General features: G+C 71.8%; 50 protein-coding genes and 1 riboswitch (1 of these 51 only partly in view). Of the genes, 28 read left to right on the forward strand and 22 right to left on the reverse strand.

The features are described from left to right. Window positions 1-165 precede the first annotated feature (165 nt). From AMK10_RS30230 to AMK10_RS30245, 4 genes are all read left to right on the forward strand, one after another. Window positions 166-1,626 carry an aldehyde dehydrogenase family protein gene (locus AMK10_RS30230; protein WP_073751751.1) on the forward strand — a complete coding sequence of 487 codons (1,461 nt, stop codon included), beginning with the start codon at window positions 166-168 and terminating at the stop codon, window positions 1,624-1,626. 114 nt (window positions 1,627-1,740) lie between these two features. Further along, on the forward strand, window positions 1,741-2,196 hold the full coding sequence (locus AMK10_RS30235; RefSeq protein WP_073751753.1) for an Lrp/AsnC family transcriptional regulator: 456 nt from the start codon (window positions 1,741-1,743) through the stop codon (window positions 2,194-2,196). 300 nt (window positions 2,197-2,496) lie between these two features. Continuing rightward, complete coding sequence (locus AMK10_RS30240; RefSeq protein ID WP_073751755.1) at window positions 2,497-3,294, forward strand: carbon-nitrogen hydrolase family protein; 798 nt, start codon at window positions 2,497-2,499, stop codon at window positions 3,292-3,294. 48 nt (window positions 3,295-3,342) lie between these two features. Continuing rightward, entirely contained in the window at window positions 3,343-5,037 is a 1,695-nt protein-coding gene (locus AMK10_RS30245) for a flavin monoamine oxidase family protein (protein ID WP_073751757.1), read from the forward strand. A gap of 7 nt (window positions 5,038-5,044) precedes the next feature. Here AMK10_RS30245 and AMK10_RS30250 read toward each other — a convergent pair whose 3' ends face one another. The 10 genes from AMK10_RS30250 to AMK10_RS30295 form a co-directional block, all read right to left on the reverse strand. Beyond that, window positions 5,045-5,893 carry a fumarylacetoacetate hydrolase family protein gene (locus AMK10_RS30250; protein ID WP_073751759.1) on the reverse strand — a complete coding sequence of 283 codons (849 nt, stop codon included), beginning with the start codon at window positions 5,891-5,893 and terminating at the stop codon, window positions 5,045-5,047. Between the two features lie 39 nt (window positions 5,894-5,932). Next, a complete protein-coding gene (locus AMK10_RS30255) occupies window positions 5,933-6,946 on the reverse strand; it encodes a hydroxyacid dehydrogenase (RefSeq protein ID WP_073751761.1) in 1,014 nt (337 codons plus the stop codon). Beyond that, window positions 6,930-7,985, reverse strand: coding sequence for a dihydrodipicolinate synthase family protein (locus AMK10_RS30260; protein WP_073751762.1), 1,056 nt, complete (start codon window positions 7,983-7,985; stop codon window positions 6,930-6,932). The genes AMK10_RS30255 and AMK10_RS30260 overlap by 17 nt, the downstream gene beginning before the upstream one ends. A gap of 8 nt (window positions 7,986-7,993) precedes the next feature. Further along, a complete protein-coding gene (locus AMK10_RS30265) occupies window positions 7,994-9,022 on the reverse strand; it encodes an NAD-dependent epimerase/dehydratase family protein (protein ID WP_073751764.1) in 1,029 nt (342 codons plus the stop codon). Between the two features lie 6 nt (window positions 9,023-9,028). Further along, complete coding sequence (locus AMK10_RS30270) at window positions 9,029-9,976, reverse strand: carbohydrate ABC transporter permease (protein WP_073751766.1); 948 nt, start codon at window positions 9,974-9,976, stop codon at window positions 9,029-9,031. A gap of 2 nt (window positions 9,977-9,978) precedes the next feature. Then, complete coding sequence (locus AMK10_RS30275) at window positions 9,979-10,884, reverse strand: carbohydrate ABC transporter permease (protein ID WP_073751768.1); 906 nt, start codon at window positions 10,882-10,884, stop codon at window positions 9,979-9,981. Between the two features lie 272 nt (window positions 10,885-11,156). After that, window positions 11,157-12,413 carry an ABC transporter substrate-binding protein gene (locus tag AMK10_RS30280; protein ID WP_073751770.1) on the reverse strand — a complete coding sequence of 419 codons (1,257 nt, stop codon included), beginning with the start codon at window positions 12,411-12,413 and terminating at the stop codon, window positions 11,157-11,159. A 59-nt stretch (window positions 12,414-12,472) separates the two neighbouring features. After that, window positions 12,473-13,729, reverse strand: coding sequence for a Gfo/Idh/MocA family protein (locus AMK10_RS30285; RefSeq protein ID WP_073751772.1), 1,257 nt, complete (start codon window positions 13,727-13,729; stop codon window positions 12,473-12,475). A 53-nt stretch (window positions 13,730-13,782) separates the two neighbouring features. After that, a complete protein-coding gene (locus AMK10_RS30290) occupies window positions 13,783-15,933 on the reverse strand; it encodes a peptidase C14 (RefSeq protein WP_241839713.1) in 2,151 nt (716 codons plus the stop codon). Between the two features lie 208 nt (window positions 15,934-16,141). After that, a complete protein-coding gene (locus tag AMK10_RS30295) occupies window positions 16,142-16,996 on the reverse strand; it encodes an IclR family transcriptional regulator (protein ID WP_073751774.1) in 855 nt (284 codons plus the stop codon). Window positions 16,997-17,306: 310 nt separating this feature from the next. On the opposite strand from AMK10_RS30295, the gene AMK10_RS30300 reads away from it, so the two are divergent. From AMK10_RS30300 to AMK10_RS37520, 6 genes are all read left to right on the forward strand, one after another. Next, window positions 17,307-18,677 (forward strand): aspartate aminotransferase family protein, encoded by a 1,371-nt coding sequence (locus tag AMK10_RS30300; RefSeq protein WP_073751776.1) that lies wholly within the window; start codon window positions 17,307-17,309, stop codon window positions 18,675-18,677. Continuing rightward, window positions 18,677-19,864 (forward strand): mandelate racemase/muconate lactonizing enzyme family protein, encoded by a 1,188-nt coding sequence (locus tag AMK10_RS30305; protein ID WP_073751778.1) that lies wholly within the window; start codon window positions 18,677-18,679, stop codon window positions 19,862-19,864. The genes AMK10_RS30300 and AMK10_RS30305 overlap by 1 nt, the downstream gene beginning before the upstream one ends. After that, window positions 19,861-20,706, forward strand: a complete 846-nt coding sequence (locus tag AMK10_RS30310) for an amidohydrolase family protein (RefSeq protein WP_073751780.1) — start codon at window positions 19,861-19,863, stop codon at window positions 20,704-20,706. The genes AMK10_RS30305 and AMK10_RS30310 overlap by 4 nt, the downstream gene beginning before the upstream one ends. Before the next feature lie 149 nt (window positions 20,707-20,855). Continuing rightward, window positions 20,856-21,695, forward strand: a complete 840-nt coding sequence (locus tag AMK10_RS30315) for an SDR family NAD(P)-dependent oxidoreductase (protein ID WP_073751782.1) — start codon at window positions 20,856-20,858, stop codon at window positions 21,693-21,695. A 138-nt stretch (window positions 21,696-21,833) separates the two neighbouring features. After that, window positions 21,834-23,969, forward strand: coding sequence for a peptidase C14 (locus AMK10_RS30320; protein WP_073751784.1), 2,136 nt, complete (start codon window positions 21,834-21,836; stop codon window positions 23,967-23,969). After that, a complete protein-coding gene (locus AMK10_RS37520) occupies window positions 23,966-24,895 on the forward strand; it encodes a GNAT family N-acetyltransferase (RefSeq protein WP_073751786.1) in 930 nt (309 codons plus the stop codon). The genes AMK10_RS30320 and AMK10_RS37520 overlap by 4 nt, the downstream gene beginning before the upstream one ends. A gap of 54 nt (window positions 24,896-24,949) precedes the next feature. Here AMK10_RS37520 and AMK10_RS30330 read toward each other — a convergent pair whose 3' ends face one another. Beyond that, entirely contained in the window at window positions 24,950-25,660 is a 711-nt protein-coding gene (locus tag AMK10_RS30330; protein ID WP_073751788.1) for a DUF5995 family protein, read from the reverse strand. 97 nt (window positions 25,661-25,757) lie between these two features. Here AMK10_RS30330 and AMK10_RS30335 point away from each other — a divergent pair, with 97 nt between their 5' ends. Further along, on the forward strand, window positions 25,758-26,960 hold the full coding sequence (locus AMK10_RS30335) for a glycoside hydrolase family 6 protein (protein WP_382566035.1): 1,203 nt from the start codon (window positions 25,758-25,760) through the stop codon (window positions 26,958-26,960). A gap of 16 nt (window positions 26,961-26,976) precedes the next feature. On the opposite strand, the gene AMK10_RS30340 is transcribed toward AMK10_RS30335, so the two are convergent. Continuing rightward, window positions 26,977-28,368 carry a uracil-xanthine permease family protein gene (locus AMK10_RS30340; RefSeq protein ID WP_073751790.1) on the reverse strand — a complete coding sequence of 464 codons (1,392 nt, stop codon included), beginning with the start codon at window positions 28,366-28,368 and terminating at the stop codon, window positions 26,977-26,979. A 162-nt stretch (window positions 28,369-28,530) separates the two neighbouring features. Beyond that, complete coding sequence (locus AMK10_RS30345) at window positions 28,531-29,760, reverse strand: MFS transporter (protein ID WP_073751792.1); 1,230 nt, start codon at window positions 29,758-29,760, stop codon at window positions 28,531-28,533. A 141-nt stretch (window positions 29,761-29,901) separates the two neighbouring features. On the opposite strand from AMK10_RS30345, the gene AMK10_RS30350 reads away from it, so the two are divergent. Further along, a complete protein-coding gene (locus AMK10_RS30350) occupies window positions 29,902-31,101 on the forward strand; it encodes an ROK family transcriptional regulator (protein ID WP_073751794.1) in 1,200 nt (399 codons plus the stop codon). Window positions 31,102-31,222: 121 nt separating this feature from the next. Here AMK10_RS30350 and AMK10_RS30355 read toward each other — a convergent pair whose 3' ends face one another. After that, window positions 31,223-33,559, reverse strand: coding sequence for a chitinase C-terminal domain-containing protein (locus tag AMK10_RS30355; RefSeq protein ID WP_073751796.1), 2,337 nt, complete (start codon window positions 33,557-33,559; stop codon window positions 31,223-31,225). Between the two features lie 262 nt (window positions 33,560-33,821). Next, window positions 33,822-33,952: riboswitch (FMN riboswitch) on the forward strand. Between the two features lie 160 nt (window positions 33,953-34,112). On the opposite strand from AMK10_RS30355, the gene ribD reads away from it, so the two are divergent. From ribD to AMK10_RS30405, 10 genes are all read left to right on the forward strand, one after another. Further along, window positions 34,113-35,213: a bifunctional diaminohydroxyphosphoribosylaminopyrimidine deaminase/5-amino-6-(5-phosphoribosylamino)uracil reductase RibD gene (ribD, locus tag AMK10_RS30360; protein WP_073751798.1), complete on the forward strand. Its 1,101-nt coding sequence runs from the start codon at window positions 34,113-34,115 to the stop codon at window positions 35,211-35,213. After that, window positions 35,214-35,834: a riboflavin synthase gene (locus AMK10_RS30365; protein ID WP_073751800.1), complete on the forward strand. Its 621-nt coding sequence runs from the start codon at window positions 35,214-35,216 to the stop codon at window positions 35,832-35,834. It abuts the gene before it with no gap. Next, window positions 35,831-36,475 (forward strand): nicotinamide mononucleotide transporter family protein, encoded by a 645-nt coding sequence (locus AMK10_RS30370; RefSeq protein WP_073751802.1) that lies wholly within the window; start codon window positions 35,831-35,833, stop codon window positions 36,473-36,475. Before AMK10_RS30365 ends, AMK10_RS30370 begins: the two co-directional genes overlap by 4 nt. Next, on the forward strand, window positions 36,472-37,761 hold the full coding sequence (locus AMK10_RS30375; protein ID WP_073751804.1) for a bifunctional 3,4-dihydroxy-2-butanone-4-phosphate synthase/GTP cyclohydrolase II: 1,290 nt from the start codon (window positions 36,472-36,474) through the stop codon (window positions 37,759-37,761). Before AMK10_RS30370 ends, AMK10_RS30375 begins: the two co-directional genes overlap by 4 nt. Before the next feature lie 25 nt (window positions 37,762-37,786). Then, window positions 37,787-38,272, forward strand: coding sequence for a 6,7-dimethyl-8-ribityllumazine synthase (gene ribH, locus AMK10_RS30380; RefSeq protein ID WP_073751806.1), 486 nt, complete (start codon window positions 37,787-37,789; stop codon window positions 38,270-38,272). Window positions 38,273-38,307: 35 nt separating this feature from the next. Continuing rightward, a complete protein-coding gene (locus AMK10_RS30385; RefSeq protein ID WP_073751808.1) occupies window positions 38,308-38,580 on the forward strand; it encodes a phosphoribosyl-ATP diphosphatase in 273 nt (90 codons plus the stop codon). 58 nt (window positions 38,581-38,638) lie between these two features. Beyond that, the gene (gene hisG / locus AMK10_RS30390; protein WP_073751810.1) at window positions 38,639-39,487 is read left to right on the forward strand and encodes an ATP phosphoribosyltransferase; all 849 of its coding nucleotides are present in this window, start codon (window positions 38,639-38,641) and stop codon (window positions 39,485-39,487) included. A gap of 55 nt (window positions 39,488-39,542) precedes the next feature. Then, window positions 39,543-40,022: a PH domain-containing protein gene (locus AMK10_RS30395; protein ID WP_073751812.1), complete on the forward strand. Its 480-nt coding sequence runs from the start codon at window positions 39,543-39,545 to the stop codon at window positions 40,020-40,022. A 189-nt stretch (window positions 40,023-40,211) separates the two neighbouring features. Further along, on the forward strand, window positions 40,212-41,579 hold the full coding sequence (locus AMK10_RS30400) for a hemolysin family protein (RefSeq protein WP_073751814.1): 1,368 nt from the start codon (window positions 40,212-40,214) through the stop codon (window positions 41,577-41,579). Further along, entirely contained in the window at window positions 41,576-42,661 is a 1,086-nt protein-coding gene (locus tag AMK10_RS30405) for a hemolysin family protein (protein WP_073751816.1), read from the forward strand. The genes AMK10_RS30400 and AMK10_RS30405 overlap by 4 nt, the downstream gene beginning before the upstream one ends. 56 nt (window positions 42,662-42,717) lie before the next feature. Here the strand turns inward: AMK10_RS30405 and AMK10_RS30410 are convergent, their stop codons facing one another. Next, window positions 42,718-44,634: an AAA family ATPase gene (locus tag AMK10_RS30410; RefSeq protein WP_073752027.1), complete on the reverse strand. Its 1,917-nt coding sequence runs from the start codon at window positions 44,632-44,634 to the stop codon at window positions 42,718-42,720. A gap of 367 nt (window positions 44,635-45,001) precedes the next feature. Further along, window positions 45,002-45,616 carry a uridine kinase family protein gene (locus AMK10_RS30415; RefSeq protein WP_073751818.1) on the reverse strand — a complete coding sequence of 205 codons (615 nt, stop codon included), beginning with the start codon at window positions 45,614-45,616 and terminating at the stop codon, window positions 45,002-45,004. 186 nt (window positions 45,617-45,802) lie between these two features. On the opposite strand from AMK10_RS30415, the gene AMK10_RS30420 reads away from it, so the two are divergent. Next, window positions 45,803-47,158: a peptidase C39 family protein gene (locus AMK10_RS30420; protein WP_073751820.1), complete on the forward strand. Its 1,356-nt coding sequence runs from the start codon at window positions 45,803-45,805 to the stop codon at window positions 47,156-47,158. Between the two features lie 181 nt (window positions 47,159-47,339). Here the strand turns inward: AMK10_RS30420 and lysA are convergent, their stop codons facing one another. After that, a complete protein-coding gene (lysA, locus tag AMK10_RS30425; protein ID WP_073751822.1) occupies window positions 47,340-48,674 on the reverse strand; it encodes a diaminopimelate decarboxylase in 1,335 nt (444 codons plus the stop codon). Then, complete coding sequence (locus AMK10_RS30430) at window positions 48,671-49,042, reverse strand: SAV_915 family protein (RefSeq protein WP_073751824.1); 372 nt, start codon at window positions 49,040-49,042, stop codon at window positions 48,671-48,673. Before AMK10_RS30430 ends, lysA begins: the two co-directional genes overlap by 4 nt. Window positions 49,043-49,333: 291 nt before the next feature. Here AMK10_RS30430 and AMK10_RS30435 point away from each other — a divergent pair, with 291 nt between their 5' ends. Then, on the forward strand, window positions 49,334-49,831 hold the full coding sequence (locus AMK10_RS30435; RefSeq protein ID WP_073751826.1) for a universal stress protein: 498 nt from the start codon (window positions 49,334-49,336) through the stop codon (window positions 49,829-49,831). 132 nt (window positions 49,832-49,963) lie between these two features. On the opposite strand, the gene AMK10_RS30440 is transcribed toward AMK10_RS30435, so the two are convergent. Continuing rightward, window positions 49,964-50,743, reverse strand: a complete 780-nt coding sequence (locus AMK10_RS30440; protein ID WP_073751828.1) for a DUF899 family protein — start codon at window positions 50,741-50,743, stop codon at window positions 49,964-49,966. Between the two features lie 221 nt (window positions 50,744-50,964). Between AMK10_RS30440 and AMK10_RS30445 the strand changes: the two genes are divergently transcribed. Genes AMK10_RS30445 through AMK10_RS30460 form a run of 4 tightly spaced genes read left to right on the forward strand, consistent with a single transcriptional unit; the run spans window position 50,965 to window position 54,425 of the window. Continuing rightward, window positions 50,965-52,140 (forward strand): cytochrome P450, encoded by a 1,176-nt coding sequence (locus AMK10_RS30445; protein WP_073751830.1) that lies wholly within the window; start codon window positions 50,965-50,967, stop codon window positions 52,138-52,140. Further along, complete coding sequence (locus tag AMK10_RS30450) at window positions 52,137-52,331, forward strand: ferredoxin (protein WP_073751832.1); 195 nt, start codon at window positions 52,137-52,139, stop codon at window positions 52,329-52,331. Before AMK10_RS30445 ends, AMK10_RS30450 begins: the two co-directional genes overlap by 4 nt. Then, complete coding sequence (locus AMK10_RS30455; protein ID WP_073751834.1) at window positions 52,328-53,467, forward strand: NAD(P)/FAD-dependent oxidoreductase; 1,140 nt, start codon at window positions 52,328-52,330, stop codon at window positions 53,465-53,467. Before AMK10_RS30450 ends, AMK10_RS30455 begins: the two co-directional genes overlap by 4 nt. Before the next feature lie 10 nt (window positions 53,468-53,477). Then, window positions 53,478-54,425 (forward strand): LysR family transcriptional regulator, encoded by a 948-nt coding sequence (locus AMK10_RS30460; protein ID WP_073751836.1) that lies wholly within the window; start codon window positions 53,478-53,480, stop codon window positions 54,423-54,425. Between the two features lie 18 nt (window positions 54,426-54,443). Here AMK10_RS30460 and AMK10_RS30465 read toward each other — a convergent pair whose 3' ends face one another. The 3 genes from AMK10_RS30465 to modA all read right to left on the reverse strand — a co-directional run. Further along, window positions 54,444-55,523 carry an ABC transporter ATP-binding protein gene (locus AMK10_RS30465; RefSeq protein ID WP_073751838.1) on the reverse strand — a complete coding sequence of 360 codons (1,080 nt, stop codon included), beginning with the start codon at window positions 55,521-55,523 and terminating at the stop codon, window positions 54,444-54,446. Window positions 55,524-55,584: 61 nt separating this feature from the next. Next, on the reverse strand, window positions 55,585-56,454 hold the full coding sequence (gene modB / locus AMK10_RS30470; protein ID WP_073752029.1) for a molybdate ABC transporter permease subunit: 870 nt from the start codon (window positions 56,452-56,454) through the stop codon (window positions 55,585-55,587). 5 nt (window positions 56,455-56,459) lie between these two features. Next, window positions 56,460-57,036: the 3' portion of a molybdate ABC transporter substrate-binding protein gene (gene modA, locus AMK10_RS30475; protein WP_073751840.1), read on the reverse strand. Its footprint extends 239 nt past the window's final position; the window shows 577 of its 816 coding nt (coding positions 240-816); its start codon lies beyond the right edge, outside the window — the gene reads right to left on this strand; its stop codon occupies window positions 56,460-56,462.

The raw sequence follows: 57,036 nt of genomic DNA on the forward strand, positions 1-57,036 counted from the left end.
CCCGGGTCTGCATCCCGGGAGGGGCACCTTTTTCTGTTCGTTCGATGACCGGTCCGCGACGACTTGTTTTCACCTGTGAGCATCTCAGTCCGACCTCAACTTGGTTGAATCGTAAGTAACATGAGCGCCAGTCAACTGCCCGCCCTTCTCCGGCAAAGGGATCTCATGACCTCCTTCTTCACCGATCTGGCCCAGCAGTACATCGACGGCGAGTGGAGGCCGGGGAAGGGGTCCTGGGACATCATCGACTTCAACCCGTACAGCGGGGAGAAGCTCGCCTCGATCACCGTCGCCACCGCAGGTGAGATCGACCAGGCCTACCGCTCGGCCGAGCGGGCGCAGCCGGAGTGGGCGGACACCAACCCGTACGCCCGGCGGGCGGTGCTGGAGAAGGCGCTGCGCGTCGTCGAGGAGCGCGAGGACGAGATCGGCGAGGCGATCGTCGCCGAGCTCGGCGGCACGCGTCTGAAGGCGGGCTTCGAGCTGCACCTCGCCAAGGAGTTCCTCCGCGAGGCGGCCCAGCTCACGCTGCGCTCCACGGGGCAGATCCTGCCCTCGCCGACCGACGGCAAGGAGAACCGCGTCTACCGGCTGCCCGTAGGGGTCGTGGGCGTCATCAGCCCCTTCAACTTCCCCTTCCTGCTGTCGCTCAAGTCGGTCGCGCCCGCCCTCGCGCTCGGCAACGCCGTGGTCCTCAAGCCGCACCAGAACACCCCGGTCTGCGGCGGCACGCTGATCGCCAAGGTCTTCGAGGAGGCGGGGCTGCCCGCCGGACTGCTGAACGTCGTGGTCACCGACATCGCCGAGATCGGCGACAGCCTGCTGGAGCACCCCGTCCCGCAGGTCATCTCCTTCACCGGCTCGGACAAGATAGGCCGGCACGTCGCCACGGTCTGCGCGGCCAACCTCAAGCGCGCGGTGCTCGAACTCGGTGGCAACAGCGCGCTGATCGTCCTGGACGACGCCGATGTGGACTACGCCGTCGACGCGGCCGTCTTCAGCCGCTACATCCACCAGGGCCAGGTCTGCATGGCGGCCAACCGCATCCTGGTGGACCGCGCGGTGGAGCAGGAGTTCACCGAGAAGTTCGTCGCCAAGGTCGCCTCCCTGCGCGTCGGCGACCCGGCCGACCCCGCCACCCACATCGGCCCGCTGATCAGCTCCTCGCAGGCCGACGCGGTGACCAGGCTCGTCGACGAGACCGTGGAGGCGGGCGCCACCGCACTGCTGCACGGTGGGACCGAGGGCAACCTCGTGAGCCCGTCCGTCCTGACCGGTCTCGCCCCCGATTCCCCCGTGCTCCAGCAGGAGATCTTCGGCCCCGTGGCCCTGCTCGTCCCCTTCGACGGCGAGGACGAGGCCGTACGGATCGCCAACGACACCCCGTACGGGCTGAGCGGCGCCGTCCACACCGCGAACGTCGAGCGCGGAGTGCGGGTGGGGCAGCGCGTCCGCACCGGCATGATCCACATCAACGACGGCACGGTCCACGACGAGCCCGTCGTCCCCTTCGGCGGCGAGAAGAACTCGGGCCTCGGACGGCTGAACGGCGAATCGATGCTGGAGGCCTTCACCACCCAGAAGTGGATCTCGGTCCAGCACGGCCGCTCGCAGTTCCCCTTCTGACCGGCGGTACCTCCGCGCCGGGCGCGCCCCGCGTGGCGCGCCCGTGGTCTACTTCGGGGGCGGCCCCGCCGCCCCCGGAACGACCGCCCGCCGCAGAGAAGTGATCCACCCGAAGTGCGCCTGAACGACCTCGACGAACGCATCGTCCACGCCCTCGCCGAAGACGCCCGCCGCTCCTACGCGGACATCGGCGCGCTCATCGGCCTCTCCGCGCCCGCGGTGAAACGCCGTGTGGACCGACTGCGTGCCGAGGGCGCCATCACGGGCTTCACCGTGCGGGTCGACCCGGCGGCGCTCGGCTGGGAGACCGAGGGGTTCATCGAGATCTACTGCAGCCGCAACACCGCCCCCGAGGCGATCAAGCGGGGCCTGTCCGCCTACCCGGAGATCGCGTCCGCCTCCACCGTGACCGGCGACGCCGACGCGATCGTGCAGGTCTTCGCCGCCGACATGCGCCACTTCGAGCAGGTGCTCGAGCGGATCGCGGGCGAGCTGTACGTCGAGCGGACCAAGTCGGTGCTGGTGCTCTCACCACTGCTGCGGCGCTACTCGTCGGGCCCGCCCGCCTGAGGCCCGCCGGCCCGCCCCGAGTCGCGCGGGCCGGTCCGTCCGCGGCGCGCGGGCCCGCCCGCCGGGGGCTCACCGGGCCCCCGTCCGCGGCGCGCGGCCCCACCTGCCCGTGGCCCGCACCGAGACCGACATCACTCGCCTGACCTGCGAAGACGCTCCACGCAACGAATCACCGCCCATCGGCCCCGGCGCGCAACGGATCGACGGTGCACACGCAACAATCGCGTCTTGTCGGCCACTGCGGCGGCCCCGTACCTTCGATACGTCTCCCCACCCCGCCCGCTCCGCCCGAGGTCAGCCATGCCGTCGTTGCGCACCGCCCTGCTCCAGAGCTCCGGACGACCCGGCGCCGTCGACGACAACCTCGCCACGCTCGACGAGGCGGCGGGACGGGCCGCGGCGGCCGGCGCCCGGCTGCTGGTCTGCCCCGAGCTGTACCTCACCGGGTACGCCGTCGGCGAGGCGCTCCCCGCACTCGCCGAACCCGCCGACGGCCCCGGAGCACGAGCCGTCGCCGACATCTGCGTACGCCACGGACTCGCCCTCCACTACGGCTACCCGGAGCGGGCCGGCGACGCCCTCTTCAACGCCTCCCTGCTCATCGGCCCCGACGGGACGACCCTCGGCGCCTACCGCAAGACCCACCTCTACGGCGACTTCGAGCAGAAGTGGTTCACCCCCGGCGAGCGCCCCGTGGTGCAGGCCGAGCTGGACGGCGTACGCGTCGGGATGCTGATCTGCTACGACGTCGAGTTCCCGGAGAACGTTCGCGCCCACGCCCTGGCCGGGACCGAGCTGCTGCTCGTGCCGACCGCGCTCATGCATCCGTATCCGTTCGTCGCCGAGTCCGTCGTGCCGGTCCGCGCCTTCGAGAGCCAGATGTACATCGCCTACGTCAACAGGACGGGCCGGGAGGGCGAGTTCGAGTTCACCGGGCTGAGCTGCCTGGCCGCCCCCGACGGCACGGTCCGCACCCGCGCCGGGCGCGGCGAGGAGCTCGTCGTCGGCGAGGTGGACCCCGCTCTGCTCTCCGCGTCCCGCACCGCGAACCCGTATCTGCGGGACCGTCTGCCCGGTCTGTACGGCTCCCTCGTCTGAGCCCCGCCCCCGTCGTCCCACGCTTCCCCCGCTAGGAGTCCGTACCCCATGACGTCCACGGTGCCCACCGCCGTCCAGCACACCGACGCGCAGCCGCCGATCACCATGTTCGGGCCGGACTTCCCGTACGCCTACGACGACTTCCTCGCGCACCCCGCCGGCATCGGGCAGATACCCGCCACCGAGCACGGCACCGAGGTCGCCGTGATCGGCGGCGGGCTCTCCGGCGTCATCGCCGCGTACGAACTGATGAAGATGGGCCTGAAGCCCGTCGTGTACGAGGCGGACCGGATCGGCGGGCGGCTGCGGACCGTCGGCTTCGAGGGCTGCGACCCCTCGCTCACGGCGGAGATGGGCGCCATGCGCTTCCCGCCCTCGTCCACGGCGCTCCAGCACTACATCGACCTGGTGGGCCTGGAGACCCGGCCGTTCCCCAACCCGCTCTCCCCGGCGACCCCTTCGACCGTCGTCGACCTCAAGGGCGAGTCGCACTACGCGCGCACCATCGACGACCTGCCGCAGGTGTACCGCGAGGTGATGGACGCCTGGAACGCCTGCCTGGAGGAGGGCGCCGACTTCTCCGGCATGAACCGCGCGATGCGCGAGCGCGACGTCCCGCGCATCAGGGAGATCTGGGCGAAGCTCGTCGAGAAGCTCGACGACCAGACCTTCTACGGTTTCCTCTGCGGCTCCGACGCCTTCAAGTCGTTCCGGCACCGCGAGATCTTCGGCCAGGTCGGCTTCGGCACCGGCGGCTGGGACACCGACTTCCCCAACTCCATCCTGGAGATCCTGCGGGTCGTCTACACCGAGGCCGACGACCACCACCGGGGGATCGTCGGCGGCAGCCAGCAGCTGCCGCTCCGGCTCTGGGACCGCGAGCCGGAGAAGACCGTGCACTGGCCGGCCGGTACCTCGCTGGCCTCGCTGCACGAGGGCGGTCAGCCGCGCACCGCCGTGACCCGGCTCGACCGCACCGCGGGCAACCGGATCACCGTCACCGACGCCACCGGCGACATCCGCACCTACCGGGCCGCGGTCTTCACCGGGCAGTCCTGGCTGCTGCTGTCCAAGATCGCCTGCGACGACCAGCTGTTCCCCATCGACCACTGGACGGCGATGGAGCGCACCCACTACATGGAGTCCTCCAAGCTGTTCGTCCCCGTCGACCGGCCCTTCTGGCTCGACAAGGACGAGGTGACCGGCAGGGACACCATGTCGATGACGCTCACCGACCGGATGACCCGCGGCACCTACCTCCTCGACGACGGGCCCGACAGGCCGGCCGTCATCTGCCTGTCGTACACCTGGTGCGACGACAGCCTGAAGTGGCTGCCGCTCTCGCCGAGCGAGCGCATGGAGGTCATGCTGAAGTCGCTCGGCGAGATCTATCCGGGCGTCGACATCAGGAGGCACATCATCGGCAACCCGGTGACGGTCTCCTGGGAGAACGAGCCCTGGTTCATGGGCGCGTTCAAGGCCAACCTGCCGGGTCACTACCGCTACCAGCGGCGGCTGTTCACCCACTTCATGCAGGACCGGCTGCCCGCCGACAGGCGAGGGCTCTTCCTCGCGGGCGACGACATCTCCTGGACGGCCGGATGGGCCGAGGGCGCCGTACAGACCGCGCTCAACGCCGTATGGGGAGTGATGAACCACTTCGGCGGTGCCACGGACGCGACGAACCCCGGCCCCGGCGACGTCTTCGACGACATCGCCCCGGTCGAGCTCCCGGAGGACTGAGCGGCCTCTACGCCGGCCGGCAGACGCTGCGCTGCCGGCCGAGGCCCGATATCTCGACCTCCATCACGTCGTCCGGCCGCAGGTACGGGAAGCGGCCGGAGAGCGCCACGCCCTGCGGCGTACCGGTGTTGACGACGTCGCCGGGCTCCAGCACCAGATACTGCGACAGATGGTGCACCAGATGTGCCACGCCGAAGATCATGTCCCCGGTCACGGAGTCCTGCCGTGGGTCCCCGTTGACGTAGCTGCGCAGCCGCAGCCGCTGCGGGTCACCGGCCTCGTCGGCCGTCACCAGCACCGGGCCCAGCGGGTTGAACGTGGCACAGCTCTTGCCCTTGGACCACTGGCCGCCCGACTGCTCCAGCTGGAAGGCGCGCTCCGACACGTCGTTGCTGACGGCGTAACCGGCGATGTACGAGGCGGCGTCGGCCGGCGAGTCCAGACAGGAGGCACGGCGGCCGATCACGACGGCCAGCTCCACCTCCCAGTCGGTCTTCTCCGAGCCGCGCGGGATGAGGACGTCGTCGTAGGGGCCGACGACCGTGTTCGGCGACTTGTAGAAGAGGATCGGCTGCTCGGGCGGCGCGGAGCCGGACTCAGCGGCGTGGGCCGCGTAGTTCTGGCCGATGCAGAGCAGCGCATGCGGACGCGCGACCGGCGCTCCGATCCGCAGCCCGGTGATGTCGGTCTCCCGGAGATCCGCGTCGGCGGGGATCAGGTCCGGATCATCCGCGAGGGCGGCGAGGAACGCTCCGTCGATGTCGGGCGTGACGCCCGACAGGTCGTAGTGCCGGCCTTCGGGACGGACGAGGACCGGGCGCTCGTGGCCCGGCTCGCCGACGCGCATGAAACGCATGGGTGAACTCTCCTGTGCTGAAGGTGTGTCGGGGGTGGTTCAGTGCAGCCGGGTCAGGGCGTCGACGGTGACCGCGTGGGCCGGGGGCCGCCCCGCCAGCAGGCGCAGCACCTCGTCGGCCGCGCTCGCGCCGAGGCGCTGCCTGCACTCGACGCTGCCCGCGGCCTGGTGCGGGGTGAGCAGCACATTGGGCAGGGTGCGCAGCGGGTGGTCCACCGGCAGCGGCTCGGCGTCGAACACGTCGATCGCCGCGTCCAGCCGGCCCGACCGCACCTCCGCGAGCAGCGCGTCCTCGTCGACCAGCCACGACCGGGCGGTGTTCACCAAGCCCGCGCCGTCCGGCATCAGCGCCAGCTGCCGGGCGCCGATCATCCGATGGGTCTCCTCGGTGACAGGTGCGTGCACGGCGACGATCCGGCTGCGCGAGAGCAGGGTGTCCAAGGGCACGGACTCCACGCCGAGCGCCCGCGCGTCCGCCTCGGACAGATACGGGTCGGTGACGGCCACCCGTGCGCCCATGGCCCGCACCATCGCGATGTACGCACGGCCGGTACGGGACGCGCCGATCACCCCGATGTCGCTGCCGTGGATCTCATGGCGCGGCGGGGCCTCGCTCGCCTCCGCCCACGTGGCACCGCCGCGCAGGGCGTGGTCGAAACGGTGGACGCGGTGCAGCAGCGACAGCGTGAAGGCCAGCGCCACCTCGGCGACCGGCCGGGCCATCTCGTCGCCGGCCTGGGTGACGAGGATGCCGCGCCGGAACACCTCCTCGGTGACGTACGGGGCGACGGCCGAGCCGGTGTGCGCCACCAGCTCCAACCGGTCCGCCGCACGCAGGAGTCCGGCGTCCACCCTGGGGGCGCGCCACGAGAGGATCAGCGCCCGGGCGCCGGGCAGCGCGGCGGCCACCGCCGCGCGGTCGGAGTGGTCGTCGAGGACGGTGAGCTCCGCCGCCCGCTCCAGTTCCCGCCACACCCCGGCGGTGAAGAACTGGGCGCGCAGCGCGGGCGGAACGGCGACGACGACCCGGGGGCGGTCAGGAGAGCCAGGCATCGAGGTGCTCCGCGACGAAGGTGTCATCGGTCAGCCAGGGGTAGGCCGCGGCCACCCGGCTGATCTCCTCGGCCTGCCCCGGCGAGAGCGTCTCGGCCGGGTCCAGGCACCGGATGTTCGCCAGCAGGCCCTGGCGGCGCAGGACTTCGTGGACCCCGGCGATGCAGCCGCGGAACGCGCCCCGCACGTCGAAGACCGCACTGTTGGCGTCCGTCAGCTCGGAGCGGCGGGCCAGGCAGCGGACCATCGCCGCGTGGTCGCCGGCGCGGGCCGCGCGGACGTCGTCGAGGAGAGCCGCGGCGGAACTCGTCCACACGGCCCACTGGCCGAGGAGCCCGCCCGCGAACCAGCGCCGGGTGCCGTCGGCCGTCTCGTACGGGGTGAGCAGGTCGCCGATGATGTCGTCGTCGTTGCCGGTGTACAGCGCCACCTCGCCGGCGCGGTCGGCCGAGGCCACCGCCCGGACGACATCGGCGGTGCGGTACCGGTCAAACGGGGCGATCTTCACCGCGACCGTCGACGGCAGATCGGTGAACGCCGACCAGAACGCCGGGGAGAGATAGCGTCCGCCGACGGCCTCCTGGAGGTAGAAGCCGATCACCGGCAGCACCTCGCCGACCGCGCGGGCCCGCTCCAGCAGCCCCTTCTCGTCGGCGCCCGGCACGGCCGGACTGAGCAGCACCGCGTCGTAGCCGAGCGCGGCGGCCGTCGTGGCCTCCGCGACCGCCTGTGCGGTGTAGCCGCAGGCACCCGCGACCTTGACGAACGGGCGGCCCGCCTCGGCGTCGATCGTCTCGGCGGCGAGTTCGAGCACCGGCCGGAACAGTCCGACGCCGGGCTCGCGGATCTCGAACTGGGTGGTGTGCACGGCGACGGCGGCACCGCCCGCACCGGACGCCAGGTAGTAGCGGGTCAGGGCCCGCTGGCGCCGTTCGTCGAAGCTGCCGTCGTCGTGCAGGGCGAGGGGGTGGGCGGGGATCACCGTTCCCCGGGCGAGTGCGCCGAGGGCGGGGGTGGCCGTGGGGGAGGGAGTGGACATGGAGTGGATCAGAACCTTCCGTCACGGACCTGGAACTTGGTGGGCTTGCCGGACAGCGGGAGCCCGCGGCGCAGCCAGTCGGCCTGCCACTCGACGAGGGTGCGCAGCGTGACGTCCGGGTAGCCGAAGAGGGCGTGGCAGCGGCTCGCGTCGGAGAGCAGCGCGGTCGGCGCCTCCTCGCCCTCGAAGACCGGCTCCCGGTCGAACTCCGCGCCGAACCAGCCGGCGATCCGGCGCACCGACGCGGTCTCGGGACCGGTGAGGTTGAGGGTGAACGCCTCGCCGCCGGTGGCATGCGGCAGGGAGCGCAGGGCGACCTCGTTGGCGTACCCCTGCCAGACCACGTTGGCGTGACCGGTCGTCACATCGACGGGCTCGCCCGCCCGGACCCGGTACGCGATGTCGGCGAGGACGCCGTAGCGCAGGTCCACCGCGTAGTTCAGACGGATCGTGGCGACCCTCGTGCCACGGGTCAGCGCGGCATGGCCGAAGATCCGCTCGCGGCCCAGGCAGGACATCGCGTACTCGCCGACAGGCCCGACCGGGTCGGTCTCCGTGGAGCCGCCGGACGCGACGGGCACCAGCGGATACACGTTACCGGTGGAGAACGCGGCGATCCGGGCGCCGGACCAGCGGCGCGCCACCCTGTCGGGCATCGCGGCGTTCACCGCCCAGGCGTGCGAGGGCGCCCCGGCCGAGCCGAACTTGGCGCCGACCATGAACACGACGTTGCCGGCGTCCGGCAGTGCGGCCAGGTCGGCGGCGGGGTCCATCAGGTCGAAGGCGACGGTGCGTATCCCGGCCGCCTCCAGCTCCCCGGCGGCGGACGGGTCGGACCAGCGGGAGACCGCGTACACGGTCACGTCCTCGCGGCCGGCGGCGTCCAGTGCGCGGCGGGCCAGCCGGCACAGGCTGGGGCCCATCTTGCCGCCCGCGCCGAGGACCAGCAGATCGCCTTCGAGCCGGCCGAGATCGGCGACGAGCGCGGCGGAGGGGGTGGCGAGCCGCTCTTCGAGGGCGGCCTCATCGGTGAACATGCGTGACTATCCCTTGATTCCGGACGCGGTGACGCCCTCGGTGAAGTAGCGCTGGCCCACCATGTACGCGGCGAAGATGGGCACGAACGCGATGACGGAGCCGGAGAGCACCACATTGAGCGGCACGTTCTGCTGCTGGAGCGAGGCGATGCCGACCGTGAGGGTGCGCATGTCGGTGGACTGGCCGATGACCAGCGGCCACAGGAAGTCGTTCCAGTGCCACAGGAAGACGAACACACCGAGCGTGGCGAGGATCGGCTTCAGCAGGGGCAGGACGATCCGGTAGAAGATCTGCCACTCGTTGCAGCCGTCGAGACGGGCCGCCTCGAAGAGCTCGTCCGGCAGTCCCTGGATGAACTGCCGCATCAGGAACACCGCCTGGGCGTTGGCCAGCGTCGGCACGATCAGACCCCAGTAGGTGTCCACGCCGCCCAGCTTCGCGATCATCGCGAAGGTCGGGATCATCGTGACGTGGTAGGGGACCATCACCATCGACAGGAACGACCAGAACATCGTCTCCCGGCCGGGGAAGCGCTTCTTGGCGAAGGCGTACCCGGCGAGCGAGGCGAGCAGCAGCACGCCGACGACCGAGACGACCGAGTAGACCAGGGTGTTGACCAGCCAGCGCGGCACGTCCTGGGCGCTCATGACGGTGTCGTACGCCTCGCCGGTCAGCGGCCACGGCACCAGGCTGCCGGGGAACTCGACCGCCGCGGACGGCTTCAGGGAGAGCACGACCATCGCGTAGAACGGGAAGACCGTCACGATCGCGGCCACCGTCAGCAGCGCCGCGCGCCCGATCCGGCCGGCCCGGGTGGGCCTCATGCCGTACGGGACGGTGTCCTGCTCCGAGAGCTTGCGCAGCCGGCGTGCGGTGCGACGGGAGGCCCGGTCCGGAACCACGGGCGCCTTCTCGGCGGGCGGGGCCTCGGTCTCGACGGGTGCTGCGGTCATGGTCACTGGTCCTTCCCGATCACGAGCCGCTGGATCACGGCGACCACCACGGTCAGCACGAAGAGCGCGACGCCGATGGCGGAGGCGTAACCCAGGTCGAAGTATTTGAAGCCCGCGTCGTAGAGCTGGAAGACGAGCGTGTAGCTGGCGTTGGCGGGGCCGCCGCCGGTCATCGTGTACACGGCGTCGAACACCTGGAACGAGGCCGTCGTCTCGATCACGGCGAGGAAGAACAGGGCGGGCTTGAGCTGCGGCAGCACGATGTAACGGAACCGCTGCCAGGGGCCGGCCCCGTCGGTGAGCGCGGCCTCCTCCAGCTCACGCGGGATGTCCTGCATCCGGGCGAGCAGGATCAGCATCCCGTAGCCGAAGCGGGACCAGACGCCGACGATCGCGAGCGCGGGCAGGACCAGGACGTCGTCGGAGAGCCAGGAGCCCTCGGACATCCCGAACCAGCCCATCAGGGTCGACCACGGGCCGCCGGTGGAGAAGATCCAGACGAAGACGGTGGCGGCCAGCACCAGCGAGGTGACGACCGGCAGGAAGAACACCGAACGGAAGAACTTCGCGCCGCGGAACGCGCGCCGGGTGATCAGCGCGAGGGAGACCGACGCGACGAGCGTGCCGGGCACGGCGAGCACGGTGTAGAGGACGGTGACCTTCAGCGCCTGCCAGAACAGCGAGTCGTCCCAGAGGCGGGTGAAGTTGTCGAGCCCGATGAAGCTGCCGCCGCCGGTGAGGGAGTAGTCGGTGAAGCTCATCAGCACACCGGCGATGCCGGGGCCGAACCGGAAGGCGAGGAACAACAGGAAACACGGGAGGACGAAGAGCAGGCCGATCCGGGCCTCGCGGCGCGCCTGCGGCCCGCTGCGACGGCCCCGGCGGGTGGGTTCCGCGACGACTGCCACGGGGATCTCCTTGCGGGATGAGGGAGTTGCGGGGGACGGGGGAGTCCCCCCGGGGGAAAGCGGTCCGGGCCGGGATGCGACCGGACCGGGGGAGCGGTGCCCTGGCCGGAGTGCCGGCCGGACCCGGGGGACGCGGTGCCCGGGCCGGGTGCCGGCCGGGCCCGGGCACCGCGCCCGGACCGGGGGAGCGGTGCCCTGGCCGGAGTGCCGGCCGGACCCGGGGGACGCGGTGCCCGGGCCGGGTGCCGGCCGGGCCCGGGCACCGCGCCCGGTCAGCGGCCGAGCATCGCCTGGGCCGCCTTCGCGGCCGAGTCCAGCGCCTCCTGCGGGCTCTTGTTGCCCAGCAGCGCCGCCTGGATCTCCGGAGCGAGCACGCCCTGGACCTCACGGGCCTTGTCCTGGAGCGGGCCCACCGTCATGCTCGGCAGCGTGGCGCCGACCGCCGTCTGGAGGGCGTCGCCCGGGTACAGGTCGCCGCCGGACTCGCGGGCCGGGAAGTAGCCCGCACCCTTCTGGAGACCGGCCGTGTTCTTCGACTCGGCGACGAAGTTCAGCCAGTCGCCGGTGTTCTTCCTGTCGGCGCCCTTCAGCATCGACAGGGCGCCGATCGTGCCGTAGCCGACCGACTTCACGTCCTTCAACGGCGGCTGGACGACGATGTTCTCCTTGCCCCAGAACGGCTCGACGTCCGCAGGGGTGTTCTGCCAGGTGCAGGCCACCTTGCCCTTGGCGGTCGGGGTCTGCTCCAGCTTCGGCGTCGTCGTGACCAGGTCCTTGTCGGTGTAACCGCCGTCGACGAGCTTCTTCAGATACGTCAGGGCCTTCACCCCTGCCGCGTCGTTGAAGGTGACGCTCTTGCCGTCCTCGGAGAAGACGTCGCCGCCCGCCTGCCACAGCAGCGGGTAGAAGGTCATGTTCAGCGTCTGCTGGGTGTCACCGCTGTAGCTGGTGGCGTAGTACCCCTTCTCCTTCAGCTTCGGGGCCAGTGCCTCCAGCTCCGCCCAGCTGGTCGGGTAGTTCGTCTCGCCGATGGCGGTGAACACCCGCTTGTCGCAGATCAGCGGGTTGGCGCTGGTCAGGACCGGGGTGGCGAGGGCCTTGCCGTCCACCGTCACGGAGGTCAGGGCGAAGTCGGTGTAGTCCGACTTGGCGTCGGCGGGCATGTACTCGTCCGCCGGGATGATGCTGCCGGCGTACTTCGGCAGCTGGTCCGGGATCAGGTAGACCGCGTCCGGGCCCTTTCCGGAGGCGATCGCGGTGGCGAGCGCGGTGTCGCGGTTGGCCCAGGGGAAGGTCTCCACCTTCACCGTGACACCCGCGTGCTCCTTCTCGAACGCCTTGGTCAGGCCGTCCCAGTACGCCTTGTTCTTGGCCTCGTCGAAGATCACCGGGTAGGTCCACATGGTGACGGTGTTGCCGTCGTCGCCGCTGCCGGAACAGCCGGCCAGCACTCCGGCGGCGAGCGCGGTGGCCATCACGGGGGCGGCGAGTGCGCGGACTCTCGAACGGCGGGTGAGAAGACGGGACATGAGGTGGTCCTCCGAGGACGTGAGGGTGGAGCCGGGAAGAGGAGCGAGAGGAGGGGGAATCATCGGGCGGGAACCGTCTGGACGGTGCCGGTGTGCCGGGCGCGTTCTGCGGCGAACGCCGCCAGATGACTGCCGAGCGAGGTGGCGGGACCGGAGCGGACCGCCCCGGCGTCGCCCGTGGCGACGGCGGTGACGAACGCCTCGACGAGCGCGGCGTCCCCGCCGCCGTGCCCGTCGGCCGCGTTCGAACCGGACGCGCCGATCTCATGGACGGTGGTCGCGCCGGTACGGAAGTCCTGGACCGTGACCCGCTCGCCGTCACCGTTCAGCCAGCCGTGCGAGCCGAAGATCCGGGTCCGGCGGTGCGTCTGCTCGGTGAACGCCACCATCTGGAAGGTCGCGGTCACCCCGTCCGTCAGCTGCATGGCGAGGGCCTGGTGGTCGACCACGTCGTTGTCGCCGCGGTACGCGCAGACGCCGTACGGGCCTTCGCGCAGCGCCCGCACCAGACCGGCCTCGTCGGTCGCCCCGGTGACATGGGTGACCGGCCAGACCGCGCCCTTCTCGCGCAGCGTCGGCATGTACAGCTTCAGCGCGCTGTACGGGCAGCCGGACTCCACCGCGCAGTCCAGGCAGCGCTCGGCGGACCCTTCCGGGGCGTTCTCCGGCCGGAAGTGCTTCAGACCGCCGAAGCTGGAGACCCGTTCGATCCGGCCGCCCATGACGTACGTGATCCAGTCGAGGTCGTGGCACGACTTGGCGAGCAGCATCGGCGACGAGTCCTTCTCGCTGCGCCAGGGGCCGCGCACGTAACTGTGCGCGTAGTGCCACCAGCCGACCGGCTCCAGATGGTCGAGGGAGACCAGCTGCCCGAGCACGCCGGAGTCCACGACCTCCTTCACCAGGTCGGTGTAGGGGGTGTACCGCATGACGTGGCAGACCGCGAAGAGCACCCCGGTCCGCTCCACACCCTCGACGATCGTCCGGGTCTCGTCCTCCGTCGGGGCGAGCGGCTTCTCGGCGAGGATCGCGTAGCCGGCCTTTGCCAGGGCCAGCACCGGCTCCACATGGAAGCGGTCCTGGGTGGCGACGACGACGGCGTCCGCGATGCGGTGCTCGACGAGAGGCCGCCAGTCGTCGAACTCGACGGGTGCGCCGGCGGCGGCACGCGCCGCGGGACGCGGGTCGGCGACGGCGACGAGCTCGGCGCGCTCGGGATGAGCCTTGATCCACTCGGCGTACGTCAGACCGCGGTTGCCGGCGCCGACGAGCGCGACCCGGACGGGCCGGCCGGTGATCGGGGTGTGCGTGGACACGTGGGTTCCCTGGGACTCGATGGGCGGGTTCGGTGGTGCGGTCCGGGGCGCGGTCAGAACCGCAGCGTGGCCGCGGTGTGCGAGACGCGGTCGCCCTCGTCCGGCAGCGCGGTGCGCTCGGTGCCGTCCTCGACGCAGCCGGAGTGCAGCAGATGGCTGCCGGAGCCGGTGAACGCCGCGGGCCGCAGTTCGAGCCGGCCGCCGGTGAAGGTGGAGCCCGTCGCCCGGTAGCGGTTGGTCCCGTCGGTCACCAGCACATGCGCGGTGCCCTCGGGCGCGGTCGAGTCGAGGCCGGTCAGACGCCAGTCGACGGTCCGCCCCGCGCCGGTGCGCGAGAGCAGGGCGCCGTCCTTGTTCGTACCGACGAGCCGGGTGCCGTCGATCCGCAGCCGCTGGTCCTTGGCGGAGGTCAGCTTCAGCCCGCTGTCGCGGAGTTCGCCGCCGTCGACGGTGATGTCCTGGTGGGCGAGCGAGACGGGCGCGCTGTCCTTGGAGCCGGTCAGGACGCAACTGTCCAGGACCAGCGGCCCGGTGCCGTTGAACACCGCGCCGTCGACCCCGTTCAGTGCCGTCCGGGCGAGGGTGACCGGGGCGGCCACGGATGCCTGGGTGATCTCGGCGCCCGCGGCGAACGAGAACGACGAGTCGGCGATCACATTGGGCCGGGCCGAGAGCGTGGAGGCCTGGGAGATGATCAGCGGCCCGCTCGCCGTGCACCCGCGCAGCTGCACACCGTCGGCGTTGATCCAGAGCATGCCGGAGCCGGAGAGGGACTTCTTGCCGATGACGAGGACGTCCTCGAGCGTCAGATCGGTGATCCTGACCCGGGCCACGAACCAGGAGCAGGCGTGGCGGCGTACGGTGATCCGCTTGGCCCGGCCGCCCCAGGCGGCGCCCGAGTTGGCGAACGTCATCAGCCCGGAGTTGCCGGTGTAGACGAGGTCGTGCTCGAACTGGCCGTGCGTCACGAACGGCCCCTCGTCGTCACCGTCGCCGTGGCAGTTGGTGACGTAGCAGTAGGCCGAGGCCGTGAAGTCGTTGAGGTGGCGGGCGTTGGATGTGTGACAGTCCTCCACGTGCCCGTACAGACAGTAGATCTGCTGCGTCAGATAGCCCGCGCCGCCGTACGTGACGGACTTCGGGTTCGTCAGTGAGCACTGCTCGGTGCGGTAGTACGTGCACCAGCGGCGCATCACCACCGGCCAGAAGGTGCCGACGGCCTCGATCCCGGAGACGTCGCAGCGCACCGCGTACTCGTACGAGACCGGGTGCGAGCCGGTCATCTCGTCCTCGCCCCAGCCCTCGAAGACGAGGTTGCGGACATGGGCGCGCTCGACGGGCTCGATCCGGGTCCAGGTGAGTGTCCGGCCGGCGGCCAGGTCCCAGCCGATCTGGTAGTTGACCCGGATGTGCTCCGCGTCCACGACATCGGTGACCTGGACGAGGCGCTGGACCTCCTTCTCGTACTTCCCCGACAGGGCGTTGATCTCCACGGCCCACCACTGGCCTACGGAGAACTTGCCCGAGTCGCCGACCTCGAAGAGATCGGACAGATCCGGCATCGCCGAGCCCAGGGTGTGCTCGACCGTCGTGTCGGTGACGGTGCCGCGGAAGGAGAGGACGGCGCCGAAGGGGTTGTCGTGGGTGTTCTTCTCGATGTCTTCGGTGGTCATGCGGTGGCCGCCGAAGTCGAGTTCGATGTTGGAGCGGTTCCACTGGTGGCGTCGGGTGAAGTGGAGGTCGGTGTGGGCTTCGATGCGGTGGACGGTGGGGTCGTCGATCATCGCGTCGAGTGCGGCGTCGGCGGGGTGTTCGGTGCCGAAGTGGCCGAAGGTGCGGAAGTCGAGGGTGCCGGTGTGGAGTTGGTGCCAGCGTCCGGGGCTGTCGTCGGCGGGTGCGATGACGGTTCCGCCGTTGTGGGTGTCCTTGGACTTCTTGTCCCAGCGCAGGGCCATCGCGCCGCCGTCGCCGGGGGTGTGGTAGCCGGAGAGCAGGACCTGGGTGTGGTCGTCGAGCGGCCGGGTGTTCAGGGCACGGAGTTCGGCGACCGTGCCGGCCCTCAGCACAGCGGTGGCGCGGGAGGGCGCGGCCTGCGCGGACCCGGTGGCCACGGCCGAGCCGGCCATGACCAGCCCGGCCAGCCCGGAGGCCCGCAGCAGAGTACGACGGGACCGGTCGGAGGTGTGGTGGTGCGGAACGCTCATGCGGACTTCGCCTTCCGAGAAGTGCCGGGAATGAGGGAGCGTTCCTGCGGGGGACTGCCATGAGGCGGATGGCTCGAAAGGGTCCGGCCCTCGGATGTCCACGACGCGATGGGCAGGCGTCGGAAGCGGGCCGGAAGGGGTGAATCGCCGATGCCGTGAGGATCTCATCGGGGTTGGCAGGGAACCTACGGCCGATGAAGCCGATCGGTCAAGACCCGATTCCGCCGGAATGCGCCGCACCGGTGTCCGCCGCCCCGTCCTCGTCCGGCTCCCAGCCCAGCGAGACGCTGATCCGCCGCGCCGCGTCCCGGACCTGGCCGCCGAGCTCCTGGTAACGCCAGGCCGGCAGGCCGAGCTTGAGCCCGGTGATGCTGACCGCGCCCGCGCACACCGAACGGTCGTCGAAGACGGGCGCGCCGATGCAGATGATGCCTTCGGCGTCCTCCTCGTCGTCCAGGGCGTAGCCGACCCGGGCGATGTCGCGCAGATGCGAGAGGAACGTGGCCGGGTCGGTGATGGTGCGGGAGGTCCGCCGGGGCAGGCCGAACCGCTCGATCACCGAGGCGGCCTCGCTCTCGGGCACCGCGGAGAGCAGCGCCTTGCCCAGGCCCGTGCAGTGCGGCAACTCGCGCTGCCCCATCCGCAGGTCGAGCCGGACGCGCTGGTCGAGCTCGACCTGGTCCACGACGACCGCGTGGCCGTCCTCCGGCACGGCGAGCCGGGACGCCATACCGGTGGACGCGGTCAGCTCCGTGAGCACCGGGTGGGCGACGCCGCGCAGGGACACCTGGGAGCGCGCCCGGTCGCCCAGCCGCGCCAGGCTCATGCCGAGCCGGTAGCGGCGGTTCATGCCCTCGCCGTCGTCCGAGACGAGGCCGTACGCGCGCAGGGTCTGGAGCATGCCGAAGGCGGCGCTCTTGGAGATGCGGCAGGCCTGGCCGACCTCCGTGACGCTGAGGCCGTTCCCCTGGGAGGGGGCGGCGAGCGCCTCGAGGATGTCCGCTGCCCTGGCCACGCTCTTGACCCAGTACTTCGGTTCTTCTGGGGCAGCACTGTTCGTCATAGCAGAACAGCCTAGTGGGCCTCGGGGGTGAGTGGAGCCCTTTCCGTGCCGAAAGGCCTCTGGAATGGGGGATTTGGCGTCACGGAGGGGTTGACCACCCCTGCGAGCGGACGTAGCATCCAGACCTGTTCTGCTCTACAGAACAGCGTTCGGAAAATCGGCAACACCGAAGAAACATCGAAGAGCACCCGAAGCAACACGCACCACGGACACCACTTCCTGCGGAGACTGCCGGGCGGATGGCGCCAGGGACTCACGGGCCGGGCAGGGCCTGTGAAACCGACGACTCTCGACGCAAGGAGCAAGCACCATGGGTTCAGGCCCGGTAGGCAAGGAATCCGGAGCCCGACTCGCCGAACGCGCCCGCCAGGTCGTACCCGGCGGCGTGAACAGCGGTCAGCGCAGCGTTCCCGGACTGACCGACCTGGTCGTCACCGGTACCGACGGCGCACGGTTCCGTACCGCCGACGGACGCGTGTACACCGACTTCCACTCGGCGTTCGGCCCGCCACTGCTCGGACACAACGACCCCGACGTGGCCCGCGCCACCGCGGAGGCCGGCGCCACCCTCGGCCACATGGGCGTCGGTGTCACCGAGGGTGAGGTCCTCCTCGCCGAACAGCTCACCGAGCTGATCCCGTCGATCGAGAAGGTGCTCCTCACCAGCACCGGCAGCGAGGCCACCTTCCACGCGCTGCGCGTCTCCCGCGCCGCCACCGGGCGCCGTCTCGTCGTCAAGTTCCAGGGCTGCTACCACGGCTGGCACGACTCGGTCAGCCTCAACGTCATCTCCGCCCCCGAGAAGGTCGGCGGCCACGACCCGATCTCGACCGGCATCCTGCCCGAGGTCCTCGACGCCACCCTCGTCCTGCCGTTCAACGACAGCGAGGCCGTGCGCCGCACCTTCGCCGAGCACGGCCCCGACATCGCGGCCGTCATCGTCGAACCCGTCCCGCACAACGTCGGCGCGCTCCTGCCCCACCAGGAATTCCTCACCACCCTGCGCGAGGAGACCACGAAGGCGGGCAGCGTCCTGATCTTCGACGAGGTCATCACCGGCTTCCGTCACGACATCGGCGGCTGGCAGAAGATCTCCGGCGTCACCCCGGACCTCACCACCCTCGGCAAGGCCATCGCCAACGGCGCCCCCGTTGGCGCGATCGGCGGCCGCGCCGACCTGATGGACCTCTTCTCCACCCGCCCCGGCGCCCCGGCCTTCTTCGCCGGCACGTACAACGGGCACCCGTCCGTCGTCGCCGCCGCCCTCGCCACCCTGCGCAAGCTCCGCGAGGAGCCGGTCCACGAGCACGTCTTCCGTCTCGGCGAGCGGGTCCGCACCGAACTCACCGGGCTCTACGAGCGCCTCGGCGTCCCCGCGGTCGTCACCGGCTACGGCTCCGTCTTCGTCAGCTACTTCATGCCGGGCGAGACCCCCCGCACCTACGCCGACCTGCTGAAGAACGACGCCTCGCTGTTCGTCGGCTACCGCCGCAGGCTCCTCGACCACGGGCTGTTCGAGCTGCCGCTCAACCTCAAGCGCAGCCACATCAGTTACGCCCACACCGACGCCGACGTCGACCGCCTCGTCGAAGGCACCGAGGCCGCCGTCGAGGCCGTCCTCGCCGACGGCGGTGCCCGTGACCTGGAGAACACCTCGACCATGGGTGGAGCGACCCGCTGATGCTGACCGTCAACCGCACCCGCCCCGCCGGGCCCGCCGGGCGCATCACCCGCGTCGAGACACTGATGCTCGGCACCTCGTGGCGCGACTTCGGCTACGTCCGGGTCCACACCGACGAGGGCCTCTCCGGCATCGGCGAGATCACCCATCCCTACCGGGTACGTGAGGTCTGCGACCTCACCGAGGCCATCGCGCGGCGCCACCTCATCGGCGCCGACCCCTTCGACATCGAGGAGCTCTGGCTCCGCGTCTACCAGGGCGACTTCCTGCGCGGCGGGGACATGGGCGGCGTCGCCCTGTCGGGACTCGACCAGGCGATGTACGACCTCATGGGCAAGGCCCTCGGAGTGCCCGCGTACCGCCTCACCGGCGGCGCGTGCCGCGACGAGGTACGGGTGTACGCCAACGGCTGGTACACCGGCGAGCGCGAGCCCGAGGTCTTCGCGGCCAAGGCGAAGGAGACCGTGGCGAAGGGCTTCACCGCCCTCAAGTTCGACCCCTTCGGTCCCGGGCTGCACGAACTGGAGCGCGCCGAACTGCGCCGCTCCGTCGCCCTCGTGGCCGCCGTCCGCGAGGCGATCGGTCCCGACGTCGACCTCTTCATCGAGGGCCACGCCCGGTTCGCCATGCCCACCGCCGCCCGGCTCGTGCGCGAGCTGGAGCCCTTCGACATCGGCTGGTTCGAGGAGCCGATGCCCTGGACGCACATCGAGCGGTACGCGGAGCTGCGGCAGCGCGCCGCCTTCCCGATCTCCGGCGGCGAGCACTTCCACAACCGCTACGAGTACAAGCAGCTCTTCGCGACCCACGCCGTCGACATCATCCAGCCCGACCTCTCCATGGCCGGCGGCTTCACCGAGGTCCGCAAGCTGGCCGCGATCGCCGACACCCACGGCATGCTCGTCGCCCCGCACAACTCCAACTCGCCGCTCTGCACCACGGTCTCCGTGCACGCGACGCTCGGCATGCCCAACCTCAAGATCCTGGAGACCTTCGACGGGCTCCTGGAGCCGTTCGTCTTCGACGCCCTCAAGGGCACCCTCCCGATCGTCGACGGCCACATCGGCCTGCCGACCGCCCCCGGTCTCGGCGTCGAGCTCGTCGACGAGGTCTTCGAGGAACACCCGCCCAGCCACCGCTTCTGGAACATGTTCGCGGACGGCTGGGAGAAGCGGAACCGCACATGATCACCGACGTCCACTCCCACCTCTTCCGGCACAGCCACGACTTCACGGACCCTTTCAGCTCCGACTCCGCCCGCGCCCACGCGGGCGAGGTCGACCTGACGGTGAAGTGGGAGGAGTACGCCGCCACCGCGCCCGAGTCCACCCGCACCATCGTCGTCGGCGGCAAGGCGCGCCGCAGCGGACTCTGGGTCGACGACGCCGCCGTGGCCGCGTACGCCGGACAGCACCCCGACCGGCTGATCGGCTACCTGGCCCTCGACCCCACCCAGCCCGGCTGGCAGGAGGAACTCCGCTACGGCCACCAGGAGCTCGGGCTGCGCGGCATCAAGCTCATGCCGATGTACGCGGGCTTCGACCCGGCGGCGGAGGAGTACGACGAGCTGTACACGTACGCCGAACGGCACGGGCTGCCCCTCCTGGTGCACACCGGTACGACGTTCGTCTCCAGCGCACCGCTGGAGTGGGCGATGCCCCGGCACCTGGACGCCGTCGCCATCCGCCACCCCGAACTGCGGATGGTCCTCGCCCACCTCGGCCACCCCTTCGAGGGCGAGTGCATCGCGGTCATCCGCAAACACCCGCACGTGTACGCCGACCTCAGCGCCCTGCACTACCGGCCGTTCCAGCTCTGGCACAGCCTCCGGCTGGTGCAGGACTACGGGGTCTTCCACAAGGTGATGTTCGGCAGCGACTACCCGTTCACCACGGTCGACGACTCGGTGAAGGGGCTGCGCGAGATCGCCCGCATCCCCGGCATCCCCGGGCTGCCGCCGCTGGACCGGGACGCGGTGGAGGAGATCATCCACCGGCCGTCGCTGGACCTGCTGGGCCTGAACGGCTGACCGACACCGGCCGTTCCCACGATCTGCCGGCCGGCACACGGGATCTTCCCCCGTTTCCCGGCCGCCGGCCGGCAGCCGGGCCGCCGCACGCTCCACCCCCGGTGCGGCGCGGCGGCCCACCTCCCCGTACCACTCCGCCTGGAGGATCCATGTCCGCAGCCGCCCCGCCCCGCTCCACCGACCGCTTCGACCTCACCGGCCGCACCGCGGTCGTGACCGGAGCCGCACGCGGCCTCGGCCGGTCCTTCGCCGTCGGCCTCGCCGAGGCGGGCGCCGACGTGGTCCTCGTCGACCTGCCGGGCGCCGACGGTGCCGAGGAGACGGCCGCGGCCGTCGAGGCGCTGGGGCGCCGGTGCTGGACGTACGGGCAGGACCTCGCCGACATCGAGGCGCTGGCCGGATTCGCCGACACCGTACGCGCGGAGGCCGGACCGCTGCACATCCTCGTCAACAACGCGGGAACGGCGGCCCTGGAGCGGTTCAACGAGATCACCCCGGCGAGCTGGTCGCACATCATGCGGGTCAACGTCGACGCGGTGTTCTTCCTCAGCCAGCGCGTCGCCGAACACATGACGGCCGACGGCGTCGCGGGGCGCATCATCACCATCACCTCGAAGAACGCCCTGGTGGCGGAGGCGGGCCTGGCTCACTACAACGCCTCCAAGGCCGCCGCCCAACTGCTCACCGAGACCCTGGCGGTCGAGCTCGCCCCGCACGGCATCACCGCGAACACCCTGGCCCCCGGCATGGTCGAGACGCCCATCGACGGGGAGTTCCCCTTCGACCGGGAGGCGTTCGAGGCCGCGTACCGCGAGCGGATCCCGCTCGGCAGGTACGCCCGGCCCGACGAATGCGTGGGGGCGCTCCTGCTCCTCGCGTCCGACGCCGGGGCCTACCTCACGGGTACGCGCCTGGTCGTCGACGGGGGAGTGCTGGCCGACCAGATGCCGCGGATGCGGTTCATGCCGCCGTACCGCAACACGATCTGACGCCGTCGGACCGGTCCCGTCCGCCCCGCACCGGCCGGACGCCGCGCACGCGTCGAGAGCACGTCCCGAGCACGTTCCCGCATACGCGTCGAGAGCACGTCCCGAGCACGCATCGACCCTGCGAGGAGCACCTCCGTCATGTCAGGCAACGCATCGCCCCGTCGTACTCTGCTGCGGGCCTCCGGGCTGGCCGGGCTGGTCATGGCCGGCTCGGCCGTGGCCACCGGGTCCGCGCAGGCCGCGCCCTCCCGCGCCACCGCTGTGCTGAGGGCCGGCACGGTCGCCGAACTCCGTGCCCTGAACACCCGGCCGCTCGACGACCACACCCAGGTCCTGCTCTCCGGCTACCACACCCCCGGCGACGGCGGCGCGATGGCCCTGCGCTGGAACAAGAAGTCCAAGGACACCCACAACGGCGGAACCGTCATCGCACCCGCCGACGACAGCCCCGGACGCTGGCACCAACTCCACACCGGCACCCTCGACTTCCGCACCTTCGGCCACTTCGGCACCGAACACCCCGCCGACGCCGCACTCGACGCGATGATCGACGACCCCACCGTCCACCGCATCGAAGCCCACACCGACCTCCACTTCACCCGACGCCACCTGTTCCACCGCTCCAACATCGAACTCGACTTCGGCGGCCACCGCATGACCACCGAAGACATCGAGAAGAACACCCACGACAACCCCTTCGGCGCCGTCCTCTCCTTCCGCGGCACCGTCACCGACACGACGGTCGAGCACACCCTCTCCGGGAAGGTCGTCGAGCTCACCGACACCTTCCCGGTCCCGGACTCCCAGGCGTTCGAGCCCGGCCAGTGGTGGACCGTGCGGGTCGACCCGGTCGCGGGCGGCGGAGGTGACGAGCGCGAGCTGCAGAAGCTGGTCGAGATCACCGAGATCGTCGACGCCGGTCACATCCGCATCGGCTACCTCAACGGCTGGGAACTCGCCGCGGGCCGCAGGCTCACCTGGAACCGGGTCGAGCCGGTGGTGAACACCCACATCCGCAATCTCGTCTTCGAGGGCGCCGGGGACGACGAGTACACCGGATCGCACCCCGTCAGCTTCGAGTACGCCGTCGGCTGCGATGTCTTTGGCATCCATGCCACCGGCAGCTTCTGGCCGGTCGTCATGCGCCGCTGGTGCACCCGGTTCCGTACCGAGGGATGCTCCCTGAAGAACCCGCCCACGGTCGAGTACGGCGGCGCGGGCTATCTCACCCAGCAGATCTACTGCCTCTACGGCCGGGTCGCGGACTGCACCACCAGCAATGTCCGCCATCTCAACGACCTCACCGCCTCCGCCTACTGCACGGTGGTGAACTGCCACGGCGACGGCGACGACGCGGGCGGAAACCCGTTCACCACCCACGGCCAGTACGAGCACGACCTGCTCTTCGACGGCAACTCCGGACTGATGGACATCGCCAACTCGGGTGCGCAGTGGGGGATCTCCGCCAAGCGGATCACCGTACGCGGACACGTCTGCTCCTGGTTCGTGGCCGGCACGAAGATCACCGACCTCACCCTCGAAGACGTCACCGTCATCGCCCGCCCGACGTTCGACCAGGCCGGCACGCTCACCGTCAACGCCGACGGCGCGCAGGTGCGGGGCTGCACCGCCAGGACCTTCGCCGTCGCCCAGCGGTCCACCCGCTCCGGCAGGCCCACGGTCATCAGCGACTGCTCGTTCGACCTGCCGAAGGCCGCCGTCCTCGTCCAGACCCCGGTCACCACGCCCGTCCACTTCGTGCGCTGCGCGTTCACCGGCGTCGACGGCGCGATCCTGCGCGGCGCGGGCCCCGTACGTTTCACCGACTGCACGGTCGGCGGCGCCGAGAACTCCGCCCCGTTCTCCGTCGGATCGGCCGATCTGCGCATCGAAGGCGGTACGTACACCGGCACCGGGTTCGAGGCCAGCGCCGTACGCGACCAGTCGGTCACCGTCACCTCGGGCACCCGGTTCACGGGCAGCAACAGCGCGAAGGCGTTCCTCGGCCGCGCCGCCGGACCGGCCACCGTCACCTGGGACATCTCCGGGCTCCACAGCACCGCGGGCGATGCCGACACGGCCCACATCCGCATCGCCGACGGCACCAACCACTACGCCGCGACCGGCAGCAGGTTCACCGGCGGCACGCTTCACCTCGCACCCGAGGCGCTGGCCTCGGCCCTGCACACCTCCTGCGTCGAGCGCGACACCAAGCGTACCGCCATGCCGGCCGACGGCGCCACCGCCCGGACCGAAGGGAACCTCACCCTGTGAGCGCACGGCTGCGGAACAGCACCCCGGCCGACGAACCGGCCCTGCGCGCGCTCTGGGACGTCTGCTTCGACGCCCCGCACATCGGCGCCCTCCACGCCCTCGACCCCGACCGGCACCGCCGCACCTTCGTCGCCGAGACCGCCGGCGGAAGGCTCGACGCGGTCGTCGTCTGGGTGCCGCGCCTGATCCGCGACGCCCACGGCACGCCGCGGCGCGTCGGCGGCATCGGCAGCGTCGCCACCCGCCCCGAGGCGCGGGGGCAGGGGCTGGTCCGGCGCCTGCTCGCCGGGGCCGAGCGGTCCATGACGGCCGAGGGATGCGCCTGGTCGCTGCTGTTCACCGGCACGCCCGGGGTCTACCGGGGTTCGGGGTGGCAGGAGTTCACCACCGGACACATGGAGGGAACGATCAGGCACACGCCTGCGTCGGCGGCGTACCGGGTACGCGAGGCCACGGTTGCCGACGCGGGCACCGTCCGGGCCCTGCACTCCGCGTACAACGCGGCCCGTCCCCTCAGCTCGCTGCGCACCGACGAGGACTGGGCGGTACGCGTCCCGGCCTGGTACGGCCCGCCGGAGCGGGCGCTGGTCGCCGAGGCGCCGGACACCGGGGCGGTCCGTGGATGGCTGGTGGCCGGATACGCGGGCGAGTGCGCGGAGGTGCGGGAGTTCGCGGGCGACTCCGCGTGCCTGCCGGACCTGCTGGGGGCGGTCGCCGCGCGGGGCCTCGCGGCCGGACACCACCGCGCGCGGGTCCGGCTCCCCGCCATCCCCGAGGTCATGGCGGCGCTCCCCGCCCTGCTCGCGGACTCCACGGCCGTCGAGACGCGGACGGGAATGGCCCGCCCGCTGCTGGCCGGTGCCGACGCCGTCCGGGACACGGTCACGGCTGCCGGCGCGGTCCACTGGTACGGCGACAGCTTCTGAGTGGTCCGGGCGGCGTGCCGCACGGCCGGGTCGGACAGCGGAGGCGGTGTGAGGTCAGGCGCAGGGCGTCAGCAGACAGCGCCCGACCAGACCGACCGCCCCGTCCGTCCGCTGCCTGAACTCCTCGGCCAGCAGCGGGAACGCGCGCAGACGCCACAGCACCTTCGCCGCCGACCAGGCGCCCTCGCGAGCCCGTTCCAGGCTCCACGCCCCCGCCAGATGGGTCAGCGGATCGGCGACCTCCAGCAGATCGGGACCGGGCATCAGATCTTCGCGGATCTGCTCCTCCAGCAGGACGAGGAGATCGCCTACCCGGTCGAATTCCTCCTCCAGGTCCGCCGGAGCGCAGCCGAGCGTACGGCAGGTGTCCACGACGGCCAGCGCGAGATCGTGACCGATGTGCGCGTTGATACCGGCCAGCGCGAACTGCAGCGGGCGTACGCCGGGATGGCGGCGGTACTGGAAGAGGGGGCGCCAGCACGCGGGCGGACTGCCGCCCGACACGGCCGTGTCGACCGCCGTCAGATAGCGCTCGGCGAACCGCACGTCCAGCGCGGACACGGCATCCCGGTCCGTGAACGAGCCGTCGGCGATGTGCCGGCCGAGGGTCTCCGTGACCGTCAGATACACCTGGTTGAAGACCGCCACACCGTCCCCGGGCGGCCAGCCGGAGCGGAACGCGCGCATCCGCTCGATCACCGTGCCGACATCGGTCATCGTGCCGGCCGCGCCGGCCGGAATTGCGAACTGCTCGATCCGGTCCATGCGGGCAGCGTCCCAGCCATAGGCTCGCCACGGCGCCGACCGGCCGGAGACTTCATCGGAACGGGCGAACACCCGGCGCCGGAGGAGGGGACGAGGGGTGTCGGGCGTACGGGAACACAGCAGGACCGAGGTGTGGCGGCGCGGACGCGCCGCAGGGCGTCACACGATGGCCGCGCTGGCATCGGCCGTCGTGGTGGCCGGTGCGGCGGCCGGGGTGATGGCAGCGGCGGCGGGGGACGGCGAGCGTACGACCGCCCGCCCCGACCCGACGGCGTCCCCGGTCCTGGAGGCGCTGCCCGCCGTGCCCACCCCTTCGGTGTCCGCCCCGGCGTCCGCGTCGCCCTCGGCCTCGGCCTCGGCGAGCCCGCGTCCGGCCCGGCCGGGACCGGCGAGCGGGGCCCCGGCCGCGTCGGCGAAGCCCTCGGGGCGTGCCGGGGGGATCACCGCGCTCTACCGCCATCCGCAGTCCCAGGTCCTGGACTGGGTCGCCGCCCACCGGAGCGATCCGCGCCGCCCGCTGATCGAGTCGAGGATCGCGGCGCAGCCCGCGGCGGTCTGGTTCCCCGCCTACAACCCGGGTGCCGTGACGGGCCAGGTCCGCGGTGTGACGGCCGCGGCCGCCGCGGCGGGACGTACGCCCGTGCTCGTGCCGTACGCCATCCCCGACCGGGACTGCGGCGGGGCCTCCGAGGGAGGTGCGCCCGGCCTGGACGCCTACGACGCGTGGATGGAGGACTTCGCCGCGGGGCTCGGCAGCGGTCCGGTCATCGTGATCCTGGAACCGGACGCGATAGCCCTGTCGGACTGTCTCTCGGCCGGGCAGCGGGCCGACCGCTTCGCCTCACTGGCCCGGGCGGGCCGCACGCTGCACGCGGCCAACCCGCGGGCCAGGGTCTATTTCGACGGAGGGCACTCCGGCTGGCACAGCGCCGCGAAACAGGCCGCGGCGCTCCGTGAGGCGGGAGCGGCGGCCAGTGGCGACGGCATCTTCACCAACGTGTCCAACTTCCACAGCACGGCCGACGAGGCGGCGTACGCCCGGCGGGTGCTCGCCGCGCTCGGCGGGCCCTCCCGGCTGGGCGCCGTCATCGACACCAGCCGCAACGGCAACGGGGCGCCGAAGGAGGGCGAGTGGTGCGACCCGTCGGGCCGGGCGCTCGGCAGGACCCCGACGACGCGGACCGGAGAGGCCCGGATCGACGCCTACCTCTGGGTGAAGCTGCCGGGGGAGTCGGACGGCTGCAAGGGCTCCGCCGGCTCCTTCACCCCGGACTACGCCTACGAGCTGGCCACGGGCTGAGCGGCCCCGGCCCTGCTCAGGCCTGGCCGGCCGGCGGCTTCTCGTCGTACTGGGACGTGCCGGAGTCCAGCAGGGGCTCCTGCGTCTTGAGGTGCGCGGGGGCGAACGCGCGCAGCGCGTGGTAGCCGGTGATCACGACCAGGGTGCCGAGGGCGATGCCGCTCAGCTCGAAGTTGTCGGTGATCTTCAGGCTGACCCCGCCGACGCCGATGATGATGCCCGCGGCGGCCGGCACGAGGTTGAGCGGGTTGCGCAGATCGACCTTGGCGTTCAGCCAGATCTGGGCGCCCAGGAGGCCGATCATGCCGTAGAGGATGACGGTGATGCCGCCCAGCACCCCACCGGGGATCGCGGCGACGACCGCGCCGAACTTGGGGCAGAGACCGAAGAGCAGCGCGAAGCAGGCCGCGGCCCAGTAGGCGGCGGTGGAGTAGACACGGGTCGCCGCCATCACGCCGATGTTCTCGGAGTACGTGGTGTTGGGCGGGCCGCCCACGGCAGTGGACAGCATGGAGGCGGCGCCGTCCGCGGCGATGGCGGTGCCCAGCTTGTCGTCGAGCGAGTCGCCGGTCATCTCGCCGACGGCCTTCACGTGCCCGGCGTTCTCGGCGATCAGCGCGATGACGACCGGCAGCGCGACCAGGATCGCCGACCACTCGAAGCTCGGAGCGTGGAAGGACGGCAGCCCGATCCAGTCGGCGTCGGCCACCGCGGACAGGTCCAGCCGCCAGTGGTCGACGGCCTCGGCGCCGCCGGCCGGGGAGTGGATCTTCCCGAAGACCAGGTCCAGCACCCAGGACAGGACGTAGCCGAAGACGAGCCCGAGGAAGATCGCGATACGGGAGAAGAACCCGCGCAGACAGACCACGGCCAGCCCGGTGAACAGCATCACCAGCAGGGCCGTCCACTGGTCCTGGGGCCAGTACGTCGACGCGGTGACCGGCGCCAGGTTGAAGCCGATCAGCATGACGACGGCACCGGTCACCACCGGGGGCATCGCCGCGTGGATGATCCGCGCGCCGAAGCGCTGCACCATGAGGCCGACCAGGAACAGCACGGCACCGACGACCAGCACCGCGCCGGTGACCGTGGCGCTGGTGCCGCCCGTGGCCCGGATCGTGGCGGCCACCCCCACGAAGGAGAGCGAGCACCCCAGATAGCTCGGCACCCTGCCCTTCGTCGCCAGCAGGAAGATGGCGGTGGCGACACCGGACATCATGATCGCGAGGTTCGGGTCCAGCCCCATCAGGACCGGGGCGACGAACGACGCCCCGAACATCGCCACCACGTGCTGGGCACCGAGACCGAACGTGCGGGGCCAGGAGAGCCGCTCGTCGGGGCGCACCACGGCCCCCGGTGCGGGCGTCTTTCCGTCGCCGTGCAAGGTCCAGCGCACGCCGAGGCCCATGGTCGCTCCCTGATTGGTGTGTGCGGTACGCCCAGAGGGGTCATCCGCGGCAAAAGATCAGAGCCATGGTAGTGCCGCACCGCCCTGACCTCGTGCTCGCCCCCGCCGCGGCCGGGTGCGGGGCGGCGCGCCCGCGTCGCCTCCCCGCCCTCGGCCCGCCCGTCAGCCGACCTTCTGGCTGCCCGTCGGCGCGGGCTGCGGAACGCCGCCCTCCGCGACCTTGCGGTCGGCCGACCGCAGCACCCCGGCCCCCAGGACCAGCCCGAACGCCAGCACCGTGACCAGACCGAAGGAGACCAGCAGCGAGGTCGCCTCGGCCAGCGAGCCGATCGCGGAGGGCGCGATGAGCCCCGAGGTGTACGTGATGGTGGCGACACCCGCGATGGCCCGGCTCGGATTCGTGCCACTGCGCCCGGCCGCCGCGAACGCCAGCGGCACGACGACCGCCACGCCGAGGCCCAGAAGCCCGAAGCCGCACAGGGCGACGGCGGGGTTGGGGGCCAGGACGACGAGGACTCCGCCCAGCGTGGCCATGGCGCCACCGGCCCGTACGGTCCGCACCGCCCCGAAGCGGTCCACGATCCTGTCACCGGAGATCCTGGCGATGGCCATCATCAGGGCGAACGCCGTGGTCGACGCCGCCGCGAGCCCGGCCGAACTGCCCATGATGTCGCGGAGGTAGACCGCCGACCAGTCCATGCTGGCCCCCTCGGCGAACACCGCGCAGAAGCCGACCGCACCGATGATCAGGGCGGACTTCGGCGGCAGCGTGAAGCGCGGCGGCGGCTCCTCGTCGGGCTCGCTGCGCAGGTCCAGGACGCCCTGGCAGGCGACCAGGCCGAGCGCCGTCAGCACCAGCGCGGCCAGCGTGTGGTGCAGCCTGGCGTCCGCCCCGATGTGCGCCGCGACCGTGCCCGCGGCCGAACCGGTCAGGGCGCCCACGCTCCACATGCCGTGCAGCCCGGACATGATCGACTTGTTCAGCCGGGTCTCCACCTCGACGCCGAGCGCGTTCATCGCCACGTCCGACATCCCCGCGCTCGCCCCGAACACGAACAGCGCGGCGCACAGCGTGATCAGGTTCGGGGCCAGCGCGGGCAGGACCAGCGCCAGCGTCCACAGCGCCAGGAGTCCCCGCAGGGCGGTCCTGGCCCCGAACCGGTGGCTGACGCTGCTGGCCAGCGGCATGGCCAGCGAGGCTCCGATGGCGGGGAAGGCGAGGGCCAGACCGAGTTGGCCGGCGCTCACCGAGGCGTGGTCCTGGATCCAGGGCACGCGGGTCGCGAAGCTGCCGGTCACCGCCCCGTGCACGGTGAAGACCGCGGCGATCGCGAATCTGGCCCGCCTGATCTGCTCCGTACCGAAGACCGGAACCGATGGGTCCGTAGTCATGTGCCGTGCCCTCCCCTGGAAATGCCCGGTCGCCGGTCCGCCCGGCGCCGTAGTGCGGTGCGGGCCGTAAACTATCAGGAACCCTGCCTGATAAATAACCCCCCTGGCGGAGGACCGTCAGCGATCTGGAAGGATCCCGGCATGCCCGCATCCCCGAGCACCGCCCGGGCCATCAACGACCGGCTCGCCCTGCGACTGCTCCAGCAGGACGGCCCGCTGACGGCCACTCAGCTCAAGACCCTGACCGGCCTCTCCCGCCCCACGGTCGCCGACCTGGTGGAAAGGCTGCAGGACGCGGGCCTGGTCAGGGTCGTGGGGGAGAGCGGCGCGGACCGCCGGGGGCCCAACGCCCGGCTGTACGGGATCGTCGCCGACCGTGCGCACCTCGCGGCCCTCGACGTACGCACGGACAGCGTGGCCGTCGTCGTGGCCGACCTGCTCGGAGTGACGCTCGCCGAGGCCACCCTGCCGATCGGCGGCGACACCCACACCCGGCGCGCCGTCGAACGGGCCGTGGAGACGGTGGAGCGCACCGCGCGCACCGCGGGACCGGCCCCGCTGCACAGCGTCGGCATCGGCGCACCCGGCCTGATCGACCCGGCCAGCGGCGAGCTCAGGGGCACCGCCGGGCTCCCCGCCTGGCACGTGGCCCTGGTCAAGGAACTCCAGCGGCGGCTGTCCGCCACCGTCCTCGTGGAGAACGAGACCAACCTCGCCGCCGTGGCCGAACACCGCACCGGGGCCGCCCAGGACCGTGACACCTTCGTCCTGCTCTGGCTCGGCCACGGCATCGGCGCCGCCGTCATGCTCGACGGGAAGCTGCGCCGGGGCGCCTCGGGAGGGGCGGGCGAGATCGGCTTCCTCCCCGTGCCCGGCACCTCGGGAGTCCCCTCGTCGGTCAACTGCGACGGAGGCTTTCACTCCCTGGTGGGATCGGGTGCCGTCCGCGAACTGGCGGCCGGGTACGGCATCGCCGCGGGGCACCCCGAAGGCGGCGGTTCCCCCGAACAGGGCCCGGCCGCCGCGCTCGCCGTACGGGCCGCGCTCCGGGCCGGGGACGCGGACGGCGAGGCGTTCCTGGCGGCCCTCGCCGACCGTCTCGCCCTCGGCGCCGCCTCCGTGGTCTCCGTACTCGATCCCGGATGCCTCGTCCTGGCGGGCGAGGTCGGCCGGGCGGGCGGCGACGTGCTCGCCGCGCTGGTGGAGGAACGGCTGGCCCGGATGTCGCCGCTGCGCACGGAGGTCAGGGCGGGCACGCTGGGCGGCGGCGCGGTCCTGCGCGGCGCGCTGTTCGCCGCTCGGGACGCGGCCCAGGACGCGCTGTTCGCCCCGGGGGGATGAGGGCCCGGCCGGTGCGGGGCACGTCCTGATCGGCTCCGGGGCGGGGCTCGCAGCACTGCGCCCGCCCCGCGTGACCGGCGTCGTGCCGGCCGCCGCGGGGCGGGCGTGGTGCGGGAAGGGGTCAGCAGGCCCCGAGGTCCTGCCAGACACCCCATTCGCCCGTGGTGCCGGGGGTCTCGCCCTTGGTCCACCACCGGGCCTTCCAGGTGTGCGAGCCGTGGCTCACCGTCGTACCGCCCCCGTACTCCGCCGTGGCGCTCCATGCCGTCGCGGAGCAGCTGCCGCCGCCCGGGCCCGAGGTCGGGGTCGGCGTCGGGGTGGGTGTCGGCGTGCTCCCCGTCCCCGGCTGGACCACGGTCGTGCCGCGGGCCAGGTCACCGGCGAGGGCGTACGTGGACCCGCCGAAGGTCACCGTCCAGTTGGATGGGGTCGACGTCGGGAGGTAGTAGACGAAGTCCAGCTGTACGGAGGCTCCCGGCGCCAGGGACTGCCAGGAGGGCAGCTTCAGCGAGACACGGTTGTAGTCGCCCTTCAGCCCGCCCACGTTGTTCGCCGCGGTGTGGTCGCTGCGCACGATCTTCGTGCCGAAGCCGGACTGGTCCTTGGCGTTGGCGGGCGCGGAGGTGGCGTAGTCGAACTGGAACTCCGTGCCGCCCGGCAGGGTCGCCGTCGTGTTGTTGGTGATCTTCAGCTTGGGGCTGATCGGGTAGTTCGAGTCCCCCAGCGGGAACTGGTCGAACGACACGTCGATGTCGAGCGCCTGGGACGGCAAGTCGATCGTGGACCTCTTGGCGCCGTACGGCGAGGCCGACTTGAACGCGTCGTACAGGGACGAGGTCAGGGTCGAGCCGGGCTCGTACTGGCCCTTGCCGGCGTTCCAGGCGTAGTCGCCCGCGAGCTCCCAGATCATCGTGCCGCCGATGCCCTTGTCGACGACGTAGTCCGCCTTGGCGGCCACCGACTGCTCGTCCTCGGTGGAGAGGAACACCTTCTTCTGGGCGTTCCACAGCCAGGGCGCGACGAGCGTGGAGTCGTAGTTGCGGACGTAGGTGCCGGTCAGCTGGGTGGACGCGGGGATTCCGAACTTCGTGACGTAGTCGCCGACCACGCCCTTCTCCAGATTCTTCGCGTGCCACATCGGGTTGGAGCCGGCCGGCGACTCCTTGCCGTTGGTGTCCAGGTCGTGCCAGAGGTTGTCGATGCCGACCGCGCCGTCACCGCACTTGGTCAGACCGGCGCCCGCCGGGCAGTCCGTCGTGGCGGCCTTGCCCCACAGGCCGTTCGTGCCGCCCTGGACGTTCTTGAAGCCGCGCGTGTAGTACGGGAGCCCGATGTTGATCCGGCCGGCCGGCATGGAGCCGCGGAAGTAGTGGTAGGCCCAGTCGGTGTTGAGGTAGCCGACACCTCCGTACTGCGAGGTCGAGTAGACGCCCGCCTGGGCCAGTTCGGCGTCCTTGCCGTCGTCGAAGAGCGAGGCGTTGGGACCGACGTACTCGTTCCATGCGCCGTGCAGGTCGTAGGACATGATGTTCACGTAGTCCAGGTACTTCTGGACCTGGAAGGTCTCCATCCCGCGCAGCAGATAGCCGGAGGAGGGGGCCGCGACCGTCAGCATGTAGTGCGTGCCGTCGGCGGCCGACGCGCGGTCGAGCTTCTCGCGCAGGGTCTTCATCAGGGCGGCGTAGCTCTTGACGAGACCGGCGCGGCGCGCGTTCGCCAGGGTGTGGTCCAGCGGGTTGCCCGCGTCCTTCATCGTCGTCGGGTACTCGTAGTCGATGTCGACGCCGTTGAACCCGTACTTCTTGATGAAGGCGACCGTGGAGTCCGCGAAGGTGTCGATGCCGGCCTGGTTCACCGAGCCGTCGGCGTTCGTGGTCATCGAGTAGAAGCCGCCGGAGTCCACCCGGGCGCCCTTGTCGTCGAAGTAGCCACCGGTCTCGGCCCAGCCGCCGACGGAGACCAGGGTCTTCACTGCGGGGTGCTGCTTCTTGAATTTGTTCAGCAGGTTGAAGTGGCCCTTGTAGGGCAGCGCGGGGTCCATCTCGGCTCCCGCGACGCCCGGCCAGGTCATCCCGGTGGAGGCGTTCTCGGGGCCGTCGGTGCCCACGGAGATCTTGTTCCCGCCGTCGACGTGCGCGAACGCGTAGTTGAGGTGGGTGACCTTGTCCCAGGGGATGTCCGAGGCGAGGTAGGCGGGCTTGCCGTCCTTGCCGGTACGCCAGTTGGTGAAGTACCCGATGACGCGCCGCTGGTGGTCGGCGCCCATCTTCTCGCGGCCTTCGGTGTCGTAGACGGAGCAGTAGGGCACGGCGACGCCGGGCGTCTCGTAGAGCCCGTCGGGACGGCAGGACTCCTGGTCGGCGGCGGCCGACGGGGATGCGGTGAGCGAGCCCAGCAACAGGGCGCCGGCGGCGCCGGCGGCCATCAGGGCGGCTCTCGCGCGGGTGGGGGACAGCATGTGTTGTTCCTCCTGGGGAGGTCGGCAGAACACAACTGGCAAAAGGGCGGGTTGCACGGTGCCCGGGTGTGCGCACACCCGGAAGGCGTTCCTCGGAGGTGACGCAGAGATTAAGAGGACTAGACCAATGAGTCAATAGGTATGGACCATTCGGGAGGGGCGCCGTCCGGCGGTGCGTTCCCCCACGGTTTGTGAGGCGGCCCACAGAAGTCGTCCGTTCGGCCCAGTCCCGGCCGTGGCACAATGAGTCCTGTACCAGCAGCAGCGCACTCCGGGGTCGGTGCAATTCCGAACCGGCGGTTATAGTCCGCGACCCGTCCGCATCCAGCGGCCGGTTGACCAGGTGGGATTCCTGGACCGACGGTTAAAGTCCGGATGGGAGGCAGTGCGCGGCGGGCCGTCACAGGTGTGCCAGCCGTCGACGGGTGGATTTCCCGGATCTTCCGGGCGATCACATCCATGTCCACGATCTCGGCGTTCCCTGTTGCGTTCCGTTTCATCTGTCGTCATCGACAGGCCCCGGAGTCCGTGCCCGAAGAGGCAGGAGGACCCGGTGGCCACCGCAGCCGAAAGCACCGCCATGCGGCGGGCGATCACGCTCGCAGCCCGCGGACTCGGCGCCACCAGCCCGAACCCGGTCGTCGGCTGCGTCATCCTCGACGCCGCCGGGGAACAGGCCGGCGAAGGCTTCCACCGGCGCGCCGGCGGACCGCACGCCGAGATCCACGCCCTGCGCGAGGCCGGCGAGCGCGCCCGGGGCGGCACGGCCCTCGTCACCCTCGAACCCTGTAACCACACGGGACGCACCGGCCCCTGCGCCCAGGCGCTCGTCGAGGCCGGCGTACGCCGTGTCGTGTACGCGGTCGGCGACCCGAACCCGCAGGCCACCGGCGGTGCGGACACCCTCCGCGCCGCGGGTGTCGAGGTGGAGCAGGGCCTCCTCGCCGACGAGGCGGAGGCGGGCAACACCGCGTGGCTCACCTCGGTGCGCCTCGGCCGCCCGTACGTCCTGTGGAAGTACGCCGCGACCCTCGACGGGCGGATCGCCGCCGCCGACGCCACCAGCCGGTGGATCACCTCTCCCGAGGCCCGGGCCGACGTCCACCGGCTGCGCGCCGAGGCCGACGCCGTCGTGGTCGGTTCCGGCACCGCCCGCGCCGACGACCCCCAGCTGGGCGTACGCGGCATCGAAGGCGCCACCCAGCCGCTCAGGGTGGTCGTCGACACCGCCGCCACCGCCGTCCGCCCCGGAGCCCGGGTCCTCGACCCGACCGCGCCCACCCTGGTCGCGGTCGCCGAGGACGCCGACGCCGGCCACCTCCCCGATGACGCCGTGCTGCGTCTGCCGCGCTCCTCCACCGGCCCCGGCCTGGACATCGGCGCCCTGCTCGCCGCGCTCCACGCCAGGGGAATCCGTTCCGTACTCCTCGAAGGCGGGCCCGTCCTGGCCGGCGCCTTCGTCGCCGCGGGAGCGGTCGACACCGTCGTCGGCTATCTCGCTCCGGTCCTCCTCGGCGCGGGCCCCGCGGCCCTCGCCGACGCCGGAATCTCCACCATCTCCCAGGCGTTGCGCCTCGATGTGACCGAGACCGTCCGAATCGGCCCCGATCTGCGCATCACCGCCGTCCCCGTTCCTGCTCGGAAGGGAAACTGAGTGTTCACCGGAATTGTCGAAGAACTGGGTGAGGTCACCGCCGTCGAGAAGCTCGACGACGCCTCCCGCTTCCGACTGCGCGGCCCCGTCGTCACCGAGGGCGCCAAGCACGGCGACTCCATCGCCGTCAACGGTGTCTGCCTGACCGTCGTGGACCTCGGGGATGACGAGTTCACCGCCGACGTCATGGCCGAGACCCTGGACCGCTCCAGCCTCGGCGCGCTCGCGGCCGGCTCCCGGGTCAACCTGGAGCGCCCGATGGCGCTCGGCGGACGGCTCGGCGGGCACATCGTCCAGGGCCACGTCGACGGCACGGGCCACATCGTCGAGCGCAGGGTCTCCGAGAACTGGGAGATCGTGAAGATCTCCCTGCCCGAGGGCCTGACCCGCTACGTGGTGGAGAAGGGCTCGATCACCGTCGACGGGGTGAGCCTGACCGTCGTCGAGGCGGGACCCGACTACTTCACCATCAGCCTCATCCCCACCACCCTCGCCCTGACCACGCTCGGCATCAAGGAGCCCGGCGACCAGGTCAACCTGGAGGTGGACGTCCTCGCGAAGTACGTCGAGCGGCTGCTCGGCACGAGCGCCGTCCCGCAGGCCGGGGGACCGGCCGCATGAGCGCCCTGGACTGGCTGAACTCGGAGGCTTTCACCGTCTTCGGGCAGCACATCATCTGGTCGGACATGCTCGGCAACACGATCGGCCTGATCGCCCTGGCCCTCGGCTGGCTCCGCTCCGTGTGGACCTGGCCGGCGCAGCTCCTGTCCGGCGTCGTCCTCGTCGCCGCCAACGTCTCCGTGCAGCAGGCGGGCAGCGTCGGCAAGCAGCTGATCGTCATCGCCGTCGCCGTCTGGGGCTGGCAGCAGTGGACCCGGGGCCGGCAGCAGGCCCAGGACGGCTCCATCGCCGTCCGCTTCGCCACCTGGCGCGAGCGCGGGTACCTGCTGGGCGGCGCGGTCGTCGGCACCCTCGCCGTCGGCGGCCTGTTCACCGCGTTCCCGTCGCTCTCCTGGAGCCCCTGGGCGGACGCCTACATCTTCGCCGGCACCCTCGTGGCGATGATCGCCCAGGCGCGCGGCATGGTCGAGTTCTGGTTCGCCTGGCTGCTCGTCGACCTCGTCGGCGTACCGCTCAACTTCCACAGCGGGCTCGCCTTCTCCGGTCTCATCTACGTCGTCTACGGCGCCCTCGTCCTGTGGGGCATGCGCGACTGGTGGCTGCGCACGCGGACACCCGCTCTGAAAGGAGCCACGGCATGACAGCCCAGCCCGTACGGCCGTACGACCACACCCATGAGGACCTCTCGCTCGACCCCGTCGAGCAGGCGATCCGCGACATCGCCGCCGGACGGCCCGTCGTGGTCGTCGACGACGAGGACCGGGAGAACGAGGGCGACCTCGTCATCGCCGCCGAGAAGGCGACCCCCGAGATCATCGCCTTCATGATGAGCGAGTGCCGCGGCCTGATCTGCGCCCCCATGGAGACCGACGAGCTCGAACGCCTCGAACTCCCGCAGATGGTCACCCACAACACCGAGTCGATGAAGACGGCGTTCACCGTCTCCGTCGACGCCTCCGCGGAACACGGGGTGACCACCGGCATCTCCGCCGCCGACCGCGCCACCACGCTGCGGATGCTGGCGGGCGGCGCGGCGGGCCCCGGCGACTTCGTACGCCCCGGCCACGTCTTCCCGCTCCGCGCCCGCTCCGGCGGCGTCCTCGTCCGCAACGGCCACACCGAGGCCGCCGTCGACCTGGCCAGGCTCGCCGGGCTGCGCCCCGCGGGCGCCATCGTCGAGATCGCGGGCGAGGACGGGACGATGCTGCGGCTGCCCGAACTCGTCCCCTTCGCCCGCAAGCACGGCCTCACGATCATCTCCATCGAGGACCTGATCGCCTACCGCCGCAGCTCCGAGCCGACCGTGCGCCGTGAGGCCGAGGTGCGGCTGCCCACATCCTTCGGCCCGTTCACCGCGTACGGCTACCGCTCCACCGTCGACGGGGTCGAGCACGTGGCGCTCGTCCACGGCGACATCGGCGACGGCCAGGACGTCCTCGTCCGGGTCCACTCCGAGTGCCTGACCGGCGACATCTTCCAGTCCCAGCGCTGCGACTGCGGCCCCCAGCTGCACACCTCCATGGAGCGCGTCACGGCCGAGGGCCGCGGGGTCGTCGTCTATCTGCGCGGCCACGAGGGCCGGGGCATCGGGCTCCTGTCCAAGCTGCGCGCGTACGAACTCCAGGAGCGCGGCTCCGACACCCTGGACGCCAACCTCGAACTCGGGCTGCCCGCCGACGCCCGGGACTACGCGGCGGGCGCGCAGATACTGCGTGACCTCGGCGTGCACACCCTGCGCCTGATGACGAACAACCCGGACAAGACGGCCGCCCTCGTGCGGCACGGACTCGGGATCACCGGGCGCGAGCCCATGCCGGTCCAGGCCGGTGAGCACAACCTGCGGTACCTGCGCACCAAGCGGGACCGCATGGGCCACGACCTGCCCTGGCTCGACGCCACCGCCGCGTCGGCCTGCGGCAACCAGTAAGCACCGACGAACACACAGGAGAGACATGAGCGGCAAGGGCGCACCCGAACTGTCCGTACGCAACTGCGGAGACCTGCGGGTGGCGGTGATCGCGGCCCAGTGGCACGAGAAGGTCATGGACGGGCTCGTCGACGGGGCACTGCGCGCCCTGCACGACCTGGGCATCGACGAGCCGACGCTCCTGCGCGTCCCCGGCAGCTTCGAGCTCCCGGTGGTCGCCAAGGTGCTCGCGGGCCGCGGCTACGACGCGATCGTCGCCCTCGGCGTGATCATCCGCGGCGGCACCCCCCACTTCGAGTACGTGTCCCAGGGCGTCACCAACGGCCTCACGCAGGTCACCGTCGACACCGGGGTCCCCGTCGGCTTCGGCGTCCTCACCTGTGACAACGAGGAGCAGGCCCTGGACCGGGCCGGACTCGAGGGCTCCAACGAGGACAAGGGGCACGAAGCGGTCACCGCGGCCGTCGCCACCGCGGCCACGTTGCGCACCGTCAGCGAACCCTGGCGCTGAGCAGTGCTCCGGGACCCCGTATTCTAAGGACCATCATGGCGAACAAAACCTTCGAAGAGCTCTTCGCCGAGCTCCAGCTCAAGGCCGCCGACGGCGACCCCTCCACCTCCCGCACCGCCGAACTGGTGGAAAAGGGCGTGCATGCCATCGGCAAGAAGGTAGTCGAGGAGGCCGCCGAGGTCTGGATGGCCGCCGAATACGAGGGCAAGGAAGCCGCCGCCGAGGAGATCTCGCAGCTGCTGTACCACGTCCAGGTGATGATGGTCGCCCGCGGGATCTCCCTCGACGACGTCTACGCCCACCTCTGAACCACCCCCGCACGTCCCCTCCCCGAACCATCCCTCCGCACAAAGGAAACCCGACCTCATGCTGCGCATCGCCGTCCCCAACAAGGGTTCACTCTCCGGGCCTGCGATGGCGATGCTCCATGAGGCCGGCTACCAGCAGCGCAAGGAGTCGAAGGAGCTCGTCCTCGTCGACCCGACGAACGAGGTCGAGTTCTTCTACCTGAGGCCGCGCGACATCGCGATCTACGTCAGCTCGGGCCGCCTCGACATCGGCATCACCGGCCGCGACCTGCTGCTGGACTCCGGCGCCGACGCCGAGGAGATCCTCCAGCTCGGCTTCGCGCGCTCCACCTTCCGCTACGCCACGAAGCCCGGCACGGCCGAGGGCCCCCAGGACTTCGACGGCATGACGATCGCCACGTCCTACGAGGGCATCGTCGGCGCGCACCTCGCCGAGGCCGGCGTCAAGGCCTCCGTCGTCCACCTCGACGGCGCGGTCGAGACCGCCATCGAGCTCGGTGTCGCCCAGGTCATCGCCGACGTCGTCGAGACCGGCACCAGCCTGCGCAACGCCGGACTCGAAGTCATCGGCGAACCGATCATGACCTCGGAAGCCGTCGTGATCCGCCGCAAGGGCGCCGACGCCGAGGATCCCAAGGTGCAGCAGTTCCTGCGCCGGCTGCAGGGCGTCCTGGTCGCCCGCACCTACGTGATGATGGACTACGACTGCCGCGTCGAGCACCTGGAGCGCGCCGTGGCACTCACCCCGGGCCTGGAGTCGCCGACGATCTCCCCGCTGCACCACGAGGGCTGGGTCGCCGTCCGCTCCATGGTCGCCTCCAAGGAGGCTCAGCGGATCATGGACGACCTGTACGAGCTCGGCGCGCGCGCCATCCTCACCACGGCCATCCACGCCTGCCGCCTCTGACGGCAGCCACACACCCGAGCCGGACCACAGCACAACGAAGGACGACAGCGCCGCCATGTCCGCCCCCGAGCCCCGGCCGACCGAACTCCCCGCCCTTCCGGCCACCTTCAGGCCCACGCTCACCCGAGTGGTCCTGCTGGCCGTGGGGGCGGCGATGTTCGTCGTCATCACCGCGGTCGCGATGATCCTGGAGAACCTCGGCCCGGGGGAGCGGACCAGTTTCGTCTTCGTCGCCCTGCTCTTCTTCGGGGTCCTCGCCCTGCTCAGCAGGCCCCGCGTCACCGCCGACGAGGCCGGGGTCACCGTCGTCAACATCACCCGTACCCGCCGACTGGCCTGGGCGGAGATCCTCCGCGTCAACCTGCGTGCGGGTGACCCCTGGGTCTTCCTCGACCTCAGCGACGGCACCAGCATGCCCGCGCTCGGCATCCAGCCCGGAATCGCCAGGGAACGGGCCATTCGTGACGCCCGGACCCTGCGCGCCCTCGTCGAGTTCCACGGCAGCGGAGTGAACGAGGCCACGGAGAACGGCTGAGCCCTCTGCCCCGTACGGCCGGATCCCGATTATTCTGGTGTCCGGTGGCGCACCGGGTGCGCCCCGCCCCGCACCGGAAGGCCCCCGAGGCCCGCGGGGCACTTTCCTGCGACCCAAGGAGTGACTCCCTCCAGCAATGGACGGATCGTCCGGTAGTACCTGCGCCGCCCTCTCCCCGGAGGCGGCGGCATGACCACCCCCCTGTTGCTGCTCCTCGCGGCATTCCTTCTCATCCTCGCCAACGGATTCTTCGTGGCGGCCGAATTCGGGCTCGTCACCGTGGAACGGCCGGACGCCGAACGCGCCGCCGCCGAAGGCGACCGCCGGGCCCGCACCGTCGTCGCGGCCCTGCGCGAACTCTCCTTCCAGCTCTCCGGCACCCAGCTGGGCATCACCATCACCTCGCTGGTCGTCGGCATGCTCGCCGAACCGGCGCTCGCACAGCTGCTGGCCGGCCCGCTCACCGCCACCGGACTGCCCCAAGGGGCCGTTCCCGGTGTGAGCGTGGTCACCGGCATGCTCTTCGCGTCCGCCGTCCAGATGGTCATCGGCGAACTGGTGCCCAAGAACTGGGCGGTCTCCCGGCCGCTCCAGGTCGCCCGCTTCGTCGCCGGACCCCAGCACCGCTTCTCCACGCTCCTGCGCCCGGTGATCACCGCGCTGAACACCGTCGCCAACCGGCTGGTGCGGCTGCTGGGCGTCGAACCCACCGACGAACTGGCCTCCGCCCGCACCCCCGGCGAGCTGGTCTCGCTGGCCCGGCACTCCGCCGAGGCGGGCACCCTGGAACAGGACACCGCCGATCTCTTCGTGCGGACCCTCTCCCTCGCCGGCCTCACCGCGCAGCACGTGATGACCCCGAGGGTGAAGGTCAGCGCCCTGCAGTCCTCCGCGACCGCGGCGGACGTCCTCAACCTCACCCGGGCCACCGGCCTGTCCCGGTTCCCCGTCTACCGGGAGCGCATCGACGAGGTGGTCGGCATGGTCCACCTCAAGAACGCCCTGGCCGTCCCCGCCGAGGACCGGCTGCGCACCCCGGTGAGCCTGATCGCCGTGGCGCCGCTCCTGGTGCCGGAGACCCTTCCGGTCGAACAGCTGCTCACGCGGCTGCGGAGCGAGCAGCCGATAGCCGTGGTCGTCGACGAGTACGGCGGCACCGCCGGTGTCGTCACCCTCGAGGACATCATCGAGGAGCTCGTCGGCGAGGTCCGCGACGAGCACGACGCCGAGGGCGCCGACCGTCCCGAGATGGCCCCCGTCGTCGCCGACGACGGCCGCTCCGGATGGGACGTGGAAGGCAGCACCCGGGTGCTCACCCTGCGCCGGATAGGCCTCGACGTCCCCGAAGGGCCGTACGAGACCGTGGCGGGCCTGGTCGCCGATCTGCTGGGACGCATCCCCGCACCCGGTGACCGCGCCGAACTGCCCGGCTGGCGGATCTCCGTCCGGCAGGTCGGCCACTACCGCGCGGAGCGCGTCCGCTTCGTCCGTCTGACGGACATGACGCAGGCCCCCGCGGAGCGCCTCTCCCAGGACCAGCTGGAGGCCGTGCGATGAGCCTCGTACAGCTGATGTTCGCCGGCCTCCTCGTGCTGGCGAACGGCTTCTTCGTCGGAGCGGAGTTCGCGCTCGTCTCCGTACGCCGCAGCCAGGTCGAACCGCTCGCCGCTGCCGGGTCGAGCCGGGCCAGACAGGTCCTGTACGGCCTGGAGAACCTGCCGCAGATGATGGCCGCCGCACAGTTCGGCATCACCGTCTGCTCCCTCACGCTCGGCGCCGTCGCCGAGCCGACCGTCGCCCATCTCCTGGAACCCGTCTTCCACGCGGCACACGTGCCCGAGGGGCTCGTCCACCCGCTGGGCTTCGCGGTCGCCCTGGCCTCCGTGGTCTTCCTCCACCTCGTCATCGGCGAGATGGTCCCGAAGAACCTGGCCATGGCCGCCCCGGAGAGGACCGCCATGTGGCTCAGCCCCGGCCTGGTCGGCTTCGCCCGGCTCTGCCGGCCGGTCACCTCGGCACTCGGGGCCTGCGCCCGGCTCGTGCTCCGGCTCTTCAAGGTCGAGCCGAAGGACGAGGTCGAGGCCGTCTTCACCAGTGAACAGCTGAACCGTCTGGTGGAGGACTCCGGAATGGCGGGCCTGCTGGAACCCGAGGCGCAGGAGCGCCTCGGGGACGCCCTCGAACTGGGCAGCAGGCCCGTGACCGATGTGCTGCTCGACCGGGCCTCCCTGGTGACGGTGGACCCCTCCGTCACACCGCGCCGCGTCGAGGAGCTGACCGTACGGACCGGCTACTCGCGCTTCCCGGTCTGCGCGGAGGGCGGCGGCCCCTTCATGGGCTATCTGCACGTGAAGGACGTCCTGGAGCTGGAGGACGGCGACCGTGCCGTTCCCCAGCAGATCTGGCGGCCGATGTCGACCGTACGGGCGGAACTCCCGCTGGACGACGCCCTGACGGTGATGCGCCGCGCGGCCACGCATCTCGCCCAGGTCGCCGACGCCTCGGGCAGGGTGCTGGGGCTCGTCGCCATGGAGGACGTCCTGGAGATGCTCGTGGGCGAGGTCCGCGACCCCGCCCACCGCGTCTCGGTGCCCCGCCGCACGGCGGAGGCGCCGAAGGCCATGGCGCCGCTGGTCTGATCCCGGCCGGTCCGGGCACCGCTGCCGCCGTACGGGACCGTACGGCGGCAGCGGTGTCACAGGCCCCCGGGCTCCTGGGTGCCCCGGTCCACGGGGCCCCGCCCGGACAGCACTTCGCCGTACGCCTGCATCAGGTCGGGCAGCCGCAGGGTGGCCAGATCGTCCCTGGTCGGCGCGGCGGTGTAGCCGGACAGCCGCAGATCGCGGTAGGCGCAGCTCTTCTCGTACAGGGTGCGCAGGAACCGGCCGTTGCCCAGCTCGTCGATCCAGCCCTGGTCCACCACGTGCCCGCTGATGCTGCGCAGCTCGTCCGTCGACTCCTCGTCCCACACGTCGCCGTTCTCGGCTGCCAGCACCCCGCCGATCGCGGTGAGTTCGAGCGGGCGGTAGCTCGGGAAGTCCACCCGGGTGGTGAAGCGCGAGGAGAGCCCCGGGTTGGTGGAGAGCAGCCGGTCCATGCCCTCCGGATAGCCGGCGAGGATGACGACCAGATGGTCCCTGTTGTCCTCGGCCCGCTTGAGGAGGACCTGGAGTGCCTCGTCCCCGTACGCGTCGCCCTTGCTGTAACCGGAGTTGGAGAGGCTGTACGCCTCGTCGACGAACAGCACCCCGCCGAGCGCCGAATCGATCAGCTCGTTGGCCTTCACCGCGGTCTGGCCGAGGAACTCGCCCACCAGATCCGACCGTTGGGCCTCCACCAGATGGTCGCCGCCCAGCAGCCCGAGTGCGTAGAAGACCCGGCCGAGGATGCGGGCGACCGTGGTCTTGCCCGTCCCCGAGGGGCCGGAGAAGACGAAGTGACGCTTCGGGGGCTGCACCGGCAGGCCCTGCTGCGCGCGCAGGCGTGCCATGTTCAGCTGCGCGGACAGCGCCTTGACCTGGCGCTTCACGGGTTCGAGGCCGACCATGCGCTCCAGCTCCGCCAGCGCCTCGGCGAGCAGCGCAGGATCGCTCGGGCCCGCGGGGAAGACGGAGCCCCTCGGTGAGCCGGGCTTCGCCCGCGCGCCGCCGGGTCCGGGCGGCGTGGTTCCGGCGCCCGGCATGACCTGGGAGTCGCCGCCCAGCCAGGGCTCACGGCTCTCCACCAGATCGGTGCCGAGCGCGAAGTCCGCGTCCGGCTGGCCCTCCACCCCCGCACCGTCCGCTCCCACTCCGTCCGATCCGAAGCCGGCCAGCGAGACGGCCGCGAGGTCGGCGGCCTCGTCGAAACCGTCGCCCTCGGAGATCGCGGCGAGCCTGGCCGAGGTGTCCATGAAGGCCGGGTCGACGCGGTGCACCGCCCGGTACAGCGGAAGGGCCGCCGCGCTGCGCCCGGTGCCCTCGTGCGCCCGCGCCAGCCAGTAGCGCAGCTCCTTGCGCTGCGGCTGCTCGCTGCGGCAGCGCATCAGGGCTGCGGACAGCAGGGGTTCGGCCTGCCCGTACATCTCCAGACGCACCCGGGCCATCCCGCCGAAGAGACCCGCCTCGATGCCGAGCAGCGGATCGTCGATGAGCTGCTCCGTGGTGCGCACGAGCTGTTCCCAGTCCTTGACCAGATAGGAGCGGCAGGCGTGCAGGAAGCGCACCTGGGAGTCCGTGTCTATCGGCGGCAGACCCGCCAACGCCCGGTCCAGCTCGGGCACATGGCGTCCGTCGAGCCAGTGCGAGGCGTGCGCGAGCAGCAGGTCGCGCGGGCTCTCCAGCACCGGCTGCACCCACCAGCCCAGCCAGTACCACGAGTTGAGCGTGCGGCGATGGCGGGTGCGCTGCTCGCCGAAACGGTCGCGGTGGCGGTACATGCGTAACAGCGCCGTGGTGGTGTCGATCCGCAGTGCGTGGAGGCCCAGCCAGCCGTCCGCCATGCCGGGGTCGAGGCGCACCGCGGTTCTGAACTCCTCCTCGGCCTGCGGGTACGCGCCCATGGTGTAGGCGTCCACCCCGCGCAGCCAGGCAAGGTCGGCCGGGGCCTGCGTGCCCTGCGTGCCGATGTCCATCAGGTCCCCCACAAACCGTGCCCCCACGAATGTCCCGCCCGCACAGCATGCCCAGCGCCGGGCACCTAATCACCGTGCCGAGGACGGGAATTGACCACACAGAGACGCATCGTACCGGCACAGGGAGTGAGCGGTTAAGGGCGTTACCGGCGCTTCGGGGGCGGTCACCGAGCGTGAGAGAACGGCCCTTTCCGGGGGTGCGGGAGGGCAGAACGAAGCCCCCGGTCACGGGGGAACAACCGGGGGCCTCGCGTCTGTGGGGGCTCCGAAAAGCCGCACATTGAGAACGTAAGACCTGTACGGGCCCTCGGTCAAGCCGCGTCGGGGGACTTCCGGGGCATTCTCCTACTGGTCGGTATGCCGACCCTCATCCTTCACTCTCCGTGAGGAAGTGGCTCGTCCCCGCAGTCACGTGAGGTCCTTTTAGCCACGCGTATCCCGTGGGCAACCGCCGTATCACCACGTCCGCGAACGGGTAGGAAGGGTCCTCGGCGAAATGCCGCCGCTCCTCGACGGTCCAGCCGTCCCAGAACTCCCTGAGAGCCGGTCCGTCGCGGAGTCTGCCCCGCGCCCAGGAAGCCGCGCTGCCGCCCTCGATCCACAGCAGTCCCGCGAGGAACGGCCGCACGGCGGCACGCCCCGCGCCCACGCCCTCCATGAGCACCACCGGTGCGGCCTCCAGTGTCCTCGGCGGCCCGAAGCGCCGGGCCGTCCAGTCGTACGGGGCGTACCGCGCGGACTCGCCCCGCGCGAGCGGGTCCAGGACCTGGGTCCGGAGCCTGTCCGTCCAGGAGAAGAGCTCCTCATGGGTGGCGAGGTCGTCCAGGCGGAGCACGGGGGCACCGCCCAGTGCCTCGGCCAGCCGGCCGGTGAAGGTGCTCTTGCCGGACCCCGCGTGACCGTCGACCGCGATCAGCCGCACCGGCCCGCAGGAGGGCGGCAGGGAGCGCAGCCGGCGTGCGCGGTCCGCCAGGTCGTTCATGGCCCCAGCCTACGAGACCGGGCGGGGCCGCCTCCGGGCACGCGCAGGTCACATCAGTGGACCAGACCAATATTGCTGCTGCGGCGCGAGTCGAATCACTGGCCGGATGCGGGCCCGACCCGCGATAGTTGGCGCACCGATCGGCACCCGCAGCCCCATTCCGCTCAACGACCGGGGGTCTCGCCCATGACCAGACCGACATCACGCAGGACCGTGCTCACCGCCGCGCTCGCGGCAGCGGCGGCGGCCGGAACCGCTGCCACGGCCGCCCCGGCGGCCGCCGCCGCCCGCTCCTCGTCCCGGGCGCCGGCCTCGCTCGTGGACAACCACTTCTGGACGACGTACTCCGACTGGCGCAGCGGCACGTCGGAGGGCACCCGTGCCGTGGCCGGACGGCGCCCCGGGCTGGTGATCGCCGCCCCCGCCGGGAGCACCTCCTACGTGGACCCGCACACCGGCACGACCGGCACCTGGGAGTACGCGACGTGGACCTCGCCGGTCCACCGCTCGACCGTCCCCGCCACCGAGGTGATCGCCTCCTGGAACGCCCACACCCCGCAGGGCACCTGGATCCAGATCGAGCTGCGCGGAACCTACTCGGACGGCACGGACACCCCCTGGTACGTGATGGGCCGCTGGGCCGCCGGTGACACGGACATCCGCCGCACCTCGGTGGACGACCAGACCGACGGCAGGAGCACCATCTGGACCGACACCTTCTCCCTGGACGACGCCGCGAGCGGGCTGCGCCTCGTCTCGTACCGGCTGCGGCTCACCCTTCACCGCACCCCCGGCACGCGCCTCACACCCACGGTCCACCGGATCGGCGCCATGGCCTCGGACGTCCCGGACCGCTTCACGGTCCCGGCGACCACCCCCGGAACCGGCCGGGAGCTCTCCGTGCCGCGCTACTCGCAGAACGTCCACGTGGGGCAGTATCCGGAGTACGACAACGGCGGCGAGGCCTGGTGCAGCCCCACCTCCTCGCAGATGATCATCGAGTACTGGGGGAGGAGGCCCACCGCCGAGGACCTCGCCTGGGTCAAGCCGGGCCTCGCCGACCCGCAGGTCTGCCACGCGGCCCGCTACACCTTCGACTACCAGTACGAGGGGTGCGGCAACTGGCCGTTCAACGCCGCCTACGCGTCGACGTACACGGAGATGAACGCCGCCGTCACCCGGCTCGACTCCCTGACCGACCTGGAGCGGCTGATCGGTGCGGGTATCCCGGTCATAACGTCACAGTCGTTCTTCAAGGGCGAGCTGACCGGGGCGGGCTACGGAACCTCCGGGCACCTGATGACGGTCATCGGCTTCACCGCCGAGGGCGACGTGATCGCCAACGACCCGGCCTCGCCGGACAACGACGCCGTCCGCCATGTCTATGCGCGGCGCGAATGGGAGAACATCTGGCTCCGCACCAAGCGCTACGACGCGAACGGGGCGGTCAGGGGCGGCACGGGCGGGGTCTGCTACATCTACTGGCCCGCGGTTCCGACCGCGCCCCAGCGCCGCGTGCTCAGATCGCTCGGCCTGCTGTGACCGTAGGGGGCCGGGCGGCCGGGGCTTGACGGTTCCTCACCGGGCGGGACGGCTCCCGGACGCCGCCGCGGGCCGCGGCGACGCCCGGGAGCAACGGGCCGGACTGGGGCGGTACCGGCCGGAGCGCCAGGACGGGGACGGTCCGGCCGGTCGGTGTGACCGCCGAGGGCGGGCCTCCGCTCTACGCGCCGACGTCCCGGCTGCGGAGATCGGCCAGGGTCTCGCGCCGGACGAGGAGACGGGCCCTGCCGCCGTGGACCGCGACCGCGGGGGGCCGCCCGACCATGTTGTAGCCGGACGCCATGGACAGCTGGTACGCCCCCGCCACCGGTACGGCGAGGAGATCGCCCGGCCGGATGTCACCGGGCAGCTCCACACCGGCGGCGAGGATGTCGCCCGCCTCGCAGTGCCGGCCCACCACCGTGGCCGGCCGCGAGCCGGCCGCGGAGTGACGGCCGACCAGCCGAGGGGCGTAGCGCACCCCGTACAGGGCGGGGCGGGGGTTGTCGCTCATGCCGCCGTCCACGGCGACGAACACCTGGTCGCCGGTGCTCTTCACGGACAGCACCCGGTAGAGCGCCACCCCCGCCGGGCCCGCGACCGCGCGTCCGGGCTCGACGGCGAGCCGGGGCACAGGGAGCCCGGCCGCGGCGCACCGCTCGTCGAGCTCGGCGCGGAGCCTGTGCGCGAGACCGGTGAGGCCGAGGGCGGGCTCCCCGGGACGGTAGGCGATCCCGTGGCCGCCGCCCAGGTCGAGTTCGGGCAGCACGAGACCGTGGAGGTCGCGCATCTGCGCCATCAGGTCCACCATGCGGCGCAGGGCCGCGACGTAGGGTTCGGTGTCGGTGATCTGGGAGCCGATGTGGCAGTGCAGACCGGTCAGTTGAAGCTGGGGCTGGGTCAGGAGCCGGGCGATGGCGTGCTGCGCGCTTCCGTCGGTGGGGGACAGGCCGAACTTCTGTCCGTCGGCTCCGGTGCGGATCTTCTCGTGGCCGCCGGCCGAGACACCGGGAACCACGCGGACCATCACCCGCTGCCGGCCATGGGGACCCACGGCGGCGGCCAGCCGCGCGATCTCCGACGGGCCGTCGATGACGATCCGTCCCACACCCAGGCGCAGGGCCGACTCGATGTCACCCGGCGACTTCGCGTTGCCGTGCATGACGACACGGTCCGGCGGGAAGCCCGCGGTGACGGCCAGTTCGAGTTCGCCGGCGGAGCACACGTCCAGCCCGAGGCCCTCCTCGTCGACCCAGCGGACCATGGCCCGGCAGAGGAACGCCTTGGCCGCGTACAGCACATCGGCGCCGGGAAAGGCCTCCCGGTAGGCGCGGCAGCGTGCCCGCACCTCGCCCTCGTCCAGCACGTACGCCGGAGTGCCGAAGCTCTCCGCGACCTCCGTGAGCGATACGCCGCCCACGGCGAGGCCACCGTGCGCCAGACGGGCCGTGGAGGCCGGCCACACGGACAGGTCGTCGGTGTCCGTGGTGGTCACGGGCGTCAGGGCGGTGGTCATCGGCGTCGTCCCCCCGCCTCGGACGGTCCGGCCACGGGCAGGACCGGAAGGGGGTCCGGTGCGGGCGTGTCCCGGGAGGCCTGCGGGGCCGACAGCGTCGGGTCGACGGTGACCAGGCCCGCGCCGAGCGGTTCTCCCAACGTCCGCAGGACCGGTTCCGACAGCCGGATGTACGCCTGGCCTTCGCCCAGCACCGCGGTGAGGCGCTCCGGGCTGGTGAAGCCGACCGCGGTCCGTGCGCCCAGCGGTGTGCGGTAGAGCCGGATCACGGCTCCGGTGTCGCGTCCCGGCCGGACGGGCACGAACAGGGGCCCGGCCGGGACCGGTTCCTCGGGCTCGGGATCGTCGTCGTACAGGAACAGGCACATGAGGCCCTCCTCGGAGGCTCGGAGCTGTGTCGGGGCGCCGGCCGTCTGGGAGACGGACCGGATCGCTCACCGAAGCCTTCCTCGACGGCGGGCCTCCGGGACCGCTCCCTGACGGCATCCTGACGGCGATCGGGAGACCCGTACGCGTCATTGACGCCCGGCAGGACAGCCGCGTCAGGGAACCGCAAGGGAAACCGTCCCCGGCGTCAGGGAGCCGTCAGTACCGCTGCCGAACGGCCCCTCGGGGTCCTTCCCTTGAAGCCGGAGGGCGGCGAACAGGAAGGCGGGACCGTGCGAGGACGAGTCGTGGTCGGGGCGAACGGTTCCCTGGGGAGCCTCACGGCCCTGCACGCTGCCGCGGCGCAGGCCGGGGCGCGGGACGCGGAGCTGCTGGTCGTGCTGGCCTGGCAGCCTCCCGGGGGCGGTCCGGGGAGCCGGGCCGCCTGCGGTCACTCCGTACTGACCGAGTGCCGGGACGCGGCGGTGGACCGACTGCGCCTGATCCTGGCCGACTTCGGCGCGTGCCGGCCGGGCCCGGCCCCGGCCGGACGCGTCGTCCGGGGCACCCCCGGGGCCGCACTGGTGGACGCGGCCCGCGACCCCGGTGACCTGCTCGTCGTCGGCACCGGATCGCGCGGGCCGCTGCTCCGGGCGCTGCGGCCGTCGGTGGTCCGGTACTGCCTGGCGCACGCCCCCTGCCCGGTGCTGGCGGTTCCGCCCAGCCCTCTCCAGACGGGCCTGGACCACCTGCACCGACGCGGCACATGGCGGGTGCCGCTCGACTCATGAGCGGCGGCCCGGCCACCGCTCACGCTTCGATCGGCACCCGTGCGGCTGGAACGCGGCGCCCCGTGCGGCCGGAACGCGGCACCCGCGCGTCCCGCCCCCGCCGCGACCGGCCGGGCGCCGTGGACCGGGGCGTCAGTGGCAGTGGCCCTGTCGGCCGAGGGTCTCCACAGGGGTCGCTCCGGGGCGGGTCCACTGCGGCACAGGGCGGCTCGTCGGGCCCCAGGTGGCACGACCGTCCGCGTCCGAGCGCCAGTACCAGCACGGGTCGTGCCCCTCGGGCCGGCCCTCGGGGTTCTCCTGCCAGGCCTCGTCGCGGCCGTGGGGTGTCATGTCGAGCAGGCTGAAGAAGCCGCTGAACGCCTCGTTGCCGCGGCCCGTCGTTGAGTAGGTGAGGAACACGCGGTCGCCGTCGCGCAGATAGCAGGTGAGGTACCCCATGTCTCCGCCGGCCGGCCCCTCCACGCCACGCACCGAGTACCAGGGATGGGTGTAGCCCATGAAGTCGACGAAGGGGGCCACCTCCTCCCACGGGCCCGTCGTCAGGATGGCGAACGAGACGCCGCGTGCGGTGAGATAGACGGGGTCCCGCAGGCTCCAGGCCGCGCTGGTGCAGCCCTCGCACTGGCCCTGGTGCGGGGCGCCGTCGTGCCACATGTGCTTGTAGACCACGAGCTCGTCGCGGCCCTGGAACAGCTCCAGGAACGGGACCGGGCCGTCGGGCCCCACGACCTCGGTCGTCCCGTCGAACTCCACCATCGGCAGCCGGCGACGGGCCGCCGCGATGGCGTCGCCCTCGCGCGTGTGCGCCTTCTCGCGGATCAGGAGCTCGTCACGGGCGGCCTGCCAGGTGGCCTGATCGACGACGGGCGGACTTCCGGGCGCGGTGGCCGGGGCACTCGGCGTGGTCGACATGGTGTCCTCCGTTGGATCTTGTGCCGGGCTGTGCCGTGCGACGCCCGGGCGACGGTCACCAGTGCAGACTCGTCGCACGGCCGGAACTCATCGGGTCGCGCGCCCCGGAATCGTCGAGGCAGGAGGCGTTCTCGGGACCGAGCCGTACATGCATTTCGTGCATGTATCTCCATGCATATTATGAGTTTGCCTGATGTTCCGGCCGGGACTTCACTGGTCCCATGACCACCGCACCGCCGGTCTCCGGCATCGACCTCTTCGCCGACGGCATCGTCGTCGACCCGTACCCGACGTACGCCGAACTCCGCGACCTCGGCAGTGTCGTGCACCTCCCGGCGAACGGCGTCCACGCGCTCACCCGGTACGACGCGATCCGCGACGCCCTGGGCGACTGGGAGCACTTCTCCTCCCGCTCGATCGGCTTCAACCCGACGGTCGACGAGGCCCTCGCCGGGACGTCGCTGGCTTCCGATCCGCCCGTCCACACCCAGCTGCGCGCCACGCTCACCGCCAACCTCAGCCCGCGCGCCCTGCGCGGCCTGAAGGGGACGATCGACGCCAAGGCCGACGCCCTGGTCGCCGAGCTGGTGGAGAGAGGATCGTTCGACGCCATCGACGCCCTCGCCCGCGCCTTCCCGCTCAAGATCGTCGCCGACCTGATCGGCTTCACCGGCGACGTCCGGGACAACATGCTGCGCTGGGGCCAGGCCGCGATGCAGGTCATCGGCCCGATGAACCAGCGCACCGCCGAGAGCTTCCCGGTCGCCGGTGAGCTCTACGGCTGGTGCTCCCAGGTCACGTCCGACGACCTGACCCCCGGTTCGGTGGGCCACGGCATCTTCGAGGCCGAGGCCCGCGGCGACATCCCGCCGGACACCGCCGGCCGGATCATCCACCAGTACCTCGGGGCGGGCGTCGACACCACGATCGCCTCCATCGGCAACATCGTCGCCCTGTTCGCGGCCCACCCCGGCCAGCTGAAGCTGGTGCGCGAGGACCCGTCGCTCGTACCGGCCGCGTTCAACGAGGTGCTCCGGTACTGGGCTCCCGTCCACGCCTGGGGCCGGGTGACGACGAAGGACGTAGAGATCGACGGCGCCCTGGTCCCTGCCGGGTCGAAGACCGCGATCCTCTTCGGCGCCGGCAACCGCGACGAACGGCACTACGAGAACCCCGACGCCTTCCTGGTCGAGCGCGGTCCGTCCGACCACCTCTCCTTCGGCTACGGCATCCACGGCTGTGCCGGCCAGGGCCTGGCCCGGCTCGAAGCACACGCCGTGATCGAGTCACTGGCGCGTCGCGTCGAGCGGCTCGTCGTCGGCCCGGAGGTCCGTGTACCCGGCAACATCACCCGGAGCATCGAGACGCTCCCCGTCCTGGAAGTGGTCCCCGCATGAAACTCGTTCTCGACCGTCCGCGCTGCGAGGGACACGGCCTGTGCGAGGAGGCCGCGCCGTCGCTGATGCACCTCGACGACGACGGGGAGCTCTTCCTCGACGTCGCCGAGATCCCCGAGGAGGGCGCCGGACGGACGGCCGCCGAAGCCGCCGTCCGGGTCTGCCCCGTCGCAGCCCTCCGCCTCGCGTGAGCGCGCGAGTCGGCCGCATCGTGGTCGTCGGGGCCGGCATCGCCGGTCTGACCGCCTGCGACGCGCTCCGGTCCGCCGGATACGACGGAGAGCTGACGCTGGTCGGCGAGGAGACGCACGCGCCGTACAGCCGGCCCGCTCTGTCCAAGTCCCTTCACGCCGCAGGTGATATGACCGCACATCAGCTTCCCGCACCGACGCACGGAGCCACCGAGATCCTCGGTGTCCGGGCCGAGGGGCTGGACGCGGAACGCGGCCGCGTTCGCCTCGACAGCGGTGAGGAGCTCGGATACGACCGGCTGGTCATCGCCTCCGGCTCCAGGGCGCGGCGCCTGGGCGGCGCGGAGAGCGGCGAGATGGTGCTGCGTACCCTCGACGACGCTCTGGCACTCCGCGCCAGGCTGGCCGGGCGCCCCTCGGTGGTGGTCGTCGGCGCCGGTCCGCTCGGCATGGAGATCGCCTCCGGCTGTCTCACCGCCGGGTGCGAGGTGACGGTCGTCGCGGACCGCCCGCCGATGCTGCCGCATCTGGGCCCCTACCTGTCCGCCGTGCTCACGGGTGCGGCGCAGCGCCGGGGCCTGCGCATCACCGACGGAGCAGCGGTCGGGGTGACGGGCGGGGCGGGCCGTTCCTCGGTCGTCCTCGCCGACGGCCGCACCGTGGCGGGCGACCTCGTCGTGACCGCCGCCGGCGACCTGCCGAACGTCGAGTGGCTCGCGGGAACGGGCCTGCTGCGCGGCGGCCGGCTGGAGGCCGACGCGCGTGGCCGGGTCGCCCCGCGGATCGTCGCGGCCGGCGATGTCGCGGCGTTCCCGACGCAGCACGGGGTACGCCGGATTCCGCTGTGGAGCAGCGCGGTCGAGCAGGCCAAGGTCGCGGCGGGTGCGCTGCTCCACGGCGACGGCGCGCCGGCGCTCGACTTCGAACCGTACTTCTGGACCGAGCAGTTCGGGCTCACCCTCAAGGCGGCCGGATTCCTGCCCGTCCACGGCGAGCCGGAGTTCCGTGTCGGCGACCACCCCGAGGGCCCGGCCGTCATGCGCTGGGAACAGGAGGACGGCTCGGGGACGGCTGTGGCCGTCAATCACCGCATCCCGATACCCAGGCTGCGCCGGACGGCGGCCACGGCCACGTAGGGTCGGACGGGTGAGCGATCAGGAATGGGCCGCGGGCTCCGGACTGGACCGGCTCGCATCGGTCAACCTCAACCTGCTGGTGCCGCTGCTCGCCCTTCTGGAGGAGCGTTCGGTGACCAGGGCGGCCGAGCGGGTCGGGCTCTCGCAGCCGGCGATGAGTCACGCCCTCGGCAGGATGCGGCGGCTGCTCGACGACGACATCGTCGTGCGCCAGGGCACGGGCGTCAGGCTGACCCCGCGAGCCCTGGAACTCGTCGCGCCGCTGCGCGCCGCCCTCCAGCAGACGGCGCGGGTGGTGAACTTCCCGGGCTTCGACCCCGCCCACGACCGGCGTGTCATCACGGTCGCCATGATGACGAGCACGGCGTACGTCATCGGCCCGCCGCTGGCCAGGCTGGTCGCCGAGCGGGCGCCGAACGCGACGCTGCGGGTGCGCACGATCACGATGCCCACCGAGGCGGTCTTCACCGACGAGGGTGTCGACGTCGTCCTGATGTCCGACATCTTCTCCTCGCCGTACCCGCGCGAGCGGCTGTACGACGACCGCTGGGTCGTGGTGGCTTCCCTCGACAGCCCTCCGGAGGCGAGCGCGCTCGACCTGCTGACCTCGCTGCCGCACGTCGTCTTCGACGCCGAGCGCCGGGTGGCGCCCTACTCGGTGCTGGACCAGGAGGGCGTCGTCTACCGGGTCGGCCGGCTGGTCTCCGACAACGTCCTGATCCCACGCCTGGTGGCGTGTTCGGGGGGCGTCGCCCTCCAGCGGTTCCGGCTGGCCTCCGCGATGGGTACGGCCGCCGGTCTGCGGATCGAGGAGTTCCCCTTCCCGCTCCACGGGGTCGGGATCGACGCGGTGTGGAACCCGGGGCTGTCCGACCAGGTGTTCATCGAGTGGCTGCGGGACGTCCTGCGGGAAGCGGCGCGGGACGTCCAGGGCTCCGCCCGGGGTGACGGCGCCTGAACCTCGCCCCGGCGCGGGTCAGGCGGGATACGCCTGCGTCTGCGTGGCCTTGACCGCGGCCCACACCGGTGCCCCCGGGTGGAGGTCGAGCTCGGCGGCGGCGACCGTCGTCAGGTCGGCCGCGAGCGGGAGTTCGCCGGTGAGGCCGGCCCGGATCCGGTCGCCGTGGGTCTCCAGCCCCGCCACCTCGCAGCGCCAGAGGTTGCGGGCGCTGGAGCCGGTGGGGCGCTCGCGGTACAGGGTCACGGCGCTCGGGGGGAAGGCCACGAACGCGGGACCGGTGAGCTCCTCGGTGGTGGTGATGACGGGCCCCGTCTCCAGCCGGACCGTGTGCCCGTCGGCCCTGCCCTGGTAGAGGTTCAGGCCGACCAGCTGGGCGATGTAGTCCGTACGCGGATGGCGGGCGATGTCCGCGGGCGCGCCCTCCTGTACGACATGGCCGTGCTCGATGACGACGAGCCGGTCGGCCAGCACCATCGCGTCCAGCGGATCGTGCGTGACCAGCACCGCCACCGCCTCGAAGTCGGCCAGATGGCGGCGGAGCTGGGCGCGTACGTCGAGGCGGGTGCGGGCGTCGAGCGCGGCGAGCGGTTCGTCCAGGAGCAGCAGCCGGGGGTGCGTCGCCAGGGCACGGGCGAGGGCGACGCGCTGTGCCTGGCCGCCGGAGAGCCGCCGCGGCCGGGCACCCGCGTGCTCCGCCAGCCCCATCCGGTCCAGCCACCGCGCGGCCTGCGCGCGGGCCTCCGTCCTGGACACGCCCTGGCAGCGGGGGCCGAAGGCCACGTTGTCCAGGGCGGTCAGATGAGGGAACAGCAGGTAGTCCTGGAAGACGACACCGACCGGGCGGGACTCGGGCGGCGCCTCGTCCAACGAGGCTCCGTCGAGGCGCAGATGGCCACCGGTCAGCGGCGTCAGTCCGGCGAGGGCGCGCAGCGCGGTGGTCTTCCCGGCTCCGTTCGGCCCGAGCAGCGCGACGACCTCGCCGGGGGCGGCGCCCAGTGCCACATCGAGGCGGAAGTCCCCCCGCTCCACGACGAGACGTGCGTCCAGGCCCTCCGTGGGGCGGACGGGGCCGGGGTCGTTGCCGACAGGGGTCATCAGACGGCCATCCAGCGGTCGGACGGCCCTGAACGGACCGTGGCAGGCGGGGCGGTACGGGTCATGACACCGTCATCCAGCGGTCCCGGAGCCCCGCGAGGACCGCGATGGACACGGCGAGCAGGACCAGGCTCAGCGCGATGGCGGCGGCCGGATCGCTCTGCAGCGCGAGATAGACGGCCAGCGGCATCGTCTGCGTACGGCCCGGGAAGTTGCCCGCGAACGTGATCGTCGCGCCGAACTCGCCGAGCGCGCGGGCCCAGGCCAGGACGGAACCCGCGGCGATACCGGGCATGATCAGCGGCAGGGTGACCCTGCGGAACGCGGTGAAGCGGGAGGCGCCCAGTGTCATGGCGGCCTCCTCGAAGCGCGGGTCGGCGGCGCGGAGCGTGCCCTCCACGCTGATGACCAGGAACGGCAGCGCCACGAACGCCTCCGCGACCACCACGCCCGCGGTGGTGAACGGCAGGGTGATCCCGAACCACGAGTCCAGCCACTGCCCCACGACCCCGTTGCGGCCGAGCGCCAGCAGCAGCGCCACACCGCCCACCACCGGGGGCAGGACCAGCGGCAGCGTCACCAGGGCCCGTACGAGACCGCGCCCCGGGAACTCGGTGCGCGCGAGAAGCCACGCCAGCGGCACCCCGAGCACCAGGCTCACAGCCGTGGCCGCGGTCGCGCAGATCAGCGAGAGCCGCAGGGCCTCCCAGACCTCCGGGCTGGTCAGCTGGTCCGGAAGGTCGCGCCAGGGGGCCCGTACGAGAAGGGCGACCAGCGGCAGCAGGAGGAAGACGAGGCCCACGAGGGCGGGCACCAGCAGGGGCAGAGGAATCCCGCCCCTGGCGCCTGCCCGGACACGCCGGCGCCGGGGCCCGCTGCCCCGGGCGTCGCCACCCGGGACAGTGCCGCCCGTGGAGCCGGACTTGTCCAGGCCGCTCACGGGTTGAGGAAGCCGGCTGCGGTCAGGACCTTCTGGCCCTCGGCGGACTGGACGTACGCGATGAACTCCTTGGCGGCCGCCGGGTTCGGCGCGTCCTTGAGGAGCACGATCGGGTAGTCGTTGACGGCATCGGCGGACTCGGGGAACTCCACGCCCTCCACCTTGTCACCCGCGGCCTTCACGTCCGTCTTGTACACGACGGCGGCATCGGCCTCCTTCAGCTCCACCTTCGTCAGGGCGCTCTTGACGTCCTGCTCGTAGGAGACCGGGGTCAGCTTCAGCCCGGCGGCGTCCAGGGCCTTCTGCGCGGCGGCGCCGCACGGCACCGTCCTGTCGCAGAGCACGACCTTGAGGTCCGGCTCCGTGAGGTCCTTCAGGGAGCCGATCTTCTCGGGGTTGCCCGGCAGGGCGGCGATCTCCAGCTCGTTGCGCACAAAGGTGGCGGGTGTGCCTGAGGCGTCGCCCGCGTCGGTGACGACGGCCATCGTCTTGGCGCTGGCCGCGGCGAAGACGTCGGTCGGGGCACCGCCGGTGATGCCGGCGGCGAGCGAGTCGCTGCCGCCGAAGCTGAAG

The organism is Streptomyces sp. CB02058 (assembly GCF_001905505.1).
In the GTDB taxonomy this organism is placed as follows: domain Bacteria; phylum Actinomycetota; class Actinomycetes; order Streptomycetales; family Streptomycetaceae; genus Streptomyces.

What these genes read in the sequence shown, in the direction of transcription:
- AMK10_RS30265 (WP_073751764.1), bottom strand. Translation starts at nt 9,022, where the DNA reads ATGTTCACCGATGAGGCCGCCCTCGAAGAGCGGCTCGCCACCCCCTCC.
- AMK10_RS30240 (WP_073751755.1), top strand. Translation starts at nt 2,497, where the DNA reads ATGCCGTCGTTGCGCACCGCCCTGCTCCAGAGCTCCGGACGACCCGGC.
- hisG (WP_073751810.1), top strand. Translation starts at nt 38,639, where the DNA reads ATGCTGCGCATCGCCGTCCCCAACAAGGGTTCACTCTCCGGGCCTGCG.
- AMK10_RS30330 (WP_073751788.1), bottom strand. Translation starts at nt 25,660, where the DNA reads ATGGACCGGATCGAGCAGTTCGCAATTCCGGCCGGCGCGGCCGGCACG.
- AMK10_RS30410 (WP_073752027.1), bottom strand. Translation starts at nt 44,634, where the DNA reads ATGGACATCGGCACGCAGGGCACGCAGGCCCCGGCCGACCTTGCCTGG.
- AMK10_RS30255 (WP_073751761.1), bottom strand. Translation starts at nt 6,946, where the DNA reads ATGCCTGGCTCTCCTGACCGCCCCCGGGTCGTCGTCGCCGTTCCGCCC.
- AMK10_RS30260 (WP_073751762.1), bottom strand. Translation starts at nt 7,985, where the DNA reads ATGTCCACTCCCTCCCCCACGGCCACCCCCGCCCTCGGCGCACTCGCC.
- AMK10_RS30465 (WP_073751838.1), bottom strand. Translation starts at nt 55,523, where the DNA reads ATGACCCCTGTCGGCAACGACCCCGGCCCCGTCCGCCCCACGGAGGGC.
- AMK10_RS30430 (WP_073751824.1), bottom strand. Translation starts at nt 49,042, where the DNA reads ATGTGCCTGTTCCTGTACGACGACGATCCCGAGCCCGAGGAACCGGTC.
- AMK10_RS30305 (WP_073751778.1), top strand. Translation starts at nt 18,677, where the DNA reads ATGCTGACCGTCAACCGCACCCGCCCCGCCGGGCCCGCCGGGCGCATC.
- AMK10_RS30315 (WP_073751782.1), top strand. Translation starts at nt 20,856, where the DNA reads ATGTCCGCAGCCGCCCCGCCCCGCTCCACCGACCGCTTCGACCTCACC.
- AMK10_RS30230 (WP_073751751.1), top strand. Translation starts at nt 166, where the DNA reads ATGACCTCCTTCTTCACCGATCTGGCCCAGCAGTACATCGACGGCGAG.
- AMK10_RS30245 (WP_073751757.1), top strand. Translation starts at nt 3,343, where the DNA reads ATGACGTCCACGGTGCCCACCGCCGTCCAGCACACCGACGCGCAGCCG.
- ribH (WP_073751806.1), top strand. Translation starts at nt 37,787, where the DNA reads ATGAGCGGCAAGGGCGCACCCGAACTGTCCGTACGCAACTGCGGAGAC.
- AMK10_RS30440 (WP_073751828.1), bottom strand. Translation starts at nt 50,743, where the DNA reads ATGTCGACCACGCCGAGTGCCCCGGCCACCGCGCCCGGAAGTCCGCCC.
- AMK10_RS30290 (WP_241839713.1), bottom strand. Translation starts at nt 15,933, where the DNA reads ATGAGCGTTCCGCACCACCACACCTCCGACCGGTCCCGTCGTACTCTG.
- AMK10_RS30385 (WP_073751808.1), top strand. Translation starts at nt 38,308, where the DNA reads ATGGCGAACAAAACCTTCGAAGAGCTCTTCGCCGAGCTCCAGCTCAAG.
- AMK10_RS30295 (WP_073751774.1), bottom strand. Translation starts at nt 16,996, where the DNA reads ATGACGAACAGTGCTGCCCCAGAAGAACCGAAGTACTGGGTCAAGAGC.
- AMK10_RS30400 (WP_073751814.1), top strand. Translation starts at nt 40,212, where the DNA reads ATGACCACCCCCCTGTTGCTGCTCCTCGCGGCATTCCTTCTCATCCTC.
- AMK10_RS30445 (WP_073751830.1), top strand. Translation starts at nt 50,965, where the DNA reads ATGACCACCGCACCGCCGGTCTCCGGCATCGACCTCTTCGCCGACGGC.
- AMK10_RS30375 (WP_073751804.1), top strand. Translation starts at nt 36,472, where the DNA reads ATGACAGCCCAGCCCGTACGGCCGTACGACCACACCCATGAGGACCTC.
- AMK10_RS30355 (WP_073751796.1), bottom strand. Translation starts at nt 33,559, where the DNA reads ATGCTGTCCCCCACCCGCGCGAGAGCCGCCCTGATGGCCGCCGGCGCC.
- AMK10_RS30300 (WP_073751776.1), top strand. Translation starts at nt 17,307, where the DNA reads ATGGGTTCAGGCCCGGTAGGCAAGGAATCCGGAGCCCGACTCGCCGAA.
- AMK10_RS30350 (WP_073751794.1), top strand. Translation starts at nt 29,902, where the DNA reads ATGCCCGCATCCCCGAGCACCGCCCGGGCCATCAACGACCGGCTCGCC.
- lysA (WP_073751822.1), bottom strand. Translation starts at nt 48,674, where the DNA reads ATGACCACCGCCCTGACGCCCGTGACCACCACGGACACCGACGACCTG.
- AMK10_RS30320 (WP_073751784.1), top strand. Translation starts at nt 21,834, where the DNA reads ATGTCAGGCAACGCATCGCCCCGTCGTACTCTGCTGCGGGCCTCCGGG.
- AMK10_RS30280 (WP_073751770.1), bottom strand. Translation starts at nt 12,413, where the DNA reads ATGTCCCGTCTTCTCACCCGCCGTTCGAGAGTCCGCGCACTCGCCGCC.
- AMK10_RS30405 (WP_073751816.1), top strand. Translation starts at nt 41,576, where the DNA reads ATGAGCCTCGTACAGCTGATGTTCGCCGGCCTCCTCGTGCTGGCGAAC.
- AMK10_RS30450 (WP_073751832.1), top strand. Translation starts at nt 52,137, where the DNA reads ATGAAACTCGTTCTCGACCGTCCGCGCTGCGAGGGACACGGCCTGTGC.
- AMK10_RS30395 (WP_073751812.1), top strand. Translation starts at nt 39,543, where the DNA reads ATGTCCGCCCCCGAGCCCCGGCCGACCGAACTCCCCGCCCTTCCGGCC.
- AMK10_RS30420 (WP_073751820.1), top strand. Translation starts at nt 45,803, where the DNA reads ATGACCAGACCGACATCACGCAGGACCGTGCTCACCGCCGCGCTCGCG.
- AMK10_RS30270 (WP_073751766.1), bottom strand. Translation starts at nt 9,976, where the DNA reads ATGACCGCAGCACCCGTCGAGACCGAGGCCCCGCCCGCCGAGAAGGCG.
- AMK10_RS30340 (WP_073751790.1), bottom strand. Translation starts at nt 28,368, where the DNA reads ATGGGCCTCGGCGTGCGCTGGACCTTGCACGGCGACGGAAAGACGCCC.
- AMK10_RS30310 (WP_073751780.1), top strand. Translation starts at nt 19,861, where the DNA reads ATGATCACCGACGTCCACTCCCACCTCTTCCGGCACAGCCACGACTTC.
- AMK10_RS30370 (WP_073751802.1), top strand. Translation starts at nt 35,831, where the DNA reads ATGAGCGCCCTGGACTGGCTGAACTCGGAGGCTTTCACCGTCTTCGGG.
- AMK10_RS30415 (WP_073751818.1), bottom strand. Translation starts at nt 45,616, where the DNA reads ATGAACGACCTGGCGGACCGCGCACGCCGGCTGCGCTCCCTGCCGCCC.
- AMK10_RS30250 (WP_073751759.1), bottom strand. Translation starts at nt 5,893, where the DNA reads ATGCGTTTCATGCGCGTCGGCGAGCCGGGCCACGAGCGCCCGGTCCTC.
- AMK10_RS30345 (WP_073751792.1), bottom strand. Translation starts at nt 29,760, where the DNA reads ATGACTACGGACCCATCGGTTCCGGTCTTCGGTACGGAGCAGATCAGG.